This window comes from Pseudomonas agarici (genome assembly GCF_900109755.1).
Lineage (GTDB): Bacteria > Pseudomonadota > Gammaproteobacteria > Pseudomonadales > Pseudomonadaceae > Aquipseudomonas > Aquipseudomonas agarici.
Genome location: NZ_FOAR01000016.1, coordinates 57,307 through 114,977, shown reverse-complemented (window position 1 = coordinate 114,977; position 57,671 = coordinate 57,307). Strand labels below are relative to the sequence as shown.

51 protein-coding genes, 1 other RNA gene and 2 pseudogenes (2 of these 54 only partly in view) are annotated in these 57,671 nt (G+C 59.7%); 34 read left to right on the top strand and 20 right to left on the bottom strand.

The annotated features are described in order from the left end of the window. The 5 genes in view from otnI to BMX68_RS15985 are tightly spaced (at most 42 nt apart) and all read right to left on the bottom strand, a layout consistent with a single transcriptional unit that may run on beyond the window. Positions 1-471: the 5' portion of a 2-oxo-tetronate isomerase gene (gene otnI / locus BMX68_RS16005; RefSeq protein ID WP_017132638.1), read on the bottom strand. Its footprint begins 333 nt before the window's first position; only the first 471 of its 804 coding nucleotides appear in the window; it begins with the start codon at positions 469-471; its stop codon lies beyond the left edge, outside the window. A 42-nt stretch (positions 472-513) separates the two neighbouring features. Then, positions 514-1,152 carry a 3-oxo-tetronate 4-phosphate decarboxylase gene (gene otnC / locus BMX68_RS16000; RefSeq protein ID WP_017132639.1) on the bottom strand — a complete coding sequence of 213 codons (639 nt, stop codon included), beginning with the start codon at positions 1,150-1,152 and terminating at the stop codon, positions 514-516. Further along, a complete protein-coding gene (gene otnK / locus BMX68_RS15995) occupies positions 1,149-2,441 on the bottom strand; it encodes a 3-oxo-tetronate kinase (RefSeq protein ID WP_017132640.1) in 1,293 nt (430 codons plus the stop codon). Before otnK ends, otnC begins: the two co-directional genes overlap by 4 nt. A 20-nt stretch (positions 2,442-2,461) precedes the next feature. After that, entirely contained in the window at positions 2,462-3,436 is a 975-nt protein-coding gene (gene denD / locus BMX68_RS15990) for a D-erythronate dehydrogenase (protein WP_017132641.1), read from the bottom strand. A 15-nt stretch (positions 3,437-3,451) separates the two neighbouring features. Next, positions 3,452-4,762: an MFS transporter gene (locus tag BMX68_RS15985; RefSeq protein WP_017132642.1), complete on the bottom strand. Its 1,311-nt coding sequence runs from the start codon at positions 4,760-4,762 to the stop codon at positions 3,452-3,454. A 163-nt stretch (positions 4,763-4,925) separates the two neighbouring features. Here BMX68_RS15985 and BMX68_RS15980 point away from each other — a divergent pair, with 163 nt between their 5' ends. Together BMX68_RS15980 and BMX68_RS15975 are read left to right on the top strand one after the other, a co-directional pair. Beyond that, the gene (locus BMX68_RS15980; RefSeq protein WP_017132643.1) at positions 4,926-5,705 is read left to right on the top strand and encodes a FadR/GntR family transcriptional regulator; all 780 of its coding nucleotides are present in this window, start codon (positions 4,926-4,928) and stop codon (positions 5,703-5,705) included. 205 nt (positions 5,706-5,910) lie between these two features. Further along, positions 5,911-6,690 (top strand): YiaD family glycine zipper/OmpA-like lipoprotein, encoded by a 780-nt coding sequence (locus tag BMX68_RS15975; RefSeq protein ID WP_017132644.1) that lies wholly within the window; start codon positions 5,911-5,913, stop codon positions 6,688-6,690. Positions 6,691-6,772: 82 nt separating this feature from the next. Here the strand turns inward: BMX68_RS15975 and BMX68_RS15970 are convergent, their stop codons facing one another. Continuing rightward, on the bottom strand, positions 6,773-7,210 hold the full coding sequence (locus BMX68_RS15970; protein ID WP_017132645.1) for a Z-ring associated ZapG family protein: 438 nt from the start codon (positions 7,208-7,210) through the stop codon (positions 6,773-6,775). A gap of 149 nt (positions 7,211-7,359) precedes the next feature. On the opposite strand from BMX68_RS15970, the gene BMX68_RS15965 reads away from it, so the two are divergent. The 3 genes from BMX68_RS15965 to zapE all read left to right on the top strand — a co-directional run bounded on the left by BMX68_RS15965 (position 7,360) and on the right by zapE (position 10,552). Next, positions 7,360-7,989, top strand: coding sequence for an alpha/beta hydrolase (locus BMX68_RS15965; RefSeq protein ID WP_017132646.1), 630 nt, complete (start codon positions 7,360-7,362; stop codon positions 7,987-7,989). A gap of 25 nt (positions 7,990-8,014) precedes the next feature. Continuing rightward, entirely contained in the window at positions 8,015-9,367 is a 1,353-nt protein-coding gene (locus tag BMX68_RS15960; RefSeq protein WP_017132647.1) for a tryptophan--tRNA ligase, read from the top strand. Between the two features lie 90 nt (positions 9,368-9,457). Continuing rightward, the gene (gene zapE, locus BMX68_RS15955) at positions 9,458-10,552 is read left to right on the top strand and encodes a cell division protein ZapE (RefSeq protein ID WP_026013243.1); all 1,095 of its coding nucleotides are present in this window, start codon (positions 9,458-9,460) and stop codon (positions 10,550-10,552) included. A gap of 126 nt (positions 10,553-10,678) precedes the next feature. On the opposite strand, the gene BMX68_RS15950 is transcribed toward zapE, so the two are convergent. The 6 genes and pseudogenes from BMX68_RS15950 to BMX68_RS15920 form a co-directional block, all read right to left on the bottom strand. Beyond that, on the bottom strand, positions 10,679-11,656 hold the full coding sequence (locus tag BMX68_RS15950; protein ID WP_017132649.1) for an asparaginase: 978 nt from the start codon (positions 11,654-11,656) through the stop codon (positions 10,679-10,681). A gap of 78 nt (positions 11,657-11,734) precedes the next feature. After that, positions 11,735-12,942, bottom strand: a pseudogene (locus tag BMX68_RS15945) (hypothetical protein). 18 nt (positions 12,943-12,960) lie between these two features. Continuing rightward, positions 12,961-13,848 (bottom strand): nitrilase family protein, encoded by an 888-nt coding sequence (locus BMX68_RS15940; RefSeq protein ID WP_017132650.1) that lies wholly within the window; start codon positions 13,846-13,848, stop codon positions 12,961-12,963. A 201-nt stretch (positions 13,849-14,049) separates the two neighbouring features. Further along, a pseudogene (locus BMX68_RS25555) lies at positions 14,050-15,993 on the bottom strand (flavin monoamine oxidase family protein). 211 nt (positions 15,994-16,204) lie between these two features. Further along, positions 16,205-17,125, bottom strand: a complete 921-nt coding sequence (locus BMX68_RS15925) for a GlxA family transcriptional regulator (RefSeq protein ID WP_176986801.1) — start codon at positions 17,123-17,125, stop codon at positions 16,205-16,207. A gap of 416 nt (positions 17,126-17,541) precedes the next feature. After that, positions 17,542-18,582, bottom strand: coding sequence for an NADP(H)-dependent aldo-keto reductase (locus BMX68_RS15920; RefSeq protein ID WP_017132654.1), 1,041 nt, complete (start codon positions 18,580-18,582; stop codon positions 17,542-17,544). A 245-nt stretch (positions 18,583-18,827) separates the two neighbouring features. Here BMX68_RS15920 and rplM point away from each other — a divergent pair, with 245 nt between their 5' ends. The 7 genes from rplM (at position 18,828) to BMX68_RS15885 (ending at position 23,731) form a co-directional block, all read left to right on the top strand. Continuing rightward, on the top strand, positions 18,828-19,256 hold the full coding sequence (gene rplM / locus BMX68_RS15915; RefSeq protein ID WP_017123588.1) for a 50S ribosomal protein L13: 429 nt from the start codon (positions 18,828-18,830) through the stop codon (positions 19,254-19,256). A gap of 14 nt (positions 19,257-19,270) precedes the next feature. Further along, complete coding sequence (gene rpsI, locus BMX68_RS15910) at positions 19,271-19,663, top strand: 30S ribosomal protein S9 (RefSeq protein WP_017123589.1); 393 nt, start codon at positions 19,271-19,273, stop codon at positions 19,661-19,663. 254 nt (positions 19,664-19,917) lie between these two features. After that, positions 19,918-20,514: a ubiquinol-cytochrome c reductase iron-sulfur subunit gene (gene petA / locus BMX68_RS15905; RefSeq protein WP_026013244.1), complete on the top strand. Its 597-nt coding sequence runs from the start codon at positions 19,918-19,920 to the stop codon at positions 20,512-20,514. Next, entirely contained in the window at positions 20,511-21,722 is a 1,212-nt protein-coding gene (locus tag BMX68_RS15900) for a cytochrome b (RefSeq protein ID WP_017132656.1), read from the top strand. The genes petA and BMX68_RS15900 overlap by 4 nt, the downstream gene beginning before the upstream one ends. Then, positions 21,722-22,504: a cytochrome c1 gene (locus tag BMX68_RS15895; RefSeq protein WP_017132657.1), complete on the top strand. Its 783-nt coding sequence runs from the start codon at positions 21,722-21,724 to the stop codon at positions 22,502-22,504. Before BMX68_RS15900 ends, BMX68_RS15895 begins: the two co-directional genes overlap by 1 nt. A gap of 184 nt (positions 22,505-22,688) precedes the next feature. Further along, positions 22,689-23,306: a glutathione S-transferase N-terminal domain-containing protein gene (locus BMX68_RS15890; RefSeq protein ID WP_017132658.1), complete on the top strand. Its 618-nt coding sequence runs from the start codon at positions 22,689-22,691 to the stop codon at positions 23,304-23,306. A gap of 11 nt (positions 23,307-23,317) precedes the next feature. Next, positions 23,318-23,731 carry a ClpXP protease specificity-enhancing factor gene (locus BMX68_RS15885; RefSeq protein WP_017132659.1) on the top strand — a complete coding sequence of 138 codons (414 nt, stop codon included), beginning with the start codon at positions 23,318-23,320 and terminating at the stop codon, positions 23,729-23,731. 67 nt (positions 23,732-23,798) lie between these two features. Here BMX68_RS15885 and BMX68_RS15880 read toward each other — a convergent pair whose 3' ends face one another. The 4 genes from BMX68_RS15880 to BMX68_RS15865 form a co-directional block, all read right to left on the bottom strand. Continuing rightward, entirely contained in the window at positions 23,799-24,377 is a 579-nt protein-coding gene (locus BMX68_RS15880; RefSeq protein WP_017132660.1) for a BON domain-containing protein, read from the bottom strand. After that, positions 24,374-24,967, bottom strand: a complete 594-nt coding sequence (locus BMX68_RS15875) for a phosphoheptose isomerase (protein WP_017132661.1) — start codon at positions 24,965-24,967, stop codon at positions 24,374-24,376. The genes BMX68_RS15880 and BMX68_RS15875 overlap by 4 nt, the downstream gene beginning before the upstream one ends. A gap of 275 nt (positions 24,968-25,242) precedes the next feature. Then, a complete protein-coding gene (locus tag BMX68_RS15870; protein WP_017132662.1) occupies positions 25,243-25,614 on the bottom strand; it encodes a YraN family protein in 372 nt (123 codons plus the stop codon). After that, complete coding sequence (locus tag BMX68_RS15865) at positions 25,614-27,425, bottom strand: penicillin-binding protein activator (RefSeq protein WP_017132663.1); 1,812 nt, start codon at positions 27,423-27,425, stop codon at positions 25,614-25,616. Before BMX68_RS15865 ends, BMX68_RS15870 begins: the two co-directional genes overlap by 1 nt. Before the next feature lie 228 nt (positions 27,426-27,653). Here BMX68_RS15865 and rsmI point away from each other — a divergent pair, with 228 nt between their 5' ends. The 18 genes from rsmI (at position 27,654) to lpxC (ending at position 47,138) form a co-directional block, all read left to right on the top strand. Continuing rightward, a complete protein-coding gene (gene rsmI / locus BMX68_RS15860) occupies positions 27,654-28,496 on the top strand; it encodes a 16S rRNA (cytidine(1402)-2'-O)-methyltransferase (protein WP_017132664.1) in 843 nt (280 codons plus the stop codon). A 144-nt stretch (positions 28,497-28,640) separates the two neighbouring features. Further along, an RNA gene (rnpB, locus tag BMX68_RS15855) (RNase P RNA component class A) lies at positions 28,641-28,994 on the top strand. 310 nt (positions 28,995-29,304) lie between these two features. Next, a complete protein-coding gene (gene mraZ, locus BMX68_RS15850) occupies positions 29,305-29,760 on the top strand; it encodes a division/cell wall cluster transcriptional repressor MraZ (RefSeq protein ID WP_026013246.1) in 456 nt (151 codons plus the stop codon). Further along, positions 29,757-30,704, top strand: coding sequence for a 16S rRNA (cytosine(1402)-N(4))-methyltransferase RsmH (gene rsmH / locus BMX68_RS15845; RefSeq protein ID WP_017132666.1), 948 nt, complete (start codon positions 29,757-29,759; stop codon positions 30,702-30,704). The genes mraZ and rsmH overlap by 4 nt, the downstream gene beginning before the upstream one ends. Continuing rightward, a complete protein-coding gene (gene ftsL / locus BMX68_RS15840) occupies positions 30,701-30,994 on the top strand; it encodes a cell division protein FtsL (RefSeq protein ID WP_026013247.1) in 294 nt (97 codons plus the stop codon). Before rsmH ends, ftsL begins: the two co-directional genes overlap by 4 nt. Then, positions 30,994-32,730, top strand: a complete 1,737-nt coding sequence (locus BMX68_RS15835) for a peptidoglycan D,D-transpeptidase FtsI family protein (protein WP_167375464.1) — start codon at positions 30,994-30,996, stop codon at positions 32,728-32,730. The genes ftsL and BMX68_RS15835 overlap by 1 nt, the downstream gene beginning before the upstream one ends. Next, complete coding sequence (locus tag BMX68_RS15830; RefSeq protein WP_017132669.1) at positions 32,730-34,193, top strand: UDP-N-acetylmuramoyl-L-alanyl-D-glutamate--2,6-diaminopimelate ligase; 1,464 nt, start codon at positions 32,730-32,732, stop codon at positions 34,191-34,193. Before BMX68_RS15835 ends, BMX68_RS15830 begins: the two co-directional genes overlap by 1 nt. Further along, a complete protein-coding gene (locus BMX68_RS15825) occupies positions 34,186-35,568 on the top strand; it encodes a UDP-N-acetylmuramoyl-tripeptide--D-alanyl-D-alanine ligase (protein ID WP_017132670.1) in 1,383 nt (460 codons plus the stop codon). The genes BMX68_RS15830 and BMX68_RS15825 overlap by 8 nt, the downstream gene beginning before the upstream one ends. Further along, entirely contained in the window at positions 35,568-36,650 is a 1,083-nt protein-coding gene (mraY, locus tag BMX68_RS15820; RefSeq protein WP_017132671.1) for a phospho-N-acetylmuramoyl-pentapeptide-transferase, read from the top strand. Before BMX68_RS15825 ends, mraY begins: the two co-directional genes overlap by 1 nt. 5 nt (positions 36,651-36,655) lie before the next feature. Next, on the top strand, positions 36,656-38,002 hold the full coding sequence (gene murD / locus BMX68_RS15815; protein ID WP_017132672.1) for a UDP-N-acetylmuramoyl-L-alanine--D-glutamate ligase: 1,347 nt from the start codon (positions 36,656-36,658) through the stop codon (positions 38,000-38,002). Further along, a complete protein-coding gene (ftsW, locus tag BMX68_RS15810) occupies positions 37,999-39,213 on the top strand; it encodes a putative lipid II flippase FtsW (protein ID WP_017132673.1) in 1,215 nt (404 codons plus the stop codon). Before murD ends, ftsW begins: the two co-directional genes overlap by 4 nt. Continuing rightward, on the top strand, positions 39,203-40,273 hold the full coding sequence (murG, locus tag BMX68_RS15805; protein ID WP_074862353.1) for an undecaprenyldiphospho-muramoylpentapeptide beta-N-acetylglucosaminyltransferase: 1,071 nt from the start codon (positions 39,203-39,205) through the stop codon (positions 40,271-40,273). The genes ftsW and murG overlap by 11 nt, the downstream gene beginning before the upstream one ends. Beyond that, positions 40,266-41,726 (top strand): UDP-N-acetylmuramate--L-alanine ligase, encoded by a 1,461-nt coding sequence (gene murC / locus BMX68_RS15800; protein WP_017132676.1) that lies wholly within the window; start codon positions 40,266-40,268, stop codon positions 41,724-41,726. The genes murG and murC overlap by 8 nt, the downstream gene beginning before the upstream one ends. Further along, entirely contained in the window at positions 41,723-42,703 is a 981-nt protein-coding gene (locus tag BMX68_RS15795; RefSeq protein WP_017132677.1) for a D-alanine--D-alanine ligase, read from the top strand. Before murC ends, BMX68_RS15795 begins: the two co-directional genes overlap by 4 nt. Before the next feature lie 4 nt (positions 42,704-42,707). Continuing rightward, positions 42,708-43,577, top strand: coding sequence for a cell division protein FtsQ/DivIB (locus BMX68_RS15790; protein WP_017132678.1), 870 nt, complete (start codon positions 42,708-42,710; stop codon positions 43,575-43,577). A gap of 14 nt (positions 43,578-43,591) precedes the next feature. Further along, positions 43,592-44,857, top strand: coding sequence for a cell division protein FtsA (gene ftsA / locus BMX68_RS15785; RefSeq protein ID WP_017132679.1), 1,266 nt, complete (start codon positions 43,592-43,594; stop codon positions 44,855-44,857). Between the two features lie 72 nt (positions 44,858-44,929). After that, on the top strand, positions 44,930-46,114 hold the full coding sequence (ftsZ, locus tag BMX68_RS15780; RefSeq protein WP_017132680.1) for a cell division protein FtsZ: 1,185 nt from the start codon (positions 44,930-44,932) through the stop codon (positions 46,112-46,114). Between the two features lie 112 nt (positions 46,115-46,226). After that, positions 46,227-47,138 carry a UDP-3-O-acyl-N-acetylglucosamine deacetylase gene (gene lpxC / locus BMX68_RS15775; protein WP_017132681.1) on the top strand — a complete coding sequence of 304 codons (912 nt, stop codon included), beginning with the start codon at positions 46,227-46,229 and terminating at the stop codon, positions 47,136-47,138. Between the two features lie 88 nt (positions 47,139-47,226). Here the strand turns inward: lpxC and BMX68_RS15770 are convergent, their stop codons facing one another. Genes BMX68_RS15770 through BMX68_RS15755 form a run of 4 tightly spaced genes read right to left on the bottom strand, consistent with a single transcriptional unit; the run spans position 47,227 to position 53,526 of the window. Then, on the bottom strand, positions 47,227-48,591 hold the full coding sequence (locus BMX68_RS15770; RefSeq protein ID WP_017132682.1) for a heavy metal sensor histidine kinase: 1,365 nt from the start codon (positions 48,589-48,591) through the stop codon (positions 47,227-47,229). Continuing rightward, positions 48,581-49,261, bottom strand: a complete 681-nt coding sequence (locus BMX68_RS15765) for a heavy metal response regulator transcription factor (RefSeq protein WP_017132683.1) — start codon at positions 49,259-49,261, stop codon at positions 48,581-48,583. The genes BMX68_RS15770 and BMX68_RS15765 overlap by 11 nt, the downstream gene beginning before the upstream one ends. 9 nt (positions 49,262-49,270) lie before the next feature. Next, positions 49,271-52,366, bottom strand: coding sequence for a multidrug efflux RND transporter permease subunit (locus BMX68_RS15760; protein WP_017132684.1), 3,096 nt, complete (start codon positions 52,364-52,366; stop codon positions 49,271-49,273). Beyond that, positions 52,363-53,526 carry an efflux RND transporter periplasmic adaptor subunit gene (locus BMX68_RS15755; RefSeq protein ID WP_017132685.1) on the bottom strand — a complete coding sequence of 388 codons (1,164 nt, stop codon included), beginning with the start codon at positions 53,524-53,526 and terminating at the stop codon, positions 52,363-52,365. The genes BMX68_RS15760 and BMX68_RS15755 overlap by 4 nt, the downstream gene beginning before the upstream one ends. Before the next feature lie 370 nt (positions 53,527-53,896). Here BMX68_RS15755 and BMX68_RS25550 point away from each other — a divergent pair, with 370 nt between their 5' ends. From BMX68_RS25550 to BMX68_RS15735, 4 genes are all read left to right on the top strand, one after another. Next, positions 53,897-54,229, top strand: coding sequence for a type 1 fimbrial protein (locus BMX68_RS25550; protein WP_074862351.1), 333 nt, complete (start codon positions 53,897-53,899; stop codon positions 54,227-54,229). 412 nt (positions 54,230-54,641) lie between these two features. Continuing rightward, positions 54,642-55,199 (top strand): fimbrial protein, encoded by a 558-nt coding sequence (locus BMX68_RS15745; protein ID WP_017132686.1) that lies wholly within the window; start codon positions 54,642-54,644, stop codon positions 55,197-55,199. Between the two features lie 60 nt (positions 55,200-55,259). Continuing rightward, positions 55,260-55,994, top strand: coding sequence for a fimbrial biogenesis chaperone (locus BMX68_RS15740; RefSeq protein ID WP_039792679.1), 735 nt, complete (start codon positions 55,260-55,262; stop codon positions 55,992-55,994). Positions 55,995-56,109: 115 nt separating this feature from the next. Then, positions 56,110-57,671, top strand: partial view of a fimbria/pilus outer membrane usher protein gene (locus tag BMX68_RS15735; protein ID WP_081503040.1) — the 5' portion only. 1,012 nt of this gene lie beyond the right edge of the window; 1,562 of the gene's 2,574 nt are visible here — the first part of the coding sequence; its start codon is at positions 56,110-56,112; its stop codon lies off the right edge, out of view.

Here is a 57,671-nt window from a genome sequence, read left to right as displayed (position 1 = left end):
ACGGTTGAGGAAAAACCCTGGAATGTCGCGGGTGTTGATCGGTTCGATCAACACAGTAATGCCCAGTTTTGCCGCTGCTGTCGCCGCGTGGCTGAGGTTTTCCAGGTAGGTGTCGTGGTGGCGGGCGCGATCTGTTTCGTGCGCGAGCAAACCAGCCATGACGTGGATGCGGTCATTGCCCAGCACCGCGGCATACTCCAGGGCCTGGTCGAAACCGGCACGAAACTCCAACTCACGGCCTGGCAAGGATGCGGTGCCTTTTTCGCCAGCGGCGATGCTGCCTGGCGGTGCATTGAACAGAGCCTGGACCAGGCCGTTGTCGTCGAGTCGCTGTTTCAATTGTTGCGCGCTGTAGTCGTAGGGAAACAGGTATTCCACTGCTTCAAACCCATCGGCGGCGGCGGCGGCGAAACGCTCGAGAAAGTCGTATTGCGGGTAGAGCATGCTGAGGTTGGCGGCGAAACGGGGCATGGCGGCTCCTGAAATCAGAAAAACAAGTGTACGGTCGATGGGCTACCAGTGAACACCAAAAGCCTCGTGCAATTCATCCAGTGCCGCGCTGTCCAGAGGGGCCGGCCTGGGGTTGCTCATCAGCCAAAGTCGTGCGGTCTCTTCCAGTTCTTCCAGGGCATAGCTGGCCCTGGATACCGAGCTTTCCCACATCACTGGCCCCAACCGTTCCAACATGACCCCGCGCACGCTGTTGGCCAGTTGCGCGACACGTTCGGCCACCTTCGGTGAGCCGGGACGTGCATAGGCGATCAACGGGATATGGCCGACCTTCATCACTTGATAGGGGGTCAGCGGCGGCAGGATGTCATCCTCGTGCCAGACCCCGGCCAAGGTCAGCGCCACCAGGTGCGTCGAGTGAGTGTGTACCACGCCACCGACGCCCGGATTGCGATCATAGACCTGGCGGTGCAAGGCCAGGGTTTTTGATGGCCGGTCACCGTTGATCCATTCCCCGGCCAGGTTGACCTTGGAGATTGAGGTCGGGTCCAGCCGGCCCAGGCAGGCATCCGTGGGCGTGATCAGCCAGCCGTCATCCAGCCGGGCGCTGATATTGCCGGCACTGCCTACCGTGTAGCCACGGCGGTACAAGGACGCGCCGACCTCACAGATCTCCTCGCGCAAGGCGTTTTCGTTGCTCATGCCGCCACTCCCGCCAGTTGCTTGAGGGCCTTGGCGAAGAAGTCCGGGCCGCCGAAGTTGCCCGACTTGAGCGCCAGGGCCAAGGGGTCTCCGGGGGTACTGACGCAGGCAGGCACCCCTGGATCGATCTGCGCGCCGATCTGCAACAAGCGGATATTCAGGGCCTGAACCACGGCCCCCGAGGTTTCCCCGCCGGCGATGACAAAGCGACGCACACCTGAGGCGTGCAACCCGCTGGCGATCTTGCCCATGGCCTGTTCGATCATGTTGCCAGCCCGTTCGGTGCCTAGCTTACGTTGTACGGTCTTGACCTCGTCCGGCGGGCTGGTGGCGTAGATCAATACCGTCTCGGTACGGGCGGCGGTGAAGACCAGTGCCTGTTCGATGACCGGTTCCCCCGCAGCCAGGGCCAGTGGGTCGACACGGAAAGACGGGCGACCGGCTTGCAGCCAGGTCGCCACTTGTCCATTGGTGGCGTGCGAAGCGCTACCGGCGAGCACCACTTCGCCGCCTTCGACCGCTGGCAATCGCGCGGCGTCTACGGCGCGTAGTTTACCGGCGCGCCGAAAGTTATCCGGCAAGCCCAGTGCCAACCCGGAACCGCCCGTCAGCAGAGGGAGGTCGGCGCAGGCTTGGCCCAACGCATAGAGATCGGCATCGGACAAGGCATCGGCAATTGCCAGGCGCACACCCTCGGCGCGTAGTTGCGCCATGCGCTGGCGGATGCTTTCCACCCCCTTGGAGACAGTGTCATAGCGCAGCAGGCCGACCTTGTGCTGGCTCTGCGATTGCAGCACGCGCACCAGGTTGGCATCGGTCATCGGTGTCAGCGGATGGTGTTGCATCCCCGACTCGCTGAGCAATTGGTCGTGTACGAACAGATGCCCGCGAAAGACCGTGCGACCGTTTTCCGGGAAGGCTGGACAGGCGAGGGCGAAATCACTGTCCAGGGCCTCCAGCAGGGCTTCGCTGACCGGGCCGATATTGCCGGCGGCGGTCGAGTCGAAGGTCGAGCAGTATTTGAAGAAAATCTGTTCGCAGCCGCGCTCGCGCAGCCAGCGCAGCGCTTCGAGCGCCTCCCTCACCGCGTCGGCGGCTGGCAGGGTCCGGGATTTCAGGGCAATGACCAGCGCGTCGGCGTCGAGTTGGCCGGCGACATCGGCATCGGGTATGCCAATGCTTTGCACGGTGCGCATGCCGCCACGCACTAACATGTTGGCCAGGTCCGTGGCGCCGGTGAAATCGTCGGCGATGCAACCCAGCAGAGGGCGGGTGGGGGCATTTGACATACTGTGTTCCTTCATCTGGTTTATCCGCGCACATACTCAGTCATGAACTGCTTGATCACGTCGGTGAAGTCCTCGTCCGCGATGAAGCCCAGGTCTCGGGAGTAGGTGGCGCAAAAGGAACCGGGCCAGGAACCGACGATGCGCTCGATCGCCGGATTGCGCTCCAGGCGAATCCGTCCGGCGACTTCGGCGCCGGCGGTCTGGCGCAGGGCGTCAATCATCCGTTCGACGCTGATGGACAGGCCCGGCATGTTGATCACGCGCCCCTGGGTCAACTGTCTGCCGGGCAGTTCATGCCCATGGATCAGGTTTTCAATCGCCAGCGCCGGCGACATCAGCCAGAGGCGGGTATCGAGTGCTACCGGGCACACGCTGTCCTGGCCATTGAGCGGCTCGCGGATGATGCCACTGGCAAAGCTGGAAGCGGCCAGGTTGGGTTTCCCCGGACGCACCACGATAGTCGGCATGCGCAGGCTGCGGCCATCGACGAACTCGCGTCGACTGTAATCGGCGAGCAGCAGGTCGTTCATGGCTTTTTGCGTGCCGTAGGAGCTCTGCGGCGCCCAGACGTGATCATCGCGGACACGCTCCGGCAACTGCCCGCCGAACACCGCCACGGAACTGGTCATCACCCATTTTGGGCACGTGCCAAGCAGGCGAATGCGTTCGAGTAGACTCTGCGTCGCGCTGAAATTGATGCGCATACCCAGTTCGAAATGGCTTTCCGCCTGGCTGGACACCACCGCCGCCAAGTGAAAGATACTGTCGGTGCTGGCATCGATCAGGCCATCCAGCACGTGCGGGGCGGCGATATCGCCACACACCACCTTGACCCGAGGATCGTCGATTCCCTCCAGGGCAACCTGATCGAAAGCGATAATTTGCTGGATGGCCTGGGGCTGGCCTGCTCGGTTAGTGAGCGAGCCACGTCGCAGCAAGGCTTCGATCAGACGGCGGCCGAGGAAGCCGGCGGCGCCGGTGACGAGAATGTTCATAAGTGACTCCAAACGTCAGCGGTTGACGAGTTTTCCGGGAATTCTGAAGACCAGCAGGGCGCCGAGAAGCAATGCGCTGGCCATGACATACATACCGATCGTGGTGCTGTGGGTCGCGTCCTTGAGAAAACCCATCAGGTACGGAGAGACGAAACCGGCCAGGTTGCCCCAGGAATTGATCAGGGCAATGCCGGCGGCGGCTGCCGTGCCACCGAGAAAGGCGGTGGGCAGGCTCCAGAACAGTGGCAGGGTGCTCATCGCGCCCATCGAGCCCAGGGTCAGGCCGATCATGGAAACGGTGAAGTTGTCGCTCCAGGTGGCGGAGATGAACAGGCCGATGCCCCCGAGCACGGCGGTCAACGCCAGGTGCCAGCGCCGCTCGCGCAGTCGGTCGGCGCTGCGCGAAACCAGGATCATGGTGAGCGCCGCCGCGGCATAAGGGATGGCGGTGAGCATGCCGACCTGCAACACATCGCTGACCCCGGCTTGGCGGATCAGCGTCGGTAACCAGAAACCCACGGTGTAGAAACCGGCGATCATGCAGAAGTAGATGGCCGTCAGCAGCCAGATGCGCGGCTGCAGGAACACTTCTTTGAGGTTGTGCTGCTGATGGCCGGCGGCTTCGGCATCGATGCGGGTTTGCAACAGGGTTTTTTCTTCGCGGGTGAGCCAGCCTGCCTTGGCGATCCGGTCGCTGAGACAGAAGATCACCAGGATGCCGACGGCAATCGAGGGCAGCCCTTCGAGAAAGAACAACCACTGCCAGCCGGCAAACCCGTGGGTTCCGTTCAGGGCGCTCATGATCCAGCCGGACAACGGCGCGCCAATCAGACCGGACAGCGGCACTGCCGTGGCGAACAGGGCGTACATCTTGCCGCGGCGATGGGTCGGGAACCAATAGGACAGATAGAGGATGACACCTGGGTAAAACCCGGCCTCGGCGATCCCTAACAGAAAACGCATGATGTAGAAGGACATCGGCGTACTGACCAGGGCCATGGCCGAGGAAATGATGCCCCAGCTAATCATGATGCGCGCGATCCACAACCGCGCTCCGACGCGATGCAGGATCAGGTTGCTGGGAATTTCCACCAGAAAGTAGGCAATGAAGAAGATCCCCGCGCCGAGACCATAGACCGCTTCGGAAAATTGCAGATCGTCGGACATCTGCAATTTGGCAAAACCCACGTTCACCCGATCCAGATAAGCGACCAGATAGCACAGCAACAACAGCGGCAGGATACGCCAGGCAACTTTGCGATACGCCTGATCCTCGAAGCGATCGGCCGGCGCGATGGCGCCGGTTTGAATCACTGATTCCGTCATGTGTTTCCCCCATCCTTATTTTTGTAGTGGGTGATTTTGTTTTTGTCGGATTAGATAAAGTGGTTTTTATCATAATACATCATACAAATTCAATCATGGAATCCAGAGAGGACGACGGGGCTAAAATGCAGTACCGTTCACCGATTTGAGCCCGGAGATGTCTATGCTCACACCTGATAAATCTTCGTGCTCCGCCGATACGCTGGCAGCGCTGAAGGACTCCGCCAAGGGCACGTTGTCCGATCAGGTCACGGCGGCCCTCAAGGCCTATATCGCTAATGGTGAAGTGCTGCCGGGCGCTCGCCTGCCGACTGAGTCCGTGCTGGCGGAGCGTTTTGGGGTCAGCCGGACGGTTATCCGCGAGGCGATATCGCGCCTGAAGTCAGTCGGCCTGGTGGAGGTCCGCCAAGGCAGCGGTACGGTGGTCAGCGAAAACGCGCCTCTCAAAGCGTTCACAATCGATTTGGATGTCATTGGCTCGATCGAGGTGGTGCTGCGGGTCACCGAGCTGCGTCGTGGCATCGAAGGGGAGGCAGCCGCACTGGCGGCGCAACGGCATTCGCCAGCGCAACTGGAGGCCATCCACCAGGCGCTGAAAGCGATCGACACCGCCGAGCAGGCGGGCCGCGATGGCGTTGAGGAAGACCTGGCGTTCCATCACTCCATTTCCCGGGCCACGGGCAATCCGCTGTACCCGTCATTGCACGAATTTATCGCTCAATACATCAAAGAGGCGATTCGCATCACGCGTTCCAACGAGGAGCGTCGCCGCGATCTGGCCAGTACGGTGCGGGTCGAACACTGCGCTCTCTACGCGGCCATTGCCGCACGTGACCCGGAAGGCGCGCGCCATGCCGCGCTTAACCACATCAATAATGCGGTGGAACGGCTCAAGAGTGCCGACCCTTCGTTTTGGTCGAAGCCAGGGGGGCAGACGCCATAGACTCAGGCGAGCCAAACCCTCGGCGTCGTGCTGCCAGGCCTGCGCAACATCCGTTCCAGGCTCACGGGAGGGCGACCAGATAGGTGGAAATCTGTTCGTTCGCGCAAAAAATTTTTATGGAATTTTTTTCATCGATTGTGTTCTAAGGCCGACGCAGATCCGTCGCCAACGACCTGTGCACCCCAAATGAGTAGGAGCTAGACCCATGTTCACCTCGCGTCGTTTGATTATCGCCGCCACCGCCGTTGCCGTGCTGTCTGGCTGCGCGTCGCAAAACCCGTATGACAACCAGGGGCAGGCGGAACAAGGCTCCTCGGGTATGAGTAAAACCGCCAAGTACGGTGGTCTTGGCGCCTTGGCCGGTGCGGTGGCGGGCGCCGCGATCGATCACAACAACCGTGGCAAGGGTGCGCTGATTGGTGCCCTGGTGGCTGGTGCGGGTGCGGCCGGTTACGGTTACTACGCTGACCAGCAGGAAGCCAAGCTGCGTGCGAGCATGGCCAACACCGGCGTCCAGGTGCAGCGCCAGGGCGACCAGATCAAGCTGATCATGCCCGGCAACATCACCTTCGCCACCAACTCCGACGCCATTGCCAGCAGTTTCTATCAGCCATTGAATAACCTGGCCAACTCCCTCAAGGAGTTCAACCAGAACCAGATCGAGATCGTCGGTTACACCGACAGCACCGGTAGCCGCCAACTGAACATGGACTTGTCCCAGCGCCGTGCCCAGAGCGTCGCCAACTACCTGACCTCGCAGGGCGTGAGCGGAGCCAACCTGTCGGCCCGTGGCGCCGGTCCCGATAATCCGGTCGCGAGCAACGCCGATGTCAATGGTCGGGCGCAGAACCGTCGCGTGGAAGTCAACCTGCGGGCCATTCCTGGCCAGCAGTACGGCCAGACACAAGGTCAGCCTTCGCCACAGGGCCAGCCGCAATACCAGCAGGGTCAGCAGTATGGTCAGCCGGTTCAGCAGTACCCATGACACCTGGCTGAATCTACACGTGTAAAAAAAAGCCCGCCCGATCAATGATCGAGCGGGCTTTCTCAAGGTGCCTGAAGGCGGGTTACTTCTTCAGGCCGTAATGCTCGTCGAGCATGCCGGGGGCGTTTGGCGCCTTGGGGGCGTAGTCGCGAGGTGGCTCCTGGTTGCCGCGAGGCGGTGTCAGGCGTTCCCGTGGTGTCTGCGTTGCATCGGTGTGTAGGGCGGCGAGCAGGCGCTGGCGAGTCAGCTCGTCCAGGGCCAGGCGGTTAGCACCCTCGGCGAGGTGGTCTTGCACTTCCTGGTAGCTCTGGGTGAGTTTCTTGACCAGCGCGGCGGTGCTATTGAAGTGGGTGACCACCTCGTTCTGGTAACTGTCAAAACGTTCCTGGATATCGTCCAACTGACGCTGTGTGCTGCTGGGCGCGGCACTCGGCACCAGACGGGCGATCAGGAAACCAATAGCGACACCGGCAACCAGGGCAAGAGTCGGCAACAACCAAACTAAGAGCGAGTGTTCCACGAGTCCTTCCTCTATAAACGGCTTTGCTTTACGTTAACGGCTCGGACCTGCGCTGTATACCGCGATCTTAAGGTCGCAATGATGTCAGGCAGAGACTTTTAGCTAGACGAGTCGACCCCTTGAGAGGTCACGGAGTTCATTCCTTGCTTATGCGCGAAACCCCTTTGTTTATCGATGGCCCGGTCGGCCCACTGGAAGCCTTGTACCTGGATACCCCCGAGCCCCGTGGGCTGGCGCTGATCTGCCACCCCAACCCGGTACAGGGCGGGACGATGCTCAATAAAGTCGTTTCAACCCTGCAACGCACCGCCCGCGATGGCGGATTGATCACTCTGCGTTTCAACTATCGGGGTGTCGGCGCCAGTGCCGGGAGCCATGACATGGGCACCGGTGAAGTCGACGACGCGCAAGCCGCCGCGCAATGGTTACTGTCCAAACACCCGGACCTGCCGTTGACACTGTTCGGTTTCTCCTTCGGTGGTTTTGTCGCAGCGGCCCTCTGCGGCCGACTGGAAGCTGGCGGACAGACGCTCAAGCACCTGTTCCTGGTGGCTGCGGCAGTCATGCGCTTGCGTGCCGTGGACCACCTGCCGGAGGACTGTCCGCTGACCCTGATCCAACCGGAAAGCGACGAAGTGATCGATCCGCAGCGGGTCTACGATTGGTCCGCTGCCCTTGAGCGTCCCCATGAGCTGCTGAAAGTGGCAGAATGCGGGCACTTTTTTCATGGCAAGCTGACCGATCTGAAGGATCTGATCCTGCCGCGCCTTTTGAATTGATAGCAGTCTGACTAAGCGATTACCCATGACGACTCGTACACGTATCCTCACCGGCATCACCACCACGGGCACCCCGCACCTGGGTAACTACGCTGGGGCCATCCGTCCGGCGATCCTCGCCAGCCGTGACAGCAATGCCGACTCCTTCTACTTCCTGGCCGACTATCACGCGCTGATCAAATGTGACGATCCGTTGCGCATCCAGCGCTCGCGCCTGGAAATCGCCGCGACCTGGCTGGCTGGTGGCCTGGATGTGGAGCGTGTGACCTTCTATCGCCAGTCGGACATCCCGGAAATTCCCGAGCTGACCTGGTTGCTGACCTGTGTCGCGGCCAAGGGCCTGCTCAACCGTGCGCACGCCTACAAGGCCTCGGTGGACAAGAACCTCGAGGGCGGTGAAGACGCGGATGCCGGGATCACCATGGGGCTCTACAGCTACCCGGTGCTGATGGCGGCGGACATTCTGATGTTCAACGCCCACCAGGTGCCGGTCGGCCGCGACCAGATCCAGCACGTGGAAATGGCCCGCGATATCGGCCAGCGTTTCAACCACCTGTTCGGCCAGGGCAAGGAGTTCTTTGTCATGCCCGAAGCACTGATCGAAGAAAGCGTCGCGACGCTGCCAGGCCTCGACGGTCGGAAAATGTCCAAGAGCTATGACAACACCATTGCGTTGTTCACCAGCGCCAAGGACATGAAGGACGCGATTTCGCGGATCGTCACCGACTCCCGTGCGCCGGGCGAAGCCAAGGACCCGGACAACTCGCACCTGTTCACCCTGTTCCAGGCGTTCTCCACGACCGCGCAAGCCGCCGAGTTCCGCGATCAATTGCTGGGCGGGCTGGGTTGGGGCGAGGCCAAGAGCCGCCTGTTCCAGTTGCTGGACAGTGAGCTGGCCGAGAAGCGCGAGCGTTATCATGAACTGATGTCCCGACCATCGGACCTGGAGGATATTCTCCAGGCCGGGGCGAAGAAGGCCCGCAGCGTCGCGACGCCGTTCCTCGCCCAGTTGCGTGAGGCGGTCGGCCTGCGTTCGTTCGTCAACCCGGCTCAGGTGGCCGCGACCACCCAGAAGAAAACCGCCAAGGCGGCGCGTTTTGTCAGCTTCCGCGAGGGCGACAGCTTTCGTTTCCGTCTGTTGGCCGCTGGTGGTGAACAACTGTTGCTGTCGCGTGACTTTGCCGATGGCAAGGCCGCCGGTGGCGTGACCAGGCAACTGCAATCGGGCCGGGCCCTGGACATCCGCGCCGAGGCGCAACGCTTCAGTGTCTGGTTGGAAGGTGAACCTGTGGCCGACAGTCCTGAGTTCACCGACGAAACGGCCCGTGACGCCGCCATCGAGGTGTTGCGAGTCACCTTGACCCCCGTTCAAGACTAGTCGACCGTCGGCCCGATCAAGGGCCGATTGCCATTCCCATGGACCATCGCTAAAGTGACCGCCCGCTTTTGTTACCTTGCTAACGAAATTATGACGCCCCTAGAACGATATCAAGCTGATCTGAAACGCCCCGAGTTCTTTCACGACGCAGCCCAGGAAACGGCAGTACGCCATTTGCAACGCCTGTACGACGACCTGGTCGCGGCTTCGCAGAACAAGCCGGGCCTGTTCGGCAAACTGTTCGGCAAGAAAGACGTGGCGCCGGTCAAGGGCCTGTATTTCTGGGGCGGTGTCGGCCGTGGCAAGACCTACCTGGTCGATACCTTCTTCGAAGCGCTGCCGTTCAAGGAAAAGACCCGCACGCACTTCCACCGCTTCATGAAGCGGGTACACGAGGAAATGAAGACCCTGCATGGCGAGAAAAACCCGCTGACCCTCATCGCCAAGCGTTTTGCCGCCGAGACCCGAGTGATCTGTTTCGACGAATTCTTCGTCTCCGACATTACCGATGCAATGATTCTCGGCACCCTGATGGAAGAACTGTTCAAGAACGGCGTGACCCTGGTGGCGACCTCGAACATCGTGCCGGACGGCCTGTACAAGGATGGCCTGCAGCGGGCGCGTTTCCTCCCGGCGATTGCGCTGATCAAGCAGAACACCGAGATCGTCAACGTCGACAGCGGAGTCGATTACCGCCTGCGTCATCTGGAACAGGCCGAGCTATTCCATTTTCCGCTGGACGAAGCCGCTCAGGAGAGTCTGCGTAAAAGCTTTCGGGCGTTGACGCCGGAATGCACCCAGGCTGTCGAGAACGATGTACTGATGATCGAGAATCGCGAAATTCGGGCGATCCGCACCTGTGATGATGTGGCCTGGTTCGACTTTCGCGAACTGTGCGACGGTCCGCGCAGCCAGAACGACTACATCGAACTGGGCAAGATCTTCCACGCTGTGTTGCTCAGTGGTGTCGAGCAGATGAGTGTCACCACCGATGATATCGCCCGACGCTTTATCAACATGGTCGACGAATTCTATGATCGCAACGTCAAGCTGATTATTTCGGCGGAGGTGGAGCTCAAGGACCTGTACACGGGCGGTCGCTTGAACTTTGAGTTCCAACGCACCCTTAGCCGCCTGCTGGAAATGCAATCCCACGAATTTTTGTCCCGGGCGCACAAGCCATAAGCGTTTCAGAAAAGTAGGGTCATTGGGAAAGCAAGAAAGGCCTGCAACCGCAGGCTTTTTTATGCGCCGAGGAAATCTTGGGTACGTACTGATGACCTGATTCATTCGCTCTCACAGGGTTTGATTTCAATCGTCCATCAGATAGCTCGCCAGCTCATCCTGTCGCTGACAACCGATAAGCAGCCACAGCAGCACCCGAGCTTTACGCGGACAAAGAAACCCGGCCATCGATGCGCCTTTTTGGATCAAATCGATCTCCCCACCCTTAAACCCATATGAGCACTGCGCGGTAGGCCCCGAGCCAGTACGGGTCGCAATGATGACGGGGATTTTTCGTGTGATGCCTTCGATTACCTCGGCCCACTGCTCAGAAACATGTCCAGCACCGAAGCCTGCGATTACCAGACCGTCGTAGCCCAGTTCGACAATGTTCTCGAGTAAAAGCGTGTCGGCGCAGAGCGACGCCTCCAGCAGGGCGACCTTTGCGCACTGGTGCGGTATAGGCAAAACCCTGCGCTGAGCCGGTGGGCGCAAATAGCGAACGGCGTTTTCCACGAGCATACCCACGGGGCCAAAGACCGGAGAGGTAAATGCCTGCAATGCCAACGAATCGGTTTTACGAACCGTACTCGCAGCATGAATCTGACCGTTCATCACTACTTGAACGCCTCGATGACGGCTGTTTTCGGCCAATGCGATCCGGCAGGCATCGAGCAGGTTCGCCGGCCCATCGGCCCCTGCCTGTGCGGCTGAGCGCATGGCACCGGTCAATACCAAGGGCTCGTCGTGGTCCCACAAATAGTCGAAGAACGTCGCGGTTTCTTCGAGAGTGTCCGTGCCTTGAGTGATGACCACACCCACCGCACCTTGACTGATTTGCCCATGTGCCCAGGAAAGGACGCTCAGTAAGAACTCGAAATCCAACGAGGCACTAGGTAACAGCCCGAGCGTTTCTACGCTAACCCGTGCCAGAGTCGACAACTCTGGTATCGATTCCAGCAAGGTTTCGCCGCTGACGGTCGGGATCACCCCTTCATCGGCATTCCTGGCCTGCATGCTCACGGTGCCGCCGAGCGCCGCAATGGCCAGTTTGGGCAGGTCCATGGGACACCTCCTTTGTTTGTGATGAGAAGTGGCTGTATCCGGATTGGCGTCGTGATACGGCCCAAAAAGTGATGCGCGTCAGTTAGCGATCAATAGCCCGATAAACGGAACGATCAGCAGCGTGCTGATGGCCATGGACAGCACATTGCCGATAAAACCATGCATGTCAGGCGGCAAGCGCTTGGCGATCGCGCATGCCAGTGGAGGTGCAATCAGGGCTCCCAATAACGCGCTCGAGACAATGACCGCCCAGCTACTCCCGTGCGTCAGAATGGCCGCCGGCACGACTGACACCAACGGCACGTAGGTAGGATACCAGCCACACAATATCCATTGTCGACGCCAGATCAGCACGCCTAACGCCGAGGTCAGCCCTGCGCGGCGAGCAGTTGTGGCAGCAGGCCCGTGCCATACACCGGGCTGGTCGGGTTTAAGGTGTAAGCCAGCAAGGCGCCCGCGATCAAACCGAGACTGGCCCATTCATTGCCAAAGAACGGCGCTTCGGAAAAGTCCGCCAACACCCGGCGCAGCGTCCACACGGCGCCGTAGTCAGGCGTTTTGGCGACGGCGGGCGAAGGTGGAGGGGCGCAGGGTTCTTCGGTTCGGTCGGATTTCATCAGGCTCGGCAGGCAACGGCAGAGCACAAAAGCGCCGACGCTGGCGACCGCCATGCCGGTGACGTTGCCGATCACGGCGGGCAATCCCAAGGGATTGCAGATGTAATTGACGATCAGCAGACACAGAGGCGTGACGAACAGCGCGCCCATGATTGCGCCATTGATCGCAACCTTCCAACCGCCACCAAACATCAACACCATCGCCGCCGGTAGCGAAACAAATGCGGCAAACGTCGGTTGCCAACGAGTGGCTGTGACCGTCCAGCCCCACAGCAGGTTGCTCAGCAACAGTCCAAGCAATGAACTGGTTACAAGCCATGGCCATAAACCGCTGCCGTAGCAAATGGTGAAGCCTTGCCAGGCTCTGCCCGTTCGATTCGCCCAGTAGGCCAGATAGGCGCCTGCCAGCAGCCCGATCGAAGCGAACTCATGTTTGTAGAACGCCACCTCGCTGATGTCTCCCAGGACCCAGCGCAACCAGGCGCTCGGCTCCGAAAGGCTCGATACCATGTGGCTGTAGTCCGGCCAATGAGCTGACCAGGAGGAGCGGTAGGTGAATGAAAGCCAGATGACCAACAGTGCCATGCCGAGCATCAGCCAGATGATCGCCGTATCCAGCGCCGACCTGGCGGCAAGTCGGTTTTGCGGTTTTTTGTTTGCGGTTTCCATCAGTCATACCCCCCCTTATCAGCGCGGCAGACAAGGGTGCTGGGTGTAACCGAGCATTTGATCGTAAAGATCGGCTCGACGATCGCGATGCAAATCGTTCAAATTGTTCCAGATGGGCGCGCTGCGCGAGCTGGTCAGATCGATGTCGGCAAACAGGATTTGCTGCTGGTCCGCTGACGCCACCTTGCCAATCGGCCAGCCATTGGTGCCGGCGATCAATGAGCAACCCAGGTAACGTGCGCCTCGCTCTTCACCTATCCGGCTCGCCGCCGCAATAAACACGTTGTTGACGTGAGCCGCCGTCATCGTCAGGTACGACGCCATGCACTTGCCAGCGTCATCGAACAGGGGCGGCGGAGTCCAGACCCAATTGTTCAGGCTGCAAATGATGTCAGCGCCTTGCTGGCTCAAAATGCGCGGGACTTCCGGGAACCAGATATCCCAGCAGATCAACAACCCTATGCGACCGATTGGGGTGTCAAAAACCGGGAAGCCCAGGTTGCCCGGCGTGAACCACAGTTTTTCCAGATTCCATAAATGTGCTTTTCGATACTTGCCGATGAAGCCGTCAGGTCCGACAAGAACGCCGGTATTGAACAACTGCATGCCGTCGCGCTCGGTCAAACCGGCGACCAGATAAACCTTGTGCTGGCGGGCAAAGTCCATCCAGCTTTGTACGCTCGTTCCGCCGGGGACGGCCTGCGAATGCTCGAACGCATCCTGCCGTGTTTTGAAGAAATAGCCTGTGCTCGAAAGCTCGGGCAGGACGATGAGAGTCGCCCCGTCATTTACCGCTTCCAGCGCTAACTCCAGGCTGTTTCGCAGATTTGTTTCGTGATTTTGCACGCCAACTTGTGGATCGAACTGCACGACTGCTACACGAACAGGAGTGGTTGGATCGTTCATTGCCGATGACCTCTTTATTATTGTTATTCACGCCGTTTTAGCTGCGTGCTTATGAAAGTCGAATCGACGAGAGTATGTAAGTCAGCCACTTCCGTTTAGGGTGTAGTCCGTATCACAAGATGTCTGCGCGAGGCGCTTGGCAGGAGGGGCTGCGAAGTTGAGCCAATGCACATCGTGCATGGCTCGAGGCAAGAAAGGTGATCAGGTTCTGACGTTATAGTGCGGATAGTCGCTCATGGAAAAGCCGCCATTGAAGACCGCGCCGGTTTTGTTGCAGATATGAATGACCGCATCGACGGCGCCCCGAAAGCATGGCTCGGTCCAGCCGGCGTCAACTGAAAATGATTCCCCGGAAAAATACAGGCCTGAAACATGTGCGAAGTCCCGGTTGTACTTCAGCAGGCTGACGGCGTCGTAGTAGGTGCCAGGTCGGTATAACTTTGCACAACCCAGCGCATTTTTATCGCTCATCCAACGTTGGACCACGGCTTGATCAAGGCTAATGTAGGGAGAGATTTTCTCCTGGATATTGGCGGAGTTCATGAGGATGCGATCCAGCTCTTTGGCGCACTTGTTCACCAGTTCTTTGTCGGTGAATGTGGCCAGTTTGGTAGCGTCGTCCTCCCATGTGTAACTTAAAAGGATGCAGTCATAACTGTAGTTATCGTTGTACCGGTAGGTGTAGACGTCGTGTATGAAGCTGTCGGTGACGATGACTTGCGGAATTTTGCTGTTTTTCGAGAGGAACGACTTTTTTAATGGCGCGAACACTTTGCAGCTGGTTTCCCAGTGTGCGGTTTTATAGGCATTGATGGTTTCGAAAGGCAGCATCTGTGGCGTGAAGCTTTCAAGCTTGATACGAGTTTCGATTAACCAGGAGGGGAGGGTCATGATGACTGAATCAAAGTCATCGTAGTGTTCCTGGGTTTGCGCGGATTGGCTATGTTTCGAGTTGTAGTGGACGCGTATTTTCTGGTTCGTCAGTTTTTTAAGTTTTGTAACAGATGAATCAATGAGCAAGCCGTTGTTTCTTTCCCTGCAGTGTTCATAGAAGGATTTTGCGGTTTCGTCGGTCTTTATGAACAGCAGACATTCGTCCAAAGCACAGAGTCCGATATAGCGGGGCCTGTCAAAACTCAGTCCCATCGAGTCGTAAACGGCTGCACTGTGCAGATGGGGCGAGTCAAGTGGATCGCCATTTGAGTCCACCCGACCATGGATCAGTTGCAACTGGCTGCTGAATCCAAAAATGGCCGTGCGTAGGGGATAGAGGCAACAGACATCGTAAAAGGCCCCCCAGCTACCGTCGCCGATGCCAATGGCGTAGAAGATCGCAGATTCCTCTGGGGACATTCCCATTCCACCAAAGTCCCCCGGTGAGCGTTCATCTCAGGCTTGCAGAGCAGGCATGCTGACCAAGTCTCGAAACGAAACGCCTTCGTATTTTTCGACGATAGCAGTCCACATGGCTTCCCATGCCTGACTGGCATAAACCTCTGCGACGTGGCGGGTCATGCGATCGGCAAAGGCTTTCCACTTGGCATAAACCTTTTGCAGTTCTGCGCCGGGAGGTGGTGTCTGGCCATCTCTATTTTTCCAGATCAGCATCTGCGGAGCCGGCCCACCGCCGATGCTGCCCTCCCGCAGATAGATCCCGGTCGAGGTGACCCACTGGCTTCCGGGGTTGGCAAAATCCGAAAACGACAAGTCAAATGCCTCGGTGTAATAAGCCATCAGTGACCGGCCCGCTGTCGGTGGCTCGTCTGCCCGGTTGAAGAACGGCATGCGCATGGCTCCCATTTCAAACGGTGTATGGTTCTCTGTCGAATGCCGGCTGCCAGGAATCGTCAGGTGCCTGCCACCGATACGTCTGGATTGTTCGATCAGGGTGATTTGGGTGAACCCGCAGCGATAAAGTTCTCTGGCGGCAGTCAGTCCGGTGACACCAGCGCCGATGATGCAAATCTTATGTTGCGGGTTAGTTGCCCTGGCGATACCGTTTTCCTGTTCAACCAGTGCTCGATAGTCGAAGCACAAATCAGGCGGGTTGGGGAAGCGGGGCGCCCATTTGCTATGGGTCGAACGCTTGGTTCGAGCGGTATTGGCGACGAATGATGGGTAGTTGTAGCTTGATCCAATGGTCACTGTTGATCTTCCCTGGTGATATTTGTAGGGAGGATGTTGAGGTACGGATCTATCGGGGCGGTATCAGTAAATTGGGATGCCGGGATGCTCTAGTTTCCGTTTGTCGCGCGGAAAACAGACTTTGGTGATAGACCCTTTTGGGAGGTGTCGAAGAACTGCTGTGGGAGCGAGCAGGCGCGCTCCCACATTGGACTTGTGGCAGGTTTGAGTATCAAGCCGCCTGCTGGAACTGTTGTCGATATTGGTTCGGCGACAATTCGGTGTGCTGACGGAACAGGCGGGCGAAGAAGCTTGCATCGTCATAGCCGACTTCGTAGCTAATGGTCTTGATGCTTTTGCGGCTGCCGGACAGTAGGCCCTTGGCGGTCTCGATACGCAGACGTTGCAGGTAGTGCAGCGGCTTATCGCCGGTGGCGGTCTGGAAGCGGCGCATGAAGTTGCGGATGCTCATGCCGTGCTCGCGAGCAACGTCTTCGAAGCGGAATTTGTCGGCGAAGTGCTCCTCCAGCCAATGTTGGATCTGCAAGATGATCACGTCCTGGTGCAGCTTCTGGCCGCCGAACCCGATGCGCCCTGGCGCGTAGCTGCGCTGTACTTCATAGAGGATGTCACGTGCCACGGCTTGGGCGACGTTGGCCCCGCAGAAGCGCTCGATCAGGTAGATGTAGAGGTCGCAGGCCGAAGTAGTGCCTGCTGCGCAGTACAGGTTGTCGGCGTCGGTCAGGTGTTTGTCCTGGTTCAGGTAGACGTTAGGGAAGCGCTCGCTGAAGGCGTTGAAGAACCGCCAGTAAGTGGTGGCTTCCTTGCCGTCGAGCAGGCCCGCTTCGGCGAGCCAGAAGACGCCGGTCGCCTCGCCGCAGAGCACAGCGCCACGGGCGTGCTGTTCGCGCAGCCAGGGCAGAACCTGCGGGTAGCGCTGGCAGAGTGTGTCGAAGTCGTCCCAGAAGGCCGGCAGGATAATCACATCGGCGTTTTCCAGGCCACCGTCCACGGGCAGGATGACGTCGCTGAAGCTGCACACGCAATGGCCGTCGGGGCTGACCAGGCGTGTCTCGAAAGCCGGGATGAGTCCGTGGCCGAGCTGCTTGGCGTAGCGCAGGCTGGCGAGATGGAAAAAATCCTTGGCTTGCATGAGGGTAGAGGCGAATACCCGGTCGATAGCCAGGATGCTGACGCGCCGTAGGGGCGTCGAGAGAGCGTTAGCCATAATTCAATTATTCTTATAGGGGAAAGTGGTCAACAGACGGCTGGATCGTCTTATTTTTTGTCGCATGTGTCCAGTGGTTCAACGTAAAACACTGGCATAGGCGCGGTGAACCCATCCCGGCTTCAGCGTGTTTGCAAGGTGTGCGCATGGTCGTCGAACCCTGCTCAGTTCCGGGCACGAGCTTTTTTGCAGCGGCGTGCGCCGGTTTCTCGAGCGGGAGGGGGGCCTTTCCTTGTTCAGTTGGGGGAAGTGCGGTTATCGATCTGCATTACGGCGCTTGTGGTGAGCGGCATTTCGACAAGCCCGCTCGCCACAAATTTCGGCCCGGCCCGGGAGCGTGCTTACGGTGCGGGGTTCGGATGATCCTTGTGGATCGCCTCGATTCCGGCCAGAACTTCGTCAGACAACTTCAACGCGGCGCTGGCGATGTTGCTGTCCAGTTGTTCGAGAGTGGTCGCGCCAATGATGTTGCTGGTTACGAACGGTTGTTGGGTCACGAACGCCAGGGCCATCTGCGCCGGGTCCAGGCCGTGTTCGCGGGCCAGGGCGACATAGCGACTGCACGCGGCTTGCGACTGCGGGTTGAAATAGCGGCTGAAGCGGCTGTAGAGCGTCAGGCGAGCCTTGTCCGGACGTGCGCCGCTTTCGTATTTGCCCGACAGGAAACCGAACGCCATCGGCGAATAGGCCAGCAGGCCGCACTGTTCTCGTAGGGCGATTTCCGCCAGGCCGATTTCGAAGCTGCGATTGAGCAAGTTGTAGGGGTTTTGGATCGACATTGCCCGCGGCCAGCCGCGACGCTCGGCCTCAAGCAGGCATTTCATGGTGCCCCAAGGCGTTTCGTTGGACAGGCCGATATGACGGATCTTGCCGGCCTTGACCTGCTCGTCCAGCGCCTCGAGGGTTTCCTCGAACGGTGTAAAGTCCTCGTCGGTCTTGTGTTTGTAGCCCAGTTGCCCGAAGAAGTTGGTGCTGCGCTCCGGCCAGTGCAACTGGTAAAGATCGATCCAGTCGGTTTGCAGGCGCTTGAGGCTGGCGTCGAGGGCTTGGACGATATGCTGGCGGTTGTGTTTGAGGCTGGCGTCGCGAATGTAGTTGATGCCGTTGCCCGGCCCGGCGATCTTGCTCGCCAGGATCCAGTCGGCGCGGTCGCCGCGCTGCTTGAACCAGTTGCCGATCATGCGTTCGGTGTTGGCGTAGGTTTCGGCCTTGGGCGGCACCGGGTACATCTCGGCGGTGTCGATGAAATTGATGCCAGCGGCCTTGGCCCGCTCGATCTGGGCGAAAGCCTCGGACTCGGTGTTCTGCTCGCCCCAGGTCATGGTCCCCAGGCAAATTGCACTCACATTCAGATCGGTCTGACCCAGCTGTCGATAATCCATTGGAGGCTCCTGTAGGAAAACAAGCATAAAAGCAGGTTGAAAAATTTTTCGCAATCTGCATAATTGCGCACCTCTTTATGCAGTGGAAGTGATGCGCCGCCGCCAAAGAATCTTGCCGTTGAACGGACGCGCCGACCCGAGCCCCCGAAAGCGTCTGTATCCGGCTGCCTTTGACCTTGTCAAAGTACGCACTATTCAGTAAGATCCGCCGTCTTATTTACAGGCGGCCCCTGAGGCTATAAAGAATGAAAACTTTTACTGCTAAACCGGAAACAGTTAAGCGCGACTGGTTTATCGTCGACGCTGCTGGTCAGACCCTGGGTCGTCTGGCCACCGAAATCGCGAGCCGCCTGCGTGGCAAGCACAAAGCTGAATACACTCCGCACGTTGACACCGGTGACTACATCGTTGTCATCAATGCCGAGCAGGTTCGTGTTACCGGTGCTAAAACCACCGATAAAATGTACTACTCCCACTCCGGTTTCCCGGGTGGCATCAAGTCGATCAACTTCGAAAAGCTGATCGCCAAGGCGCCAGAGCGCGTGATCGAGACCGCGGTCAAAGGCATGCTGCCGAAGAACCCGCTGGGTCGCGACATGTACCGTAAGCTGAAAGTCTATGCGGGCGCTGTACACCCTCATACCGCTCAGCAGCCTCAAGAACTGAAGATTTAACGGAGTAGTTCAATATGTCGGCGACTCAAAATTACGGTACTGGCCGTCGCAAGACCGCGACCGCGCGCGTCTTCCTGCGCCCAGGTACTGGTAACATCTCCATCAACAACCGCACCCTGGACACGTTCTTCGGTCGCGAAACTGCCCGCATGGTAGTTCGCCAGCCGCTGGAACTGACCGAGACCGTCGAAAAATTCGACATTTACGTCACCGTCATCGGTGGTGGTGTGAGCGGTCAGGCTGGTGCAATCCGCCACGGCATCACCCGTGCCCTGATGGACTACGATGAGACTCTGCGCAGCGCCCTGCGTAAGGCTGGTTTCGTCACTCGCGATGCCCGTGAAGTTGAACGTAAGAAAGTCGGTCTGCGTAAAGCGCGTAAGCGTCCGCAGTACTCGAAGCGTTAATTCGCTTTCTGCGTCGGAAGAAGCCCGGCTCCTTTGTGGAGCCGGGCTTTTTTTATGGGCGAAATATTTGCTGTGACAACTTGCCACATCCGTAGACCCCCTATACTCCAAGGCTCAGGGCAGTGTGGGTCCGGTAATTACCTTGTCAGAGGTGGGGCTTTTCATTACCATTCTGCAAAATTTTTATAAGTACAAGATTTTTACTTAGTAGACGCCTGATTTAACAGGCCACAAAGCTGATGGGAGAGGACTGAATGAGCAATGACGGCGTGAATGCAGGCCGACGTCGCTTCCTCGTAGCAGCCACGTCCGTGGTAGGGGCTGCAGGAGCGGTAGGGGCTGCGGTCCCGTTCGTGGGGTCATGGTTTCCCAGTGCCAAGGCGAAAGCCGCGGGCGCACCGGTGAAAGTGAATGTCAGCAAGATCGAGCCAGGTCAGCAGATGATTGCTGAATGGCGCGGCCAGCCGGTCTTCATTGTTCGCCGAACCCCGGAAATCATGGGTAATCTGAAGAAGATCGAAGATCAACTTTCCGATCCCCAGTCCAAGAACTCGACACAACCAACCTATGTTGATCCAGAAACGCGTTCGATCAAGCCGGAAATCCTCCTGCTGATCGGTATCTGTACGCACCTGGGTTGTTCGCCGACATTCCGTCCGGAAGTGGCACCTGCCGATCTGGGGCCCAAGTGGGTAGGTGGCTATTTCTGCCCTTGCCATGGCTCCCACTACGATCTGGCGGGGCGCGTCTACAAGTCCCAGCCCGCGCCTTTGAATCTGCCGGTTCCGCCGCATTCCTATGAGTCCGATGAACTGATCGTCATCGGCGTCGACAAGGAGAACGCGCAATGAGCAAGTTCATGGATTGGGTTGATGCGCGTTTCCCCGCGACCAAGATGTGGGAAGACCATCTGAGCAAATACTACGCGCCGAAGAACTTCAACTTCTTCTATTTCTTCGGCTCCCTGGCCCTGCTTGTACTGGTCAACCAGATCGTTACCGGTGTCTGGCTGACCATGAGCTACACCCCTTCGGCGGAAGAGGCGTTCGCCTCTGTCGAATACATCATGCGGGATGTCGAGTACGGTGCGATCCTGCGCGTGTTGCACTCTACAGGCGCCTCGGCGTTCTTTATCGTGGTCTACCTGCATATGTTCCGTGGCCTGCTCTACGGTTCGTACCAAAAGCCACGCGAGCTGGTGTGGTTGTTCGGCATGCTGATCTATCTGGCGCTGATGGCCGAGGCTTTCATGGGCTACTTGCTGCCGTGGGGCCAGATGTCTTACTGGGGCGCGCAGGTGATCATTTCGCTGTTCGGTGCAATCCCAGTCATCGGTAATGACCTGACCCAGTGGATTCGAGGTGACTACCTGATTTCCGGGATCACCCTGAACCGCTTCTTCGCCCTGCACGTGGTGGCCCTGCCGATCGTGATCCTCGGCCTGGTGGTGCTGCACGTGCTGGCCTTGCACGAAGTCGGTTCGAACAACCCGGATGGCGTCGACATCAAGAAACACAAGGACGAAAACGGCGTACCGCTGGATGGCATTGCCTTCCATCCGTACTACACCGTGAAGGATATCGTCGGCGTGGTGGTGTTCCTGTTCATCTTCTGTTCCATCGTGTTCTTCTTCCCGGAAATGGGCGGATATTTCCTCGAAAAACCGAACTTCGAACAAGCCAACGCCTTCAAGACGCCGGAGCATATCGCTCCTGTCTGGTACTTTACGCCGTTCTACGCGATCCTGCGTGCGGTTCCCGACAAGCTCATGGGGGTGATCGCCATGGGCGCCGCGATTGCCTTGTTGTTCGTCTTGCCATGGCTTGACCGTAGCCCGGTCAAGTCCATGCGCTACAAAGGCTGGATGAGCAAGATCTGGCTGCTGGTGTTCTGCATTTCCTTCGTGATCCTGGGGGTGCTGGGCGTTCTCGCGCCAAACCCCGAGCGTACATTGCTGTCGCAGGTCTGCACCTTCCTGTACTTCGCCTACTTCATTCTGATGCCGTTCTACACCCGGCTCGAAAAGACCAAACCGGTTCCGGAAAGGGTGACTAGCTGATGAAAAAACTATTCGCTGTTTTGATCCTCGCGGCTCTGCCGGCGCTGTCTTTTGCCGCCGAACATGGCGGTCCGCCACTTGAAAAGGTCGATATCGACGTTTCCGACAAGGCTGCCATGCAGGATGGCGCACGGACCTTTGCCAACTATTGCATGGGTTGTCACAGTGCCAAGTTCCAGCGCTATGAGCGCGTGGCCGATGACCTGGGGATTCCTCATGACCTGATGCTCAAGAATCTGGTGTTCACCGGTGCCAAGATTGGCGACCACATGAACATCGGCATGCAGCCGGCGGACGCCAAGGCCTGGTTCGGTGCGACTCCGCCCGACCTGACTCTGGTGGCGCGGGTGCGTGGCACCGACTGGCTCTATGGCTACCTGCGGTCCTTCTACGAGGATCCGGCACGTCCGTGGGGCGTGAACAACAAGGTCTTGCCGAATGTCGGTATGCCCAACGTGCTGGTGGGCCTGCAAGGCCGTCAGGTTGTCGGTTGCAAGCAGGTGCAGATCATCGAGGACGGCAAGAAGCAGTATGATCCGTTGACCGGTACGCCACTGACCCATGAGGCGTGCGATCAGCTCACCATTGTGCCCAAAAGCGGTAGTCTGACTGACGAGCAGTTCGATGAGAAGGTCAAGAATCTGGTAACCTTCCTGGCTTATTCGGCCAACCCGGTGAAGCTGGAACATCAGCGCATCGGTACCTACGTCTTGCTGTACCTGGCCTTCTTCTTCGTGTTCGCTTATCTGCTCAAGCGCGAATACTGGAAGGATGTGCACTGATAACGTTGTAATATAACTGTCAATCGTGCGCGCCCAAGGGTGCCTCTGAAGATGTAGCAAGTGGGACCAGCAAGATGAAGCCGGCAACGGTTTCATCTACCGCCTGTTCTGCCGCTACGGGAGGCCCTCCTTGGGCGCGCGCTTTTTTCGTTTCCGATAATTTCAACAAGCGAGGAGGACCGCCATGGGCGTGACCAACCGGTTGGCCTGTTACTCCGACCCCGCCGATCACTATTCCCATCGAGTGCGTATCGTGCTGGCGGAGAAGGGTGTCAGCGTCGAGATCATCAGCGTCGAGGCGGGGCGTCAGCCGCCGAAGTTGATCGAAGTGAACCCTTACGCCAGTCTGCCAACCCTGGTCGACCGTGACCTGGCGTTATGGGAGTCGACGGTGGTGATGGAATATCTGGATGAGCGCTACCCGCATCCGCCATTGCTGCCGGTGTATCCTGTGGCGCGGGCCAATAGCCGGCTGCTGATACACCGCATCCAGCGCGACTGGTGTGGGCTGGTGGACCTGATCTTGGATCCGCGGACCAAGGAGCCGGCACGCGTGCAGGCTCGCAAGGAGTTGCGCGAGAGCCTCGTCGGGGTTTCTGCGTTGTTCGCCGACAAGCCATTTTTCCTCAGCGAGGAGCAAAGTCTGGTGGATTGCTGTCTATTGCCGATACTCTGGCGTTTACCGATTCTGGGTATTGAATTGCCGCGGCCGGCCAAGCCGCTGCTCGATTATATGGAGCGCCAGTTTGCGCGTGAGGCCTTCCAGGCAAGTCTGTCTGGTGTCGAACGCGATATGCGCTAAGGAGCAGTTTAATGAACTCCAGTCGTCCTTATTTGGTTCGTGCTCTGTACGAATGGATAGTGGATAACGATTGCACCCCGCACATACTGGTCAATTCCGAGTACCCCTCGGTCCAGGTGCCGCAGGGTTTTGCCAGCGCGGGACAGATCGTGTTGAATGTTTCGCCCAGTGCCGTGCGTCACTTGCACATGGATAACGAAGCGGTCAGTTTCGAAGGGCGTTTCGGTGGTGTGCCGCATACGCTGTACGTGCCTATCGGTGCCATTCTCGGGATCTACGCCCGAGAGAATGGCCAGGGCATGGTGTTCGACCTGGAGTCCTCCCCGGAGGAGGTTGAAGAGGTCGAGCCCGATGATGACGGTCCACCGTCGGGGTCGGAGCCGCCGCGCCCAAGTGGTAGGCCGAGCCTGAAGGTGGTGAAGTAATAGGAGGGTAGCGAAGGAATAAAAAGGCGCCTGCGATGAGGCGCCTTTTTTACGCCGGGATGTCGGATCAGTCGATGTACTCGAAGAGTTTGACGATTTTCTGTACGCCGCCAACACCTTGCACCAGGTTGGTGGCGCGTGTCGCTTCCTGTTGGGTGAGCAGACCTAGCAAATACACGATACCGTTTTCGGTCACCACCTTGATACGCGAGCCGGGGATGGCGCTGTCGGTCAGCATCTGTGCCTTGATCTTGCTGGTCAGCCACGCGTCGTTGCTGCGGGCAGCGAACGAGGAGGGCTGAAGGACCTGCAGTTCGTTGTTCACTTTCTTCACCCGTTGAACCGCGGCGGCAGCTTGTTCGGCCTTGGCCTTGAGCTCTTCGCTAGGCGTCTGACCGGCCAGCAGGACGATGCCGTTGAAGCTGGTCACGACGATATGGGAAGACACCTCCAGGGCGGGGTCGGCCTTGGCTACGTTCACTTCGACCTTGGTTTGGATCAGCGAATCGTCGATCTTGCTGCCGAAGGTGCGGGTTCCCCGATTATCATTGATCGGCTCGTCGCGGGTTGCGGTCAATACCGAGCTGCAACCGCTGAGGCCAAGACACAGGGTCAGAGCCAGCAAGGTAAGGCGATTAACGGTCATTCTTCACTCCCGAACAGTTGGCTGTCGATCAGATCACACAGGCAGTGGATCGCCAGCAGGTGGACTTCCTGGATACGTGCGGTGACGTTGGCGGGGACGCGGATTTCCACGTCCTCGGGCAGCAGCAGCGACGCCATGCCGCCGCCGTCACGTCCCGTTAAGGCTACGACAACCATTTCGCGATCATGTGCGGCCTGGATGGCCTGAATAATGTTGGCCGAGTTGCCGCTGGTGGAAATCGCCAGCAATACGTCGCCGGGTTGGCCGAGCGCACGGATCTGCTTGGAGAAGATTTCGTTGTAGCTGTAGTCGTTGGCGATCGAGGTGATGGTCGAGCTGTCGGTGGTCAGGGCGATGGCCGGCAGACTCGGTCGCTCGCGCTCGAAGCGATTGAGCAGTTCCGAGGAGAAGTGCTGGGCGTCACCCGCTGAGCCACCATTGCCACAAGAAAGCATTTTGCCTTCGTTGAGCAGGGCATTGACCATGATCTGGCTGGCTTGCTCGATGTGAGGTGCAAGAACGTCCATCGCCTGTTGCTTGGTGTCGATACTGGCCTGGAAAAGCTGGCGAATTCGGGATTGCATGTCCATCAAATTGTGACCTTAAGTGGGGCGGCTGCCAGGCAGTTTGAAAACGACCGCGCAGGGCAATGCTACGTTAAAAACAGACTCGGGCTGCTCATTTACAATCAATAAACTCCGCGCCTCCGCCTGTTTTTGTCTTACCCTTGCTCGCTACGTTTTTCAAGATGCCGGGTCGAGCGCTATCCGGGTTTTTCCGGAGGCTGCCCGACACAAGAATGTGCAGCCCGCAAAGCAAAGAGCAAAATTGTTGAATGAAAAGTAACCGGCCCGATAACCGCAGGTCAGCTGTCGAAGGCATTGCGTAGCCAGTTCAACTGGGGTGCTGCTTCCAGGTTGCCCTCTATGGCGATCACATCGAAGCGGCAGGGGTGGCTGGCCCAGCGTGACTCGCGTTGCAGGAAATACTGCGCCGCGAATATTAACTTCTTGCGCTTGTGGGTATCGATGCTGCCTGCGGCGCCACCCCATTGGGTGTTTTTTCTATAACGAACTTCGACGAATACTACTGTATCGCTGTCGAGCATGACCAGATCAAGCTCGCCGCGTTTACATAACCAGTTCTGCGCCAGCAGGCGCAGCCCGTGTCGTTCGAGGTGCCGGAGCGCGAGGCTCTCGGCATCCTTGCCGCGTTTAAGGTGCAGGCCCTGCGGCATCAGCGTAACGTATCCGGCAGGCGCTGGACCTGGCCGCTGACGAATTGGGCCCATGGCAACTGGCGCTCGACCCGTTGCCCCTGATCCATGCTCAGGCTGCCGGAGAGACCGTCGATGCGGCTGTCCGGCAGGGCTTTGAGTTGGCCCAGGCGCGGTGCCAGGCGATAAGCGTCAACGCCCATGGCGTACAGGCGCCCCAAGCTGCCGTTGGCTTGTGGCCATTGGGCAGTGACCTGTTTGCGCAACGGATCGTTGGCATCCAGCAACCATGGGGTTTCGCAGAACCGAATACCGTTCATGTCGTTGTACTGATTGATATCGCCCGTGGCGCTGAACAGGTGGGAGGTGGCGTACACAGGTACATCGCCGGCGTACTGAAAGTTCAGGGTTGGCTTGATCTGCTGGGCCTGCTGCGGTGTCGCGGCGAGGAAAATAAACTCAATGTCCTGGCGGCGCGAAGGTTGTGCGGCCACCTGTCCGCCTACTGTGTTTTGCAGGCTCTTGGCGCGGCCTTCGCTCTGACGCAACTGGAACAGGTCGGCAATCTGTTGGGCCAGGGCAACCGGTTGATCGACGTGCTCGACGCCGACCACGGTGCCACCGTTGGCTTCCCAATCCTGGCGGAAGGCTTTCAGCACGCGGTCGCCCCATTCGCCTTTCGGCACCATGGCCGCAGCGCGATGCAGGCCGTCGGCACGAGCGCGACGCGACACTTCGCGGGCTTCGTCTTCAGCCGCCAGGCCGAATTGGAACAGTTGTGGCGGGTTCTGTGTGCTTTCGCTGTAGTTCAACGCCAGGGTGGTGATTGGCAGTTGCGGGCGAGCGCTGAGTTGCTTGACCAGTGGTTTTTCCAACGGACCGATCACCAGTTGCACGCCGCTTGCCTGGGCCTTGCGATAGAAATCATCCAGGGAACTCAGGCGCGAACTGTCGTAGAACTCGATGGTCGGCGGCTTTTGCCCGGCCTGCTGGGCCTGGTAGTGGGCCGCCATGAAGCCTTCACGCAGCGCCTTGCCTACGGAGGCCAACGGGCCGTCGTTCGGCAGCAGTAGGGCGATCTTGTTCAGGGGCTGGCTGGCCAGCTCCTTGAGCTTGACCAGCGGCTGCGGTAATTGCAGGGCGGCCGGGTGATTTGGGTTCTGCGCACGCCAGGTATCGATGGCGGTCTGTTGCTGCTCCAGGGTGCCCGAGGTCTTGACTGCCCGGGCCAGGCTGAGCCAACCGCTGAGGTCATCGGAACCGCTCGGCTGCAGTTGGTCGGTCGGCAGTGCAGCGATCAGTGCCCAGATTGCCTCGTGGTTGGCGTGAGCGACATCGTTGCTGAGCAGCGGCGCGATGAAGATGCGCTCGCGAGCAGCGGCCAGGGTTTGGCCATCGGCCTCGAAAGCACGGGCGCGGACGGTCTGGGTGCGGATCTGCTGCTCCACCGGCAGTTCGCCAAGGCGTTCCAGGCTCGGGTGGCTCAAGGCGGCCAGGGCGGCCTTGGGCTGGTTACGGGTCATCGCCAGTTCGGCCGCCAGGGTGCTGGCGAACACCTGTTGGGCGGGCTTGAGTGAGTCCAGTGGCACCTGGGCGAGGATCTGTGAAGCACGACCGGTATCTTTCTGACGGTAAGCCAGGTCGGCGGCGGTCAATCGCAACAAGGCGGCCTTGTCCGGTGCTTTGCTGGTGGCGGCTTGCTCGAGCAGTTGCTCGATGCTGGCATCCGGGGTGCGTGGAAGTTCGCCAAGGCTGGAAGAGGGCGAGCTGGCGCATGCCGCCAACAAGGCAGCAAGGCAGAGGGCAGAGAACAGCCGCAGGCAAGCGATCATGTAAGTGTTCCTGATACTCGATCAAATTAGCGTGGAATTGTACCCAAGCACTGGCCGGGGCGCGATGTTGCTGGCATGAAACCGTTAAATTAGCTCGTACAAAGCGTGTCTGTGAGAGCCGGGCTTGCTGTAGGTGAAGCGTATCGGCCATGCCGCTACGCGCTACAATAGGTGTTTGTTCTTCTTGAGGTGCGCGCTTTGACTGCTCCAGGTACTTTGAATTCCGCGATGGGCTCTCTTTATGTGGTGGCGACACCCATCGGTAACCTGGATGACATCAGTGCGCGTGCGATGAAAGTACTGCGCGATGTATCGCTGATCGCAGCGGAAGATACCCGGCACTCGCTGCGGCTTTTACAGCACTTCGGTATTTCCACGCCACTAGCCGCCTGTCATGAGCACAATGAACGTGATGAGGGTAGCCGCTTTATTGCCAAGTTGTTGGCGGGCGAGGATGTGGCACTGATTTCCGATGCCGGCACGCCGCTGATTTCCGACCCAGGCTACCACCTGGTGCGCCAGGCTCGTGCGGCGGGGATCAAGGTGGTGCCGGTACCCGGTGCGTGTGCGCTGATTGCGGCGCTGTCGGCGGCGGGGTTGCCCTCCGACCGGTTTATCTTCGAAGGTTTCCTGCCGGCCAAGGCAATCGGTCGTCGCTCGCGCCTGGAGCTATTGAAGGAGGAGCCACGGACCCTGATTTTCTACGAGGCGCCGCATCGAATCCTCGAATGCCTGGCGGACATGGAACTGGTGTTCGGCTCTGAGCGCCCGGCGTTGTTGGGGCGCGAACTGACCAAAACCTTCGAGACGCTCAAAGGCTTGCCATTGGGCGAGCTGCACCGTTTTGTCGAGGCTGACAGCAATCAACAGCGTGGCGAGTGCGTGGTGTTGGTCGCCGGTTGGACCGCGCCGGACAGTGACGATGCGGTTGGTGGCGAGGCGATGCGGATCCTCGACCTGTTGCTCAAGGAGATGCCACTCAAGCGTGCTGCGGCTTTGGCAGCGCAAATTACCGGTGTGCGCAAGAATGTGTTGTATCAGGTCGCGCTTGAGAAGCAGAAAAATCACTGACTGATGTTGATGTGGGGCTGATCCCTTGCAGGGGTGGGATTTTTCCTAGATAAAGTGCTCGGAGGTCGTATGGCCAGGTTTGTCGGAACAGTGGCGGCTTTAAAGCTTGTCCTGGGTGTCATGTACCGGTAACCTGCGCGGCGGAGAGTCGATTGGACAGTCGCTGCCCTCTATGAAAATTAGGGGGGGGAGGAAAGTCCGGGCTCCATAGGGCGGAGTGCCAGGTAATGCCTGGGAGGCGCGAGCCTACGGAAAGTGCCACAGAAAATAACCGCCTAAGCACTTCGGTGCCGGTAAGGGTGAAAAGGTGCGGTAAGAGCGCACCGCACGTCTGGCAACAGTTCGTGGCTAGGTAAACCCCACTCGGAGCAAGACCAAATAGGGTTCCTAGGCGTGGCCCGCGCTGGAACCGGGTAGGTTGCTAAAGATGTCCAGTGATGGCCATCGTAGAGGAATGACTGTCCTCGACAGAACCCGGCTTACAGATCGACTCTCCACCTCTTTCCTTCCCTGCTCGCAATCGCTGGCAGAAATGCATTTGTAATACCGAAAAAATCTTACTCTTAACAAATCACTTTAACTTTCGGACTCAACTTTCTGAGTCGCATGAAATTTGTCTGGCGAAACCCTCTCCAAATTGTCCCCAAGTCTCCTTTTATGCTCCTAAATCTCCGATCTGTAAGGCTTTTCCTTAAGACCGCGCCTTGACGGTGTGGTGGGCGCATTCCTATAGTGTGCGTAAGTGGCGGAAAGTGGCATGAAGTGGGTTTTTTGAGCGTAAAACGCTAATATTTGGAGAAACGCATCTGTGTTTCGCGGAGCTAACGCTATCAGTCTCGATGCAAAGGGCCGTCTCGCCATGCCGAGCCGGTACCGTGACGAGCTCGATTCGCGTAGTTCCGGGCAATTGATCGTCACCATTGATGCGGTGGATCCCTGTTTGTGTGTGTACCCGCTCGACGAGTGGGAACTGATTGAAACCAAGTTGCGGGCGTTGCCGTCGCTGCGGGAAGAGAACCGTCGCCTGCAACGTTTGCTGATCGGTAATGCCGTTGATCTCGAACTTGACGGTAGCGGTCGGTTCCTGGTGCCGCCGCGTCTGCGCGAGTACGCGAAGCTGGATAAGCGTGCGATGTTGGTGGGCCAACTGAACAAGTTTCAACTGTGGGACGAGGACGCCTGGAATGCTGTATCCGCAGCTGACCTGGCGGCCATTCAACAACCGGGCGCTATGCCTGATGAACTGCGTGATCTGATCTTGTGACTATTGATAGCGGCTATAACCACATCACCGTACTGCTTGACGAAGCCGTCGAGGCTCTCGCTGTGCGTCCTGATGGTTGCTATCTGGATGGCACCTTCGGTCGGGGCGGGCATAGCCGGCGGATTCTCGGCAAGCTCGGATCCGCTGGCCGACTGCTCGGTTTCGACAAAGATCCACAGGCGATTGCCACCGGGCAAGCGCTAGCGGCCGAAGACGGCCGCTTTGTCGTTGTGCAACGCAGCTTTGCCGAGCTGGGTTCGGAGATTGTCGAGCGCAATATGGCGGGCAAGATCAACGGCATCCTGCTCGACCTCGGTGTGTCCTCGCCACAACTGGATGACCCGCAGCGCGGCTTCAGTTTCATGAACGACGGTCCGCTGGACATGCGCATGGATCCGTCGCGCGGGGTCAGTGCCGCCGAGTTCATCGCCACGGCCCCGGTGGAGGAAATTGCCCGTGTCTTCAAGGAGTATGGCGAAGAGCGCTTCTCCGGTCGCATGGCCCGGGCTGTGGTGGAACGTCGTGAAATCAAACCTTTCGAGCGCACCGCCGATTTGGCCGAAGTGCTCAAAGTCGCCAACCCAGCCTGGGAAAAGGGCAAGAACCCGGCTACCCGAGCCTTTCAGGGCCTGCGCATCCATGTCAACAATGAGCTGGGCGATCTCGAAACCGGCCTCGATGCCGCGCTAGACGCTCTGGAGGTCGGTGGTCGCCTGGTGGTGATCAGCTTCCATTCGCTGGAAGACCGCATCGTCAAACTGTTCATGCGGCGCCTGGTCAAGGGCGAGGGCGATAATCTGCCGCGCAATCTGCCGGTACGCCATCAGGCGTTCGAACCACGGATCAAGGTGCACGGTAAAGCACAATTTGCCTCCGAAGCCGAGCTCAAGATCAACCCGCGTGCGCGCAGCGCCGTTATGCGGGTCGCGGAGAAATTGCGGTGAGCAGGCTCTATGCCAAACCCCTTCCGGGCGGAAGCTTTTTCATGTTCCTTCTATTTGTTGGCGTGCTGGTGTCCGCTATCGGCGTGGCCTATAGCGCGTACTGGAATCGTCAATTGCTCAATTCGTTGTATGGCGAGTTGAGTGTGCGTGACAAGGCCCAGGCCGAATGGGGACGCCTGATCCTTGAACAGAGCACCTGGACAGCCCACAGCCGCATCGAAACCCTGGCCACCGAACAATTGAAGATGCTCATCCCCAGCCCGTCTGATGTCAGGATGGTGGCGCCATGATGAAGCTCGAGGGCGCACTCTATCCGTGGCGCTTCCGCGTGGTGCTCGGCGCGTTGGCGATCATGGTTGGCTATATCGTTTGGAAGATCGTCGATCTGCAGGTGGTCGATCGGGCGTTCCTGATCGGCCAGGGCGATGCCCGCAGCATGCGGCATATACCGATTCCGGCACATCGTGGGTTGATCACCGACCGTAATGGCGAGCCTCTGGCGGTGAGTACGCCGGTCACCACGCTGTGGGCCAATCCCAAGGAAATGCAATTGGCCAAGGACCGCTGGCCGGCGCTGGCCATGGCACTCGGACAAGACCCCAAGCTGCTCAGCGAACGCCTTGAGCAACAGGCCACCAAGGAATTCATCTACCTGGTTCGGGGCCTGACCCCGGAGCAAGGTCAGGCTGTGCTCGATCTCAAAGTGCCGGGTGTCTATGGCCTGGAGGAGTTCCGGCGCTTTTATCCCGCCGGTGAGGTGGCGGCCCATATGGTCGGCTTTACCGACATTGACGATCATGGTCGCGAAGGGGTGGAGCTGGCCTACGACGAGTGGTTGGCCGGGGTGCCCGGCAAGCGCCAGGTCATCAAGGACCGGCGCGGTCGGCTGATCAAGGATGTCCAAGTCACCAAGAACGCCAAGGCCGGCAAGCCCTTGGCGTTGTCCATTGACCTGCGCCTGCAATACTTGGCCAATCGCGAGCTGCGCAACGCACTGGTGGAAAACGGCGCCAAGGCCGGCAGTCTGGTGATCATGGACGTGAAGACCGGCGAGATCCTCGCCATGGTCAACCAGCCGACCTATAACCCCAACAATCGTCGCAACCTGCAGCCGGCGATGATGCGCAACCGTGCAATGATTGACGTATTCGAGCCGGGCTCGACGATGAAGCCGATTTCCATGAGTGCCGCCCTGGAAACCGGGCGCTGGAAACCCACCGATACGGTCGAGGTTTATCCGGGCACCCTGCAGTTGGGCAAATACACCATCCGTGATGTGTCCAAGACCGAAGGCCCGGTACTCGACCTGACGGGCATCCTGATCAACTCCAGTAACGTGGGAATGAGCAAGGTCGCCTTCGATATCGGTGGCGAGGCGATTTTCCGCGTGATGCAGAAAGTTGGCCTGGGCCAGGACACCGGCCTGGGCTTCCCCGGCGAGCGTGTGGGCAACCTGCCGAACTATCGTGAGTGGCGCAAGGCCGAGACGGCGACCCTGTCCTATGGCTACGGTCTGTCGGTAACCGCCATCCAGCTGGTGCATGCGTTCTCGGCCCTGGCCAACAACGGCAAGATTGTGCCGCTGACACTGATCAAGACCGACAAGATCTCCGAGGGCACCCAGGTTATCCCGGAAAATGTCGCCAAGACCATGCAAGGCATGCTGCAGAAGGTGATCGAGGCACCGCGTGGCGTCTGGCGTGCAAAAGTCCCGGCCTATCATGTCGCGGGCAAATCCGGTACTGCCCGTAAGACGTCGGTCGGCACCAAGGGTTATGCCGAGAACTCCTACCGTTCGCTGTTCGCCGGTTTCGGCCCGATGAGCGATCCGCGCTACGCCATCGTGGTGGTGATCGACGAGCCGAGCAAGGCCGGTTACTTCGGCGGCCTGGTATCGGCTCCGGTCTTCAGCAAAGTGATGTCCGGCACTCTGCGGCTGATGAACGTCAGCCCGGATGACCTGTCGAGCATTCCGCAGCAGCAGGCCGTTGTCGCGCCGGTACCGCTCAAAGGAGGGCGTGGTTAATGTCCTTGAGTCTGAACAAGATCTTTCCTCACGCCGGACACGATCTATTGATTCGCGAGCTGGCGCTGGACAGTCGCAAAGTGCGTGCCGGTGATCTGTTCCTGGCGGTGCCGGGCGGCAAGGTCGATGGCCGCAACCATATCGCCGATGCCTTGCAGCGTGGCGCAGCGGCAGTTGCCTATGAAGTGGAAGGCGCCACCGTACTGCCAATCACCGATATTTTGTTGATTCCGGTCAAAGGCTTGGCGGCACAGTTGTCGGATATCGCCGGGCGGTTCTACGGTGAGCCTAGCCGCCAGTTGAAACTGCTGGGCGTCACCGGAACCAACGGCAAGACCAGTGTGACCCAACTGATTGCCCAAGCTATGGACCTGCTCGGCCAGCACTGTGGGATCGTCGGTACCTTGGGCACCGGCTTCTATGGTGCGCTGCAGAGCGGCCTGCATACCACACCGGACCCGGTTGCCATACAGGCGACCCTGGCTGATCTGAAGAAAGCCGGCGCCAAGGCAGTCGCCATGGAAGTATCCTCCCACGGCCTGCATCAGGGGCGCGTCAGCGCGGTGGCGTTCGATGTGGCGGTGCTGACCAACCTGTCCCGCGATCATCTCGATTACCACGGCACCATGCAAGCCTACGGTGCCGAGAAGGCCAAGCTGTTCGGTTGGACCGACCTGGGCTGCCGGGTGATCAACCTCGATGATGATTTCGGTCGTCAGTTGGCGGCGCAAAAACACGAGTCCCGGCTGATCACCTATAGCCTCGAGGACAGTAGCGCCTATCTATATTGCCGCGACGCGCGGTTCGGCGACGACGGCGTGCGCGCCACGCTGGTGACCCCGCAAGGCGAACACCATCTGCGCAGTACGCTGATTGGCCGTTTCAATCTGAGCAACCTACTGGCTACGGTGGGTGCATTGCTGGGGTTGGATTATGCGCTGGATGAGATTCTGCGGGTGCTGCCCCAGCTCGAAGGCCCGGCCGGTCGCATGCAGCGCCTGGGGGGCGGTGCCCGTCCCCTGGTGGTAGTCGATTATGCCCACACCCCGGATGCCCTGGAAAAAGTCCTGCTGGGCTTGCGACCGCATGCCAAGGGGCAGTTGCATTGCCTGTTCGGTTGTGGGGGCGACCGTGATCGCGGCAAGCGTGCGCTGATGGCTCAAGTAGTCGAACGCCTGGCCGACAGTGTGCTGGTGACCGACGACAACCCTCGGACCGAAGATCCCCTGGGAATCTTCGAGGATATCCGTGCCGGCTTTGCCGCCCCCGAAGCCGTTCGCTTCGTGGCCGGTCGTGGACTGGCCATCGCCGAAGTGATCGCTGCGGCCAAGGTCGACGATGTGATCGTCCTGGCCGGCAAGGGCCATGAGGATTATCAGGAAATCAATGGCGAGCGCTATGCCTTCTCCGATCTGGTCGAGGCATTGAAGGCGCTGCAAGCCTGGGAGGCCGCGCATGCTTGAAGCGATGAAGTTGAGTAGCGTCGCCCATGATCTGTCGGCTCGTCTGGTTTCGGTCGACGCGAGTTTCTCCGGAGTGAGCATTGACAGCCGGGCGATCCAGCCGGGTCAGTTGTTTGTCGCCCTGAGCGGCCCGCGTTTCGACGGGCACGATTACCTGAGCGACGTGGCGGCCAAGGGCGCTGTTGCGGCACTGGTCGAGCGAGAAGTGCCCGGTGTCGAACTGCCGCAGTTGCTGGTGGGTGATACTCGCCTGGCGCTTGGTCAGTTGGCTGCCTTGAACCGTGCCGGGTTCACCCAGCCGGTGGCGGCGATTACCGGCTCCAGTGGCAAGACCACGGTCAAGGAGATGCTCGCGAGCATTCTGCGGACCCGTGGGCGGGTACTGGCGACCCAGGGCAACCTGAACAACGATCTGGGCGTGCCATTGACCCTGCTCGAACTGGCGCCGCAACACAGTGCCGCAGTTATCGAGCTGGGTGCTTCGCGCATTGGCGAAATTGCCTATACCGTCGCCATGACCAAACCGCATGTGGCGGTGCTGAATAACGCCGGGACCGCCCATGTCGGCGAGTTCGGCGGTCCCGACAAGATCGTCGAGGCCAAGGGCGAGATCATCGATGGGCTGCAAGCCGATGGTATTGCCGTGCTCAATCTGGACGACAAGGCTTTTACCATCTGGAAAGCCCGTGCCGGTACGCGCAAGGTGTTGAGTTTTGCCCTGGGCAACAGCGCCGCCGATTTCCATGGTGGCGCTATTTCCGTCGATGCGCGTGGCTGTGCGCGATTCGAACTGCACGGTCCCGATGGTACGGCGCTTGTCCAACTCAACCTGTTGGGCCGCCACAACGTTGCCAACGCCTTGGGGGCGGCGGCGGCGGCCCATGCGCTGGGAGTTTCGCTGCCAGGTATCGTCGCCGGACTGGAAAGTGTCCAACCAGTCAAGGGGCGGGCGGTCGCGCAACTGGCCAGCAATGGCCTGCGGGTCATCGATGACACTTATAACGCGAACCCCAGCTCCATGTGCGCGGCCATTGATATACTCGCTGGCTTTTGCGGCCGCACCGTCCTGGTACTCGGAGATATCGGCGAGTTGGGCGAGTGGGCGCAGCAGGGGCATCGTGAAGTAGGCGCTTATGCCGCCGGTAAGGTTTCAGCGCTGTATGCGGTGGGACCCATGATGGTTCACGCCGTCAGCGCATTTGGCCAACACGCTCGTCATTTCGCCACCCAGGCCGATCTGATCGAGGCGCTTGGCGCCGAGCAAGACACTAATACCACCATTTTGATCAAGGGTTCGCGCAGCGCTGCGATGGAAAACATCGTCGCGGCTTTGTGCCAGCCCGCGCCTCATGTGCATAAGGGAGAGACGCATTAATGCTGCTGCTGCTAGCGGAGTATCTGCAACAGTTCTACAAAGGCTTCGCGGTCTTTCAGTACTTGACCCTGCGCGGGATTCTCGGGGTGCTGACGGCGTTGTCTCTGTCGCTGTTTCTCGGCCCGTGGATGATTCGTACCCTCCAGAGTCTGCAGATCGGTCAGTCGGTGCGCAATGACGGCCCGCAATCGCACCTGTCCAAGTCGGGCACGCCAACCATGGGCGGCGCACTGATCCTATCGTCCATCGGCATCAGTACCTTGCTATGGGCGGACCTGTATAACCGCTACGTCTGGGTGGTGCTGCTGGTTACCCTGCTGTTCGGAACCATCGGCTGGGTCGATGACTATCGCAAGGTGATCGAAAAGAACTCCCGTGGGCTGCCCAGTCGCTGGAAGTATTTCTGGCAGTCGGTGTTTGGCCTGGCTGCGGCGATTTTCCTGTTTATGACCGCACAGACCCCGGTGGAAACCACTTTGATCGTGCCCATGCTCAAGGACGTGAGCATCCCACTGGGTGTGGGCTTCGTGATCCTGACCTATTTCGTGATCGTCGGTTCGAGTAACGCGGTCAATCTCACCGATGGCCTCGATGGCCTGGCGATTATGCCGACGGTGATGGTCGGTGGCGCGCTGGGTATCTTCTGTTATCTATCGGGTAACGTGAAGTTCGCCGAATACCTACTGATTCCCTATGTGCCGGGCGCGGGCGAGCTGATCGTGTTCTGTGGCGCGCTGATCGGTGCCGGCCTGGGCTTCCTGTGGTTCAACACCTATCCGGCCCAAGTCTTTATGGGCGACGTCGGCGCGTTGGCGCTGGGCGCCGCCCTGGGCACCATCGCGGTGATCGTTCGTCAGGAAATCGTCCTGTTCATCATGGGCGGCGTGTTCGTGATGGAAACCCTGTCGGTGGTGATTCAGGTTGCCTCGTTCAAGCTGACCGGTCGCCGGGTATTTCGCATGGCACCGATTCACCACCACTTTGAACTCAAGGGTTGGCCCGAGCCACGTGTGATTGTCCGTTTCTGGATCATCACCGTGATTCTCGTGTTGATCGGTCTTGCCACCCTGAAGCTGAGGTAGAACACGTGTCGCTGATCGCTTCTGACCACTTCCGCATCATTGTCGGCCTCGGCAAGAGCGGCATGTCCCTGGTTCGCTTCCTGGCGAGCCGGGGCGTTGCCTTTGCGGTGGCCGACACGCGGGACAACCCACCGGAGCTGGCCGCGCTGCGTCGTGACTATCCGCAGGTGGAAGTGCGTTGTGGCGAGTTGGACGTGGAGTTCCTCTGCCGCGCCGACGAGCTTTACGTGAGCCCCGGCCTGGCTCTGGCGACGCCGGCCTTGCAGGCGGCGGCGGCCCGTGGCGTGAAGCTGTCCGGCGATATCGAGCTGTTTGCACGCAACGCCAAGGCGCCTATCGTCGCCATCAGCGGCTCCAATGCCAAGAGTACCGTGACCACCCTGGTCGGCGAGATGGCCGCGGCAGCCGGCAAGCGCGTGGCGATCGGTGGCAACCTTGGCACCCCGGCGTTGGACCTGCTCAGTGACGATGTCGAGTTGTACGTACTGGAGCTGTCGAGCTTCCAACTGGAAACCACCGATCAACTGGGCGCCGAAGTGGCGACCGTGCTCAATGTCAGCGAAGACCACATGGACCGCTACAGCGGTCTGCCGGCTTATCACCTGGCCAAGCACCGGATCTTCCGAGGTGCCAAACAGGTGGTGGTCAACCGCCAGGATGCGCTGTCCCGTCCGTTGATGGGCGAAGACCTGCCATGTTGGACCTTCGGCCTCGGCCAACCGGATTTCAAGGCCTTTGGCCTGCGTGAAGAAGCTGGCGAGAAATACCTGGCCTTCGAGTTCGACAAGCTGATGCCGGTGCGCGATCTGAAGATCCGTGGCGCCCACAACCAATCCAATGCCCTCGCGGCGCTGGCACTCGGGCATGCGGTGGGGTTGCCGTTCGACGCCATGCTGGCGAGCCTGCGGACATTCGCCGGTCTTGAACACCGTTGCCAATGGGTGCGCGAACTCAATGGCGTGAATTACTACAACGATTCCAAGGCTACCAACGTCGGCGCGGCCCTGGCCGCGATCGAGGGCCTGGGCGGCGACATTACCGGCAAGCTGGTATTGATTGCCGGTGGCGATGGCAAAGGCGCGGACTTCAACGGCTTGCGCGGCCCTGTCGCAGCCAATTGCCGTGCGGTGGTCCTGCTGGGGCGTGATGGCGAATTGCTGGCTCAGGCCCTCGGCGATGAGGTGCCGCTGATCCGCGTGCAGACCCTGGACGATGCCGTGCGGCACTGTGCCGAACTGGCCGAGCCAGGTGACGCGGTGTTGCTGTCGCCGGCCTGCGCAAGCTTCGACATGTTCAAGAATTATGAAGAGCGCGGACGCCTGTTCGCCCAGGCCGTGGAGGGGTTGGTATGAACTTCAACATCATCAAGCCTTATCCATCGCCGATCATCACCGGACGGGGTATCGACGTCGATTTTGCGATGCTCGCCGGTTGCCTGGCGCTGCTGGGCCTGGGGCTGGTGATGATCACCTCGGCCTCCTCCGAAGTGGCCGCCGCGCAGTCGGGCAACGCGCTGTATCACATGATTCGCCACCTGATCTATCTGGTCATTGGCCTGGTTGCCTGTGTCGCCACGATGATGGTGCCCATCGCTACTTGGCAGCGCATGGGCTTTATGATGCTGGTGGGCGCTTTCGGTCTGCTGGTGCTGGTACTGCTGCCGGGGATTGGCCGTGAAGTGAACGGTTCGATGCGCTGGATCGGCTTCAGTTTCTTCAACGTGCAACCTTCGGAAATTGCCAAGGTCTTCGTGGTGATCTACCTCGCCGGCTATCTGGTGCGACGGCAAAAAGAAGTGCGCGAAAGCTGGATGGGCTTCTTCAAGCCGTTCATCGTGTTGCTGCCGATGGCTGGGCTGTTGCTGATGGAGCCGGACTTCGGCGCCACCGTAGTGATGATGGGCGCGGCGGCGGCAATGCTGTTTCTCGGCGGCGTGGGGTTATTGCGCTTTGGCCTGATGGTCTTGTTGGCGGTGGTCGCGGTGGTGGTGTTGATCCAGGCGCAACCTTACCGCATGGCGCGCTTGACCACCTTTACCGATCCCTGGGCCGACCAGTTCGGTTCCGGTTATCAATTGACCCAGGCGTTGATTGCCTTCGGTCGGGGTGAATGGCTGGGTGTTGGCCTGGGTAACAGCGTGCAGAAGCAGTTCTATTTGCCGGAAGCCCATACCGACTTCGTGTTCTCGGTGCTGGCCGAAGAATTGGGCGCCGTGGGGTCCCTGTGCACCGTCGCGTTGTTTGTGTTTGTCAGCGTGCGGGCAATGTACATCGGCTTGTGGGCCGAGAAGGCCAAGCAGTTCTTCGCCGCTTATATGGCCTATGGCTTGGCGTTCCTGTGGATCGGCCAATTTCTGATCAATATCGGTGTGAATGTCGGTCTGCTGCCGACCAAGGGCCTGACCCTACCATTCCTCAGTTATGGCGGCAGTTCGTTGGTGATCTGCTGTGTCTGCCTCGGCTTGTTGCTGCGTATCGAGTGGGAGAGTCGAACCCACTTGGGCAGCGAAGATATGGAGTTCGATGAGAGCGACTTTGTGGAGGACACTCCCCATGGGCGCTAACGTGTTGATTATGGCCGGCGGCACCGGTGGCCACGTGTTCCCGGCGTTGGCCTGTGCCCACGAGTTCCAGGCTCAGGGCTACGCCGTGCATTGGCTGGGCACGCCACGGGGCATTGAAAACGAACTGGTACCCAATGCCGGGTTGAAGTTGCACCTGATCAACGTCGCGGGGTTGCGAGGCAAGAGCAAGCTGGCGTTGCTCAAGGCTCCCTTCATCTTGTGTCGCGCCATCTGGCAGGCCTGCCAGGTCATTCGCCAATTGCGGCCAGTGTGCGTGCTGGGCTTTGGTGGCTACGTCACCGGCCCCGGTGGGGTGGCCGCTCGGCTGCTCGGTGTGCCGCTGATCGTGCATGAGCAGAATGCCGTCGCGGGGACCGCCAATCGGCTGCTGGTGCCCATGGCGGCACGGGTTTGCGAAGCGTTCCCGAACACCTTCGGCGTTTCGAGCAAACGCCGCACCACCGGTAATCCGGTGCGTGCCGAGCTGTTCCTGGAAACCCCGCGCCAGGCCTTGGCCGGGCGTCGGGCGCGCCTGCTGATTCTCGGCGGCAGCCTCGGTGCCGAACCATTGAACAAGTTGCTACCGCAAGCCCTGGCCCAGTTGGCGACCGAGTATTGCCCGGAAGTTTTCCATCAGGCCGGGCGCAACCATGAGGAAGTGACCGCCGAACGCTACAGGGCGGTTGGCGTCGAGGCGCAAGTGGCGCCTTTTATCAAAGACATGGCCCAAGCCTATGGCTGGGCCGACCTGGTGGTCTGTCGCGCGGGCGCCCTGACCGTCAGTGAACTGGCTGCCGCCGGTCTGCCTTCATTGCTGGTGCCCTTGCCCCATGCAATCGACGACCACCAGACCCGCAATGCCGAATATTTGGCCGGGGAAGGCGCTGCTTTCCTGCTGCCGCAAAGAACAACTGGCGCCGCCGAGCTGGCGGCACGCCTGACAGAGGTTTTGATGCAACCGCAACGACTGAACACCATGGCGAGCACCGCACGCCGCCTGGCCAAGCCCAATGCGACTCGCACCGTCGTCGAAATCTGCCTGGAGGTGGCCCATGGTTGAAAGTCAGAAAGCCATGCCGCAACCGGAAATGCGCCGTATCCGCCGTATCCACTTCGTCGGTATCGGCGGTGTGGGCATGTGCGGGATTGCCGAAGTGTTGTTGAACCTGGGCTACGAAGTGTCCGGTTCCGACCTGAAAACCTCGCCGGTCACCGAGCGGCTCGAGTCGTTTGGCGCGCAGATCTTTATCGGCCACCGCTCCGAGAACGCCGCCAGCGCCGATGTACTGGTGGTGTCTAGCGCCGTGAACAAGTCCAACCCGGAAGTCGCGACCGCCCTGGAGCGGCGTATCCCAGTGGTGCCACGGGCCGAGATGCTCGCCGAGCTGATGCGTTATCGCCACGGGATCGCCGTTGCCGGTACCCACGGCAAGACCACCACCACCAGCCTGATCGCCTCGGTGTTCGCCGCCGGCGGCCTGGACCCGACCTTCGTCATCGGTGGTCGTCTGAATGCAGCGGGCACCAATGCTCAGCTCGGCACCAGTCGCTACCTGATCGCCGAAGCCGATGAAAGCGATGCCAGCTTCCTGCACCTGCAGCCGCTGGTCGCCGTGGTCACCAACATCGACGCCGACCACATGGACACCTACGAAGGTGACTTCAATAAATTGAAGAAGACCTTCGTCGAGTTCCTCCACAACTTGCCGTTTTATGGCTTGGCCGTGGTCTGCCTGGACGATCCGGTGGTGCGCGAGATCCTCCCGCAGATTGCCCGTCCGACCGTGACCTATGGGGTTCACGAAGAGGCTGATGTGCGGGCGATCAATATCCGCCAGGCCGGCATGCAGACCCACTTCACCGTGCTGCGCCGCGACCGTGAGCCGTTGAACGTGTCGGTGAACATGCCGGGCAACCACAACGTGCTCAACTCCCTGGCAACCATCGCTATTGCCACCGACGAGGGGATCAGCGACGACGCCATCGTCCGGGGCCTGTCGGGCTTCCAGGGCGTCGGTCGGCGCTTCCAGGTCTACGGTGAATTGCCGGTGGACGGCGGTAGCGTGATGTTGGTCGATGACTACGGTCATCACCCAACCGAAGTCGCGGCGGTGATTAAGGCGGTGCGCGGTGGCTGGCCGGAGCGCCGCCTGGTGATGGTCTACCAGCCGCACCGCTACACCCGCACCCGCGACCTGTACGACGATTTCGTCCAGGTGCTGGCCGACGCCAATGTGCTGTTGCTGATGGAGGTCTATCCGGCTGGCGAAGAGGCTATTCCGGGGGCGGACAGTCGCCAGTTGTGCCGTAGCATCCGTCAGCGCGGCCAACTCGACCCGATCTATATCGAGCGTGGCGTGGAGTTGGCACCGCTGGTCAAGCCGCTATTGCTGCCGGGCGATATCCTGCTGTGCCAGGGCGCCGGCGATATCGGCGGTCTCGCCCCGCAGTTGCTCAAGAGTGCGTTGTTCGCCGGCGCCGTTGCCGCAGTCAGCCCGGGGAAATCGAAATGAGCGCTGCTTACGCCCATCTGTTCTCGACGCTCGAGCCAAACGCCTTTGGCCGCGTCGCCGTACTGTTCGGCGGCAAGAGTGCCGAACGTGAAGTTTCGCTGAAGTCCGGCAACGCGGTGCTGGAAGCCCTGCAAAGTGCAGGTGTCGATGCGTTCGGCATCGACGTGGGCGACGACTTCCTGCAACGTCTGCTGCACGAGAAGATCGACCGTGCCTTTATCATTCTTCATGGCCGTGGCGGCGAAGACGGCAGCATGCAGGGCCTGCTTGAGTGCCTGGGGATTCCCTACACCGGTAGCGGCATTCTCGCTTCGGCACTGGCCATGGATAAATTGCGCACCAAACAGGTCTGGCACAGCGTGGGAATTCCGACGCCCCGTCATGCCGTATTGAGCTCGCGGGCCGACTGTATTTGCGCCGCTGCGGAACTGGGTTTCCCGTTGATCGTCAAACCCGCCCATGAAGGTTCCAGTATTGGGATGGCCAAGGTGACCGACGTCGATGAATTGATCGTCGCCTGGAAAGCCGCTGCCGCCTACGATTCGCAAGTGTTGGTCGAACAATGGATCCAGGGTCCGGAGTTCACCATTGCCACCCTGCGTGGGCAGATCCTGCCACCGATCGCCCTCGGCACTCCGCATTCGTTCTATGACTACGACGCCAAGTACCTGGCTTGCGATACCCAGTACCGGATCCCATCCGGGCTCGACAGTCACAAGGAAAAAGAGCTGATGGACCTCACGGCGAAAGCCTGTGAGGCGCTCGGTATCGCCGGTTGGGCGCGTGCCGATGTGATGCAGGATGCCGACGGGCAGTTCTGGTTCCTGGAAGTCAACACCGCTCCGGGCATGACTGACCATAGTCTGGTGCCGATGGCGGCACGGGCGGCCGGTCTCGATTTTCAGCAGTTGGTGCTGGCGATTTTGGCCGAGAGCGTTGCAGCTCATGCCGCCAGTCACTTAGAGCCGCGAGGTTAACCCCATGCACGGCGCGCAGATTCGTCACCCGTCCCCCGTCCCCAGCCGTAACAAGCCGGTGCCGCGGGGTGCCAGCCGCATGGTGGCTAAAGAGCCGATGTCGGTGCGTCTGCCAAAAGCCAATTTCGGCTTCCTGAAGCGCTTGATGTGGCCGGTGTTGCTGGTAGCCATGGGTTTTGGCACTTATGAAGGCGCCCAGCGCCTGTTGCCTTATGCGGACCGACCGATCAGCAAGATCAACGTCCAGGGCGACCTCAGCTACATCAGTCAGCAGGCGGTGCAGCAGCGTATCGCGCCCTACGTCGCGGCGAGCTTCTTCACCATCGACCTGGCGGGCATGCGCGCCGAGCTGGAGACTATGCCCTGGATCGCCCACGCCGAAGTCCGGCGTGTGTGGCCGGACCAGGTGGCGATTCGCCTGGAAGAACAGTTGCCGGTGGCTCGCTGGGGTGAGGAAGCGTTATTGAACAACCAGGGCCAGGCCTTCGCGCCACGGGAACTGGCCAACTATGAACACCTGCCGCAGCTGTTTGGCCCACAGCGGGCTCAACAGCAGGTGATGCAGCAGTATCAGGTCCTGAGCCAGATGTTGCGCCCGCTGGGCTTCTCCATCGCCCGGCTGGAACTGCGTGAGCGGGGCAGTTGGTTTCTGACCACCGGCGCGGGAAGCGCGGGACCAGGTATCCAGTTGTTGTTGGGCCGCGATCATCTGGTCGAGAAGATGCGCCGTTTCATTGCCATTTATGAAAAAACGTTGAAAGAACAGATTACGAACATTGCCAGCATCGATCTGCGTTACTCCAACGGCCTGGCCGTCGGATGGCGGGAACCTGTGGCGCCCGTGACGGCCAAACCCGCCGTTGCGAAGAATTAAGAAGAGGCAGGACCATGGCAAACGTGCAAAGCGGCAAAATGATCGTCGGGCTGGATATCGGCACCTCCAAGGTGGTGGCGCTGGTGGGCGAGGTCGCGGCCGATGGCACGCTGGAAATCGTCGGCATCGGTACCCATCCCTCACGCGGCCTGAAGAAGGGCGTTGTGGTGAATATCGAGTCCACCGTGCAGTCGATCCAGCGCGCGGTAGAAGAAGCGCAACTGATGGCCGGCTGTCGGATCCACTCGGCGTTCGTCGGTGTGGCCGGCAATCATATTCGCAGCCTCAATTCCCACGGTATCGTCGCGATCCGTGATCGCGAAGTCAGTTCGGCGGATCTCGAACGGGTACTGGACGCGGCCCAGGCCGTGGCGATTCCGGCTGACCAGCGAGTCCTGCACACCCTGCCGCAGGACTATGTGATCGACAACCAGGAAGGCGTTCGCGAGCCCCTGGGCATGTCTGGCGTGCGCCTGGAAGCCAAGGTCCATGTGGTCACCTGTGCGGTAAACGCGGCACAGAACATCGAGAAGTGCGTGCGCCGCTGCGGTCTGGAAATCGACGACATCATTCTTGAGCAACTGGCATCCGCCTACTCGGTGCTGACCGACGATGAGAAAGAGTTGGGCGTCTGCCTGGTGGATATCGGCGGCGGCACCACCGACATTGCGATTTTCACCGAAGGCGCGATTCGCCACACCGCGGTGATCCCGATTGCCGGCGACCAGGTGACCAACGACATTGCCATGGCATTGCGCACCCCGACCCAGTACGCCGAAGAGATCAAGGTCCGCTATGCCTGCGCCTTGGCCAAGCTGGCCGGTGCCGGTGAGACCATCAAGGTCCCGAGCGTCGGTGATCGTCCGCCGCGCGAGCTGTCTCGCCAGGCCTTGGCCGAAGTCGTCGAGCCGCGCTACGACGAGCTGTTCACTCTGATCCAGGCCGAGCTGCGTCGCAGTGGCTACGAAGACTTGATCCCGGCTGGGATCGTGTTAACCGGCGGTACTTCGAAGATGGAAGGTGCGGTCGAGCTGGCCGAGGAAATTTTCCACATGCCGGTGCGTCTAGGCGTGCCACACACCGTCAGAGGGTTGTCGGACGTGGTGCGCAACCCGATCTATTCGACTGGGGTCGGACTGTTGCTGTACGGGCTGCAAAAACAGTCGGACGGCATTTCCCTGTCCGGCTACAACAGCAGCAACAGAAACGACTATCGCGACGAAGAACAGAAAGCTCCGGTGCTGGAGCGCTTGAAGCGCTGGGTACAGGGCAACTTTTAAAGTTTCAAAGCAGTAACGGTTTCAAAGCAGTAGAAGTAGGCAAAAAAACTAGAGAATGAAAGGAGAGGGAACATGTTCGAACTCGTAGACAACGTCCCACAAAGTCCGGTAATCAAGGTTATCGGCGTCGGCGGTGGCGGCGGCAACGCTGTTAACCATATGGTCAAGAGCAACATTGAAGGCGTCGAGTTCATTTGCGCCAACACCGATGCCCAGGCGCTGAAGAACATCGGCGCGCGGACCATCCTGCAACTGGGCACCGGCGTGACCAAGGGCCTTGGCGCTGGCGCCAACCCGGAAGTCGGCCGTCAGGCCGCTCTGGAAGACCGCGAGCGTATCGCTGAAGTGCTGCAAGGCACCAACATGGTCTTCATCACCACCGGCATGGGTGGCGGTACCGGTACCGGTGCTGCGCCGATCATCGCCGAAGTGGCCAAGGAAATGGGCATTCTCACCGTTGCGGTGGTGACCCGTCCATTCCCGTTCGAAGGCCGCAAGCGCATGCAGATCGCCGATGAGGGCATCCGCGCACTGAGCGAAAGCGTTGATTCGTTGATCACTATTCCCAACGAGAAGCTGCTGACCATCCTAGGCAAGGACGCCAGCCTGCTGTCGGCGTTCGCCAAGGCTGACGACGTATTGGCCGGTGCCGTTCGCGGTATTTCCGACATCATCAAGCGTCCGGGCATGATCAACGTCGACTTCGCCGACGTCAGGACCGTGATGAGTGAAATGGGTATGGCGATGATGGGCACTGGCTGCGCCAGCGGTCCGAACCGCGCACGCGAGGCCACCGAGGCGGCAATCCGCAACCCGTTGCTCGAAGACGTGAACCTGCAAGGTGCGCGCGGCATCCTGGTGAATATCACCGCCGGTCCTGACCTGTCCCTGGGTGAGTACTCCGACGTGGGTAGCATCATCGAAGCCTTCGCTTCCGAGCACGCCATGGTCAAGGTCGGTACCGTTATCGATCCGGACATGCGCGACGAGCTGCACGTGACCGTCGTCGCCACCGGCCTGGGAGCGAAAATCGAGAAGCCGGTCAAGGTGATCGACAATACCCTGCAGGCTACGCAGTCCGCTGCCGCGGCGCCTGCCCGTCAGGAACTGCCGTCGGTGAACTACCGTGACCTGGACCGTCCGACCGTCATGCGCAACCAGGCCCAGGCCGGTGCCGCGACTGCCGCGAAGATGAACCCGCAGGATGACCTGGATTATCTGGACATCCCGGCTTTCCTGCGTCGCCAGGCCGATTGATGAAATGTATCAGGAGTATTAGGGTGATTGGTGTTCAGCAAAGGCCTGGTCTGCTATCATCGCCAGCCTTTGTTGATACCTGTTCGCAATTTGCGCTGAAGCGGCCCATGCCATGATTAAACAACGCACCCTGAAAAATATTATCCGTGCTACAGGTGTCGGCCTGCACTCCGGGGAGAAGGTCTACCTGACCCTCAAGCCAGCGCCTGTGGATACCGGCATTGTGTTTTGTCGCACCGACCTCGACCCTGTGGTGCAGATTCCTGCACGCGCGGAAAACGTTGGTGAAACCACGATGTCGACCACGTTGGTCAACGGTGACGTCAAAGTGGACACGGTGGAGCACCTGCTCTCGGCCATGGCCGGACTGGGCATCGATAACGCCTACGTCGAGCTCTCCGCGTCCGAAGTGCCGATCATGGATGGTAGTGCCGGACCCTTCGTATTCCTGATCCAATCTGCTGGCCTGGAAGAACAGGACGCAGCCAAGAAGTTCATCCGTATCCTGCGTGAAGTCACAGTGGAAGACGGCGACAAGCGCGCCACTTTCGTGCCTTTCGAAGGCTTCAAGGTAAGCTTCGAGATCGATTTCGATCACCCGGTGTTCCGGGACCGCACCCAGAGTGCCAGCGTGGACTTTTCCAGCACTTCGTTCGTGAAAGAAGTCAGCCGCGCCCGTACCTTTGGTTTCATGAGTGATATCGAATACCTGCGCAAGCACAACCTCGCACTCGGCGGTAGCGTGGAAAACGCCATCGTGGTCGATGCAGACGGTGTTCTGAACGAAGACGGCCTTCGTTATGAGGACGAATTCGTCAAGCACAAGATCCTGGACGCCATTGGTGACCTCTACCTGTTGGGCAATAGCCTGATTGGTGAGTTCAAGGGCTTCAAGTCGGGCCATGCGCTGAACAACCAACTGCTGCGCAAGTTGATTGAGCAGACCGATGCCTGGGAAGTTGTGACCTTCGAAGACGCCAGCACCGCGCCGATCTCTTACATGCGTCCTGTTGCGGCCGTGTAACGACTCTCTCCTTTTGTTGTATTTGAAAACCGCCTTCGGGCGGTTTTTTTTAGGGTGCGCACCTACAAGGAACGCTTCTGGCGGTTGCTCAGGCTGGGAGGTAGATCCCAAAGGTATTGATGCCGTCGCCGCTGTGCACGAACACATCGCCGCCGTGCATCAGCGCGATTGCCTGGACAATGGCCAGGCCCAGGCCGTGATTGGCGCCGCTGTTGCTGCGCGAAGCGTCGACTCGATAGAAGCGCTCGAACAGGTGTGACAGGTGTTCGCTGGCAATGGTCTCGCCGGGATTGGACACGGCGATTGCCACGTGCTCGCCCTCTTGGCTGATGCGCACCTCGATCACCTGGCCGGGCGCGGTGTGTTGCACCGCATTGCTCAGCAGATTGATCAGGGCTCGGCGCAAATGTGCAATCTCGATCCGCACCTGCGCATCGCCATGGACCTGGACTTGCACCTGGGCGTCTTCGAGGATGAAGTCCAGGTAATCCAGGGTCGTCGCGACTTCCCCGGCCAGGGATGTGCTGATCAGCTGGGTGGCCTTGCTGCCCTGGTCGGCGCTGGCCAGGAATAGCATGTCATTGATGATCGAACGCAGGCGCTCCAGTTCTTCGAGATTCGATTGCAGCACTTCGAAATAATGCTCGGCGGAACGCCCTCGGGTCAGCGCTACTTGGGTCTGGCCGATCAAGTTGGTCAGCGGCGAGCGCAGCTCATGGGCAACATCGGCATTGAACGATTCCAGCCGCGAATAGGCCTGCTCCACTCGTTCCAGGGCTGAGTTGAACGAGTTGACGAACTGGTTGAGTTCCGGCGGCAATGACGACAGTTGCAGGCGTCCGGCCAAGCGGGGTGGCGCCAGTTTGTGGGCTTCCTGGGATAGCTTGATCAGCGGCTTGAGGCCGATTCGCGCCACCCAGTAACCCAAGGCCGAAGCCATTAGCACGCCGACGATGGCCAGGCTGATCAGGGCGATCAGCAAGCGATGCTGGGTCTGCCAGAACGTCTCGGTATCGATGGCGATCAGAAATTGCAGCGGTGGCCGCTGGTCCTTGGCCGGCATGGTGTTGAGCAGCACCTTGAACGGGTTAGTGTGTCCCGGTAGGCGGATGTCGCGCATGCCCTGGGGGCCGGCGGCGAAGGCGCGGATCTGCGCGTCGGGACTGCCATATTCATAGCGGGGATCGCTGCTGACCACCCAGAAGCGGATGCGCTTGTCTTCTTCAGTCAGTTGCCTGAGCTTGGCGCGGACCTTTGCCCAGTGGTCCTGAGTGCCGAAGCGATTGAGCGACGACTCGAGCACGCTGTAGCGCGCATCCAGCTCAGCTTCGGGCAACAGGTCCAGGCCCCTGTCGACCTGCAGGTAGAGGGCGCCGCCAATCAACAGGAACACCAGCATCGCCACCAGGCTGAACAGTCCGCTCAGACGCAGGGCGATAGAGTTAGTCGACACCACGACTCTCCAGCACATAGCCCATGCCGCGAATGGTGTGCAGCAGCTTTTGTTCGAACGGCCCGTCGAGCTTGGCGCGTAAGCGCTTGATCGCCACTTCGACGACATTCGCGTCGCTGTCGAAATTGATATCCCAGACCATTTCGGCAATCGCTGTTTTTGATAGGATTTCCCCTTGGCGCCGAGCCAGTACGCTGAGCAGCGAGAACTCCTTGGCAGTCAGATCCAGGCGATTGCCAGCCCGGCTGGCTTTGCGGCTGATCAGATCGACCCACAGGTCGGCGACGCTGATCTGCACCGGCTCGTGACCGCCGCCGCTACGCCGGGTCAGGGCCTGCAGGCGGGCCACCAGTTCGAGAAAGGAGAACGGTTTGCCGAGGTAATCGTCGGCTCCGTCGCGCAGGCCACGAATGCGGTCCTCGACACGCTCCCGGGCAGTAAGCATGATCACCGGGGTCTGCTTGCGCGCCCGCAGTGCCTTGAGCACGCCGAAACCGTCGAGCTCGGGCAACATCACATCGAGGATGATCACCGCGTAATCGCCTTCCAGTGCCAGGTGCAGTCCATCGACACCGTCGCGCGCTAGGTCGACGGTGTAACCCTGTTCCGTCAGGCCGCGATGCAGGTAGTCGGCGGTTTTTTCTTCATCTTCGATAATCAACACACGCATGACCCAGCCTCAATGAGTGATCGCCGGCACGTTGGCCGATTGGGGCCCGTGGAAAAGCCGCTCCAGCCACAAGTATATGACGGGGGTGGTAAACAGCGTCAGCGCCTGGCTCACCAGCAGGCCGCCGACCACCGCGATACCCAAGGGTTGACGCAACTCGGCGCCGGTCCCGTGGCCGAGCATCAGCGGCAGGGCGCCGAGCAGGGCCGCCAGGGTGGTCATGATGATCGGCCGGAATCGGGTGATACAGGCCTTGTAGATCGCTTCCTCCGGCGACAATCCACCACGCTGGGCTTCGAGGGCGAAGTCGATCATCAGGATGCCGTTCTTTTTCACAATGCCGATCAGCAGCACCAGGCCGATCAGCGCCATGATCGAGAAGTCCTGGCCTAACAGCCACAACATGATCAGCGCACCGAGGCCGGCGGACGGCAGGGTGGAGATGATCGTCAGCGGATGCACGAAACTTTCGTAGAGCACCCCGAGGATGATGTAGACCGCCACCAGCGCGGCGAGGATCAGCCACGGCTGGCTCGCCAGGGAACTCTGGAATGCCTGGGCCGCGCCCTGGAAATTGCCGCTGATGGAAGCGGGCATGCCGATCTCGTTCTTCGCCTGGTCGAGTAACAGCACCGCATCGCCCAGGGCCACGCCGGGCGTCAGGTTGAACGACAGGTTGGCGGCTGGGAACATGCCGTCGTGGGCGATGGACAGCGGACCGCTGGTGGGCACGTCGAAGCGCGCCAATGCCGACAGCGGGACCATTTCACCGGTCAGCGGCGAGCGCAGATAGAAGTAGCTCAGGCTCTCGGCCTTGCCGCGCTGGGCGGCGTCCAGTTCAAGAATGACGTTGTACTGATTGGTCTCGGTCTGGTACTCATTGATCTGGCGCTGGCCGAAAGCGTCGTAAAGGGCCTCGTCAACATCGCTGGCGGTCAGGCCGAAGCGCGCGGCGGCACTGCGATCAATGTTGATATGGGTGATGCTGCCGCCCAATTGCAGGTCGTTGGACAGATCGCGAAACGCCGGATGACCCCGTAGTTTCTCGGTCAGGCGTTGGGTCCAGGTATTGAGTGTGTCACCGTCGTTGCTCTTGAGCACGTATTGGTATTGGGCGCGGCTCGGGCCGGAACTGAGGTTGATGTCCTGGCCTGCCCGCAGGTAAAGGACGATGCCCGGAATCCTCATCAGTTGCGGGCGAATCCGATCGATAAAGGCGCTGGCGGACACATCGCGCTGTTCCTGCGGCTTGAGGGCGATCCAGAAACGGCCGGTGGCGATGGTCTGGTTACTCCCTGAAACCCCCACCGAATGGGAGAATGTCTGCACCGCCGGGTCGGCTGCGACGATCTCGGCGAGGGCTTTGTGCTTAGCCACCATCTCGGTGAAGGATATATCGGCGGCGGCCTCGGTGGTGCCGAGGACAAAGCCTGTGTCCTGGACCGGGAAAAACCCTTTGGGAATGAACACATAGCTGGCAATGGCCAGACACAGTGTCACGCAGAACAATCCGAACATGGTTTTCTGGTGTGCCAGGGCGCGCCGCAGGCCGCGCTCGTAGAGGGCCAGCAGGCGTTCGCTGAAGGTTGCTTTCGAGTGCTGGTCATGCACAGGTGCACGCATGAACAGCGCCGCCAGGGTCGGTGCCAGAGTCAGCGAAACCACCACCGAAATGAGGATAGTCGAGGTGGCGGTCAAGGCGAACTCCTTGAACAGCCGGCCGACCACGCCGCCCATGAACAGCAGCGGGATAAAGGCTGCGATCAGCGAGAAACTGATGGACACCACGGTAAAGCCGATCTCGGTGGCCCCCTTGATCGCCGCTTCACGCATGCCGTCACCGGCTTCGAGATGGCGGTGGATGTTTTCCACCACGACGATGGCATCATCCACCACGAAACCTACGGCGATGACGATTGCCACCAGGGTCAGGTTGTTCAGGCTGAAGCCCAATACATACATCAGCGCAAAGCTGGCCACCAGCGATACGCCGAGCACGGCAGAGACGATCAGGGTCGCCGACAACTGGCGCAGGAACAGCGCCATCACCGCCACCACCAACAGGATGGCGATCAGCAGGGTCATTTCCACTTCATGCAGCGAGGCGCGGATGGTCTGGGTACGGTCGATCAGCACCTTGACCTGCACCGAGGCCGGCAGCATGGCCTCCAGGCCGGGCAAGGCCGCCTGGATACGGTCCACGGTATCGACGATGTTGGCTCCCGGCTGACGGGAAATCACCAGGCTCACGCCCGGCTCGTCGCCGGACCAGGCCTGCACATAGGCGTCCTCGGAGCCACGGATCACCTGGGCAATGTCCTTGAGTTGGACCGGTGCGCCGTTCTTGTAGGAGACGATCAACTGGCCGTATTCCTCCGGCTGAAACAGTTGGTCGTTGGTCGACAAAGTGGAGATGCTCGATTGCCCATAGAGCGCGCCCTTGGCCAGGTTGAGGCTGGTTTGCTGGATCGCCAGGCGAATGTCCGCCAGCGTCAGGCCGATGGCCGCCAGCTTGTCCGCCGAGGCCTGGACGCGGATTGCCGGGCGCTGCTGGCCGGTGATATTAATCTGGCCAACACCTTCGATCTGGCTGAGCTGGCGGGCCAGCAGGGTTTCGGCGTAGTCGCTGAGCTCGGTGCCGGGCATTTGGTTGGAGCTGACACTGAGGATCAGCACCGGACTGTCGGCCGGGTTGACCTTACGCCAGGTTGGCAGCGTTGGCATGTCTTTGGGCAGTTTGCCCGAGGCGGTGTTGATCGCCGCCTGGACTTCCTGGGCGGCGGTGTCGATGCTCTTGTTGAGCGTGAATTGCAGCGTCAGGTTAGTCGATCCCAGGGCGCTGCTAGAGGTCATCTGGGTCATGCCGGGGATGGCGCTGAACTGCACTTCCAGTGGCGTTGCCACTGAGGATGCCATGGTCTGCGGGCTGGCGCCGGGCAACTGGGCAGAGACCCGGATGGTCGGGAATTCAGCCTCCGGCAGGGGCGCCAGGGGCAAGCGAGGGAAGGCGATCAGCCCGAGCAGGACCAGGGCGAAGGTGAGCAGGATGGTCGCTACCGGATGATCGATGCACCAGGCGGAAACACCGCGACTTTCCTTGATCATGGCTTGGGTTCCACCGCCACGGTCTGCTCCACCAACTTGGGCTTGTCGAGTATTGCCACCTGCGAATTGGGCTTGAGCCGCGACTGGCCGTCGCTGACCAGCAGATCGCCGGCCTCGACGCCCTCGATGATATTCAGCTCACTGTCCTGGTAAGGCACTTGCACCGGAACCACTTCCACACCCTGATCCTTGACCCGGTAGACAATGTAACCGTCCATGCCACGCTGCACCACCGTCGGCGGCACCACCAGGGCGTCGCGCTCCAGCGCAGTCTGGATCTTGATGTTCACCAATTGGCCTGGCCAGAGTGTCTGCGTTGGGTTGCTGAATTCGGCTTTGGCTTTAATGGTGCCGGTGGTGGCCGCAACCTGATTGTCGATCAGCGTCAGGTGACCGGCGCCGAGCAACGTACTGGCATGTCCGTCGTCACCCAGGTAAGCATCCACCGAGGCCGGTTTGGCGGCACCGAGCAGTCGTTGCAGGGTCGGCAGCATCTGCTGGGGCAGGGAGAACTCCACGGCGATCGGATCGATCTGGGTGACGGAGAACAGGCCCAGGGCATCGTTCATACGCAAAAAGTTGCCTTCGTCCACGGCACGGATACCGACTCGGCCGGTGACCGGCGAATGAATCTGGGTATAGGAGAGTTGCACCTGGGCGGCGGCAATCGCGGCCTGGTTGCCCTGGGCGGTGGCCTGGAGCTGATTGACCAGCGCTTGTTGTTGGTCGTAGGTCTGTTTCGAAATACCGTTATCGACACTCAGCAACTTGTAGCGCTGGAGATCAACTTGCGCCACCTGCAGTTGCGCCTGGCTCTGCGCCAGCATGGCCTTGGCCTGGGCCAGATTGGCCTGGATCGAACGGTCGTCGAGCGTTGCCAGCAGGTCTCCGGTCTTGACCAGTTGCCCTTCCTTGACCAACACGCGGGTCAGGATACCGTCGATCTGCGGGCGAATCACCACGCTGTGCAGCGACAACACCGTGCCGATCCCCCTGGCGTAGCGCGGCACATCCCGTTGCGTGACATGGACCACCTTGACCGGTATCGCCAGGTTGCTGGCCGGTTTGACATGGGCTGGACGGGTCAGCTTCCAGGTCACTCCGGCGGCCACCACCAGAATCACGACAAGGCCCAACAGGTTTTTTTTCTGGATGTGCATGCTGTCAAAACGCCGGGATCAGGAATGGGAAGGTCAATCTGGCAGAACAGTAGCCTTTTTATAACCCCATGATCCGGTCAGCACGGTGACCGCTAACTGACACGGCTGTCAGCCAAGGCCAGCGGCAGGACACAAAGTAGCAGGGCGAGCATTAAAGAAATAGCCGACATGGACGATAACCGCATGACTGCCTCTGTTTGTTCAATCGCTTGTTTTTCAAAGATATGGGTTTTGCGCAAAGTGCCATCAAGGTGCTGAGGTGTTTAATTGAATATAAAAAGTCCTACGGATATTCCGCGTTTTTCCTGTGGGGGGCTTTGAGGTGAGCTTTACTTGATAAGGGGTTCCCCATGGTTTGGGAGTACTTGATATGAAATACACGCTACCGATGTGCAGTGTCTTGTTGTTGATGGGGGTTTGTTCCAGTGTGCAGACGGCAACGCTAAATACTGGGCAGATTCGTTTTAGCGGACAAGTCGTCGAGGCCGCCTGCGAAGTGTCTTCATCGGGTTCGGTATATACCCAGGGTGTCTCCCAACGCATCCGGCTGGCGCCCGGTGTCGTGGTGTCGGTCGACACTACGGACAATGCCTGCAGCGGCGGCGCACGGCCTTTTGATGCGCATTATCAACCGTTGTCGAATGGGGCTTCCAGCACCACCACGGTCTCTCCCAAGGGCATTGTGGTGATCACGTACCTATAGAGCTGTACGTGTGGTCAAGCCTAAGCACCGCCTGGGCTGTATACAGTCGGGCGGCGCTCCCTGAAATATCCGGCGTCCAGTTGGCTCTGTGTCGATACGCTGCCGTTCAGCGTGTTCAAGTTATTGATCGGTATAATTAAAACTGCCTTTTAGTATTTCGGGGAGAGCATCTGATGAGTGTTTAACTTTAACGATTTTCATTGTTTTGTTTTTAATCTTAAACACTGTTTTGGTCACTTTTCTGTGTCCGTCGAATGACATGTTTCTCTGACGGAGGTAGATGTCCTGTTTTCGCGTTAAATCGGCTGCCTAAATAAGGCTCGGTCCGATAGTTTGATTCAAGAACCACGACTATATTGGCCGCCACCCAGAGTGATGGGTACAAACGATTAACTCGAAGGATTGTGTTCGTATGAAGAAGATTTCTCTAACGTTGGCGTTATTAGGTGCTGTCCTCGGTGTGGCAGGCTCTGCCCACGCGGCTAACGGAGGCACGCTGAACTTTACCGGCGCGCTGACCAACACCAGTTGTGACGTGTCGTCTGGGGGCGGGTCCGCCGACAATATTCCTGTCGACCTCGGGCGTGTTTCCTTTGCCGATATCGGCAATCGCACTGAATCGCGCCTGGGCACGGCCAAGGACATTGACTTGCTGGTGACCTGCCTGCAACCGGCCGCGGAAAACACCGTGCACATGTCATTCCGTCCGGCCCAGGTCGACGAGAACGACCCCTATCTGCTGACCACTTCCGGTGCGGCCCATGGGGTGGGGATCGGCCTAGTACGCCGGGAAAACGATGACTTTCTGAATATCCAGGACCCTACCGATACTATCGACGGTGTTCTCCAACCCAGTGGCAGCGGCTCCAGCGGCACCCTCGCGCTGCGGGCGGTGTTCGTGAAGAACGGTGTGCCCACGGTGCCGGGTGCGGCCACCGGTACGGTGCCTTTCGTGCTGACCTACAACTAAGTGTTTGTCTTGAGCGGAGCTGAAAAGCTCCGTTTCTTATCGGATTAGATAGGTCGCAACATGTGCAAGTTGATAACGTCGATGATCGGCATGGCGCTGGTCGTGTGGACAGGGCTCCATGCGCAAGCGGGGATAATGCTCAATACCACACGCCTGATCTATCCGGCGCAGCACAAGGAGGCTGTGCTCAGCGTCCTGAACAATAACCGCTCGACGATCTTGTTGCAGTCCTGGCTGGAGGCCGAGGACCCTGCAACTGGGGCGTTGCCCTTTGCTGTTATTCCACCCCTGGTGCCGCTATCCGGGGGCGGGCGGCAAACGGTACGGATCATTCACTCGGGTGTCGAGATGCCGACCGATCGGGAATCGCTGTTCTGGCTGAATGTCCAAGAAATACCACAGACCAGCGAGCAAGAGAATGTGCTGCAGATCGGTATTCGCCAACGGATCAAGCTGTTTTACCGCCCTCAGCAACTGATGGCCGACCCGGACCAGGCACCCGGCCAACTGCACTGGCAGCTCAAACCCGATGGCACCTTGGCGGTGCGCAATCCTGGGCCGTATCACGTCACTTTGGTGGACATCGAGTTGTTCGGCGCCGCGACCCGGCTGATACACCGCAAGAGCGCGATGCTGGCGCCCGGACAGGCGCAAGTGTTCGACTTGCCTGCTCCCCTGGCGGAGCAGCAGGCGCGACTGAGTTTCAAAAGCATTAATGACCATGGTGCAGTGGTGCCTTATCAGCTTTCCAGCCACAACTGGAAAACTGGCCAGGCCTTGTGGGTCGAGCATTAGCTTACGCGCACCGGACATCTCTCTCATTTTCAAGCTCGTCGCACTCTTGTAAGAGTTCGTGCGCGAAGGCGTTCGCCTTTAACAAATACCTTGAAACATTCAGTGAAGGTTGCAAATGGACTGGCTTTATCGAAGAACAAAGGAGGTTCTGGTGTCATCGTGTCGTGGAAAAAAGGAGGTCGCGACACGCCCTCTGTTGCGGAACGTGAACCATCCGGCGCTTGTTCCCCTGGGCCTGTGCTTGTTGATACCTGACCTGACTCTTGCGGACCCGCTCGCTTTGGCGGCGGTCGGCGAACCGGTCAGGTTCAATACCGCCTTTATCCATGGTGGCGAGCAGCCTGCGGATATCAAGGCATTCCTGGAGGGCAACAACGTCTTGCCCGGCCTCTATCGGGTGGACATCTACCTGAACCGCGTACTCAGTGCCCGCCGCGATGTGCAGTTCAGCCGTGACGCGACCAGCGGTCGCGTGGAACCGTGCCTGACCCTGGCACTGCTGCAGGACCTCGGGCTTGATCCCGAGCGTCTCCAGGCCTTGGCGCACCGGCCAGCCGAAGCTGCCCTGGAATACTGTTTCGACCTCGGCAAGCTGGAGCAGGCCAGTGTCGACTACCAACCCAATACCCTGGCGCTCAACCTCAGCGTGCCGCAGATCGCGTTACGCCGTAGCGCCCGTGGCTACCTGGCACCGGAGCTGTGGGACCAGGGAGTCGCCAGCGCCTTTATCAGCTACAGCTTCAGCGGCAATCGCCGCGAGATCGATCGCCAGAAAAGCGACAGCTATTACCTGGGCTTGCGCAATGGCTTGAATCTCGGCGCCTGGCGTTTGCGCAATGAATCCTCGCTGGTGCACTCAGACCGGCAATCCTCACGTTTCACCAGCAACCAGACCTATGCCCAGCGCGACCTGACCGCCTGGAAAGGTCAACTGACTCTCGGTGAGACCTACAGCGATTCGCGGGTGTTCGAAAGTATCCGTTTTCGCGGCGCACAGGTGGCCTCGGACGACGGCATGCTGCCCGACAGTGAGCGGGTCTATGCGCCGACCATTCGTGGCGTGGCGGAAAGCAATGCCACGGTGGAGGTTCGCCAGAACGGTTACTTGCTGTACAGCTCCAATGTACCGCCCGGGCCGTTCGAGATCAGTGACTTCTATCCCAGCGGCTCCAACGGTGACCTGCTGGTGACGGTGATCGAGGCGGATGGTCGCATCCGAACCTTTATCCAGGCGTTCGCCTCGCTGCCGTTGATGCTGCCCAAAGGCACCTTCAGCTACAGCGTCGAGGCCGGGCAATACGACAGCAACGATGATCGGGACCAGAGTCCGGGTTTTGCCAGCACCACGCTGATCTACGGGCTGAGCGAACTGATCACTGGCTACGGTGGCGTCCAATTGGCCGAGAACTTTCGGGCTAGCAACCTCGGGTTCGGAGTCAATACCGGCCTGGGTGCAGTCTCGGCGGATTTGACCCATTCGCTCAGCCGCCAAGCCACCACCGATATCGGCGGACAGAGCATGCGCCTGCGCTATGCCAATACCTTGAGTGCCACGCGGACCACCTTCGCGTTGGCAGGCTATCGCTACTCCAGCGAGCACTACCGCAGCTTTAACCAGCATGTGGATGAGCGCAGCAATCTGGCACAGAGCCAGATCGGTCGGGCTCGCGACCGTTT

Coding starts and splice junctions, on each gene's coding strand:
- BMX68_RS15835 (WP_167375464.1), top strand. CDS start 30,994: ATGAAGCTCGAGGGCGCACTCTATCCGTGGCGCTTCCGCGTGGTGCTC.
- murC (WP_017132676.1), top strand. CDS start 40,266: ATGGTTGAAAGTCAGAAAGCCATGCCGCAACCGGAAATGCGCCGTATC.
- rsmI (WP_017132664.1), top strand. CDS start 27,654: ATGGGCTCTCTTTATGTGGTGGCGACACCCATCGGTAACCTGGATGAC.
- ftsZ (WP_017132680.1), top strand. CDS start 44,930: ATGTTCGAACTCGTAGACAACGTCCCACAAAGTCCGGTAATCAAGGTT.
- BMX68_RS15755 (WP_017132685.1), bottom strand. CDS start 53,526: ATGCACATCCAGAAAAAAAACCTGTTGGGCCTTGTCGTGATTCTGGTG.
- BMX68_RS15950 (WP_017132649.1), bottom strand. CDS start 11,656: ATGGACCTGCCCAAACTGGCCATTGCGGCGCTCGGCGGCACCGTGAGC.
- BMX68_RS15870 (WP_017132662.1), bottom strand. CDS start 25,614: ATGCCGCAGGGCCTGCACCTTAAACGCGGCAAGGATGCCGAGAGCCTC.
- BMX68_RS15765 (WP_017132683.1), bottom strand. CDS start 49,261: ATGCGTGTGTTGATTATCGAAGATGAAGAAAAAACCGCCGACTACCTG.
- BMX68_RS15890 (WP_017132658.1), top strand. CDS start 22,689: ATGGGCGTGACCAACCGGTTGGCCTGTTACTCCGACCCCGCCGATCAC.
- BMX68_RS15790 (WP_017132678.1), top strand. CDS start 42,708: ATGCACGGCGCGCAGATTCGTCACCCGTCCCCCGTCCCCAGCCGTAAC.
- BMX68_RS15745 (WP_017132686.1), top strand. CDS start 54,642: ATGAAGAAGATTTCTCTAACGTTGGCGTTATTAGGTGCTGTCCTCGGT.
- BMX68_RS15940 (WP_017132650.1), bottom strand. CDS start 13,848: ATGAACGATCCAACCACTCCTGTTCGTGTAGCAGTCGTGCAGTTCGAT.
- ftsW (WP_017132673.1), top strand. CDS start 37,999: ATGAACTTCAACATCATCAAGCCTTATCCATCGCCGATCATCACCGGA.
- BMX68_RS15880 (WP_017132660.1), bottom strand. CDS start 24,377: ATGACCGTTAATCGCCTTACCTTGCTGGCTCTGACCCTGTGTCTTGGC.
- BMX68_RS15830 (WP_017132669.1), top strand. CDS start 32,730: ATGTCCTTGAGTCTGAACAAGATCTTTCCTCACGCCGGACACGATCTA.
- mraY (WP_017132671.1), top strand. CDS start 35,568: ATGCTGCTGCTGCTAGCGGAGTATCTGCAACAGTTCTACAAAGGCTTC.
- BMX68_RS25550 (WP_074862351.1), top strand. CDS start 53,897: ATGAAATACACGCTACCGATGTGCAGTGTCTTGTTGTTGATGGGGGTT.
- BMX68_RS15895 (WP_017132657.1), top strand. CDS start 21,722: ATGAAAAAACTATTCGCTGTTTTGATCCTCGCGGCTCTGCCGGCGCTG.
- BMX68_RS15825 (WP_017132670.1), top strand. CDS start 34,186: ATGCTTGAAGCGATGAAGTTGAGTAGCGTCGCCCATGATCTGTCGGCT.
- BMX68_RS15740 (WP_039792679.1), top strand. CDS start 55,260: ATGTGCAAGTTGATAACGTCGATGATCGGCATGGCGCTGGTCGTGTGG.
- otnC (WP_017132639.1), bottom strand. CDS start 1,152: ATGAGCAACGAAAACGCCTTGCGCGAGGAGATCTGTGAGGTCGGCGCG.
- BMX68_RS15980 (WP_017132643.1), top strand. CDS start 4,926: ATGCTCACACCTGATAAATCTTCGTGCTCCGCCGATACGCTGGCAGCG.
- BMX68_RS15960 (WP_017132647.1), top strand. CDS start 8,015: ATGACGACTCGTACACGTATCCTCACCGGCATCACCACCACGGGCACC.
- rpsI (WP_017123589.1), top strand. CDS start 19,271: ATGTCGGCGACTCAAAATTACGGTACTGGCCGTCGCAAGACCGCGACC.
- BMX68_RS15920 (WP_017132654.1), bottom strand. CDS start 18,582: ATGGATTATCGACAGCTGGGTCAGACCGATCTGAATGTGAGTGCAATT.
- BMX68_RS15865 (WP_017132663.1), bottom strand. CDS start 27,425: ATGATCGCTTGCCTGCGGCTGTTCTCTGCCCTCTGCCTTGCTGCCTTG.
- BMX68_RS15900 (WP_017132656.1), top strand. CDS start 20,511: ATGAGCAAGTTCATGGATTGGGTTGATGCGCGTTTCCCCGCGACCAAG.
- lpxC (WP_017132681.1), top strand. CDS start 46,227: ATGATTAAACAACGCACCCTGAAAAATATTATCCGTGCTACAGGTGTC.
- BMX68_RS15760 (WP_017132684.1), bottom strand. CDS start 52,366: ATGATCAAGGAAAGTCGCGGTGTTTCCGCCTGGTGCATCGATCATCCG.
- BMX68_RS15875 (WP_017132661.1), bottom strand. CDS start 24,967: ATGGACATGCAATCCCGAATTCGCCAGCTTTTCCAGGCCAGTATCGAC.
- zapE (WP_026013243.1), top strand. CDS start 9,458: ATGACGCCCCTAGAACGATATCAAGCTGATCTGAAACGCCCCGAGTTC.
- BMX68_RS15795 (WP_017132677.1), top strand. CDS start 41,723: ATGAGCGCTGCTTACGCCCATCTGTTCTCGACGCTCGAGCCAAACGCC.
- BMX68_RS15885 (WP_017132659.1), top strand. CDS start 23,318: ATGAACTCCAGTCGTCCTTATTTGGTTCGTGCTCTGTACGAATGGATA.
- otnK (WP_017132640.1), bottom strand. CDS start 2,441: ATGTCAAATGCCCCCACCCGCCCTCTGCTGGGTTGCATCGCCGACGAT.
- BMX68_RS15985 (WP_017132642.1), bottom strand. CDS start 4,762: ATGACGGAATCAGTGATTCAAACCGGCGCCATCGCGCCGGCCGATCGC.
- BMX68_RS15975 (WP_017132644.1), top strand. CDS start 5,911: ATGTTCACCTCGCGTCGTTTGATTATCGCCGCCACCGCCGTTGCCGTG.
- rplM (WP_017123588.1), top strand. CDS start 18,828: ATGAAAACTTTTACTGCTAAACCGGAAACAGTTAAGCGCGACTGGTTT.
- denD (WP_017132641.1), bottom strand. CDS start 3,436: ATGAACATTCTCGTCACCGGCGCCGCCGGCTTCCTCGGCCGCCGTCTG.
- petA (WP_026013244.1), top strand. CDS start 19,918: ATGAGCAATGACGGCGTGAATGCAGGCCGACGTCGCTTCCTCGTAGCA.
- BMX68_RS15925 (WP_176986801.1), bottom strand. CDS start 17,125: ATGCAAGCCAAGGATTTTTTCCATCTCGCCAGCCTGCGCTACGCCAAG.
- murG (WP_074862353.1), top strand. CDS start 39,203: ATGGGCGCTAACGTGTTGATTATGGCCGGCGGCACCGGTGGCCACGTG.
- BMX68_RS15965 (WP_017132646.1), top strand. CDS start 7,360: ATGCGCGAAACCCCTTTGTTTATCGATGGCCCGGTCGGCCCACTGGAA.
- ftsA (WP_017132679.1), top strand. CDS start 43,592: ATGGCAAACGTGCAAAGCGGCAAAATGATCGTCGGGCTGGATATCGGC.